The organism is Pseudomonas sp. UME65 (assembly GCF_014170225.1).
Lineage (GTDB): Bacteria > Pseudomonadota > Gammaproteobacteria > Pseudomonadales > Pseudomonadaceae > Aquipseudomonas > Aquipseudomonas protegens.
Genome location: NZ_LZZQ01000019.1, coordinates 1 through 54355, shown reverse-complemented (window position 1 = coordinate 54355; position 54355 = coordinate 1). Strand labels below are relative to the sequence as shown.

Genomic DNA, 54355 nt, shown 5'->3' with positions numbered 1-54355 from the left:
CCGCCGCCACGGTGGACAACATCGAGGCCCTGGCAATCCTGATCATCTCCGGCGCCTACCTGGGCTTTCTGCCCACCCATTTCGCCGCTCAGTGGGTCACCTGCGGCGACATGCGCCAACTGGCGCCCAAGCGCCTGCGGTTGATGTCACCCTTTGATGTGATCACCCGACGCGGCAGCACACCGCCGCCGATCCTCGAGGTCTTTCTGGAAGATCTCGCCGCCTGTTCGCGTCAAGCCGGGCCCTCATACCCAGGAAGCTGACGCACCGCCCTGCCCCTGGCCCTTGCGGTCGCACGCCATCAGCGCGAGCCAAGGGCCAGTGCCAGGGGCATATCCCGCCCGTAGATGTCCGGGGCATACAGCAGTTGCCCGTGGCTGTCGGCCTGCACCGTCCAGTAGCTGAGCAGGATCGGCACCGGCTTGGCCAGGCGGAACTCGTGGGTCAGGCCGGTGGCCAACAGCTCGTTGGTGCGCAACCGCTCCGCCGGGCTGAGCAGCCAGTCGCGCAGTTGCAGGGCCTGCTCGACCCGCACGCAGCCGGAGCTGAAGGCCCGCGGCCCCTTGCTGAACAGCGCCTGGCTCGGGGTGTCGTGCAGGTACACCGAGAACGGGTTGGGGAAGCGGATGGCGATGCGCCCCAAGGGGTTGCGCGGGCCGGCGCCCTGGCGCAGGAGGATGTTGCCGGGGCGGTCCCAGTCGATGTCCTCGGCCGCCAGGGGCTGGCCGTTGGCATCCAGCACCTGCAGGTTCTGGCGGTTGAGGAAACCCTGGTCGCGGCGGATTTCCGGCAGTTTGTCTTCCTTGAGGATGGTCGGCGGCACGGTCCAGGTGGGGTTCAGGGTCAGCCGGGTGACCTGGGATTTGAGCAAGGGCGTCTGGCGCTCCGCGCGGCCGACCTGGGTGCGGGTCTGCCAGACCACCGCGTCATGTTGATAGAAGGTCAGCTGGGCGGCGGCAACGTTCACCAGCACCAGGTTCGGCTCGTAATCCTGGGCCAGCCAGCGCAGGCGTTCGAGGTTGATGCGCAGCTGTTCGCGGCGCTCGGCCGGGCTGATGTTCATCTCTTTCAGGGTGCCCGCGCCGACCACACCGTCGGCCTGCAGCGAATGGCCAAGCTGGAAGTTCTTCACCGCGCTGACCAGCTCGCCGCTGTAGGCGTTGTCCGGGTTGACCACCGGGCTTTGCAGGTAGCCGCCGTGGTACAGGCGCAGGGCCAGGTCCGGCACCCGCTTGTCCTGCATGTCCGGGCGCAGCAACGGGCCGCCGGCCACGGCCTGCCACTGGGGCAAGGGTTGCTGGCGCTCATGGGCATAGGCCTGGCGCAGGTTGCGGTATTGCGCGAGGCTGGGGCGCGCCTGCTCGAAGGCCGTGGCGATGTGGGCGATGCCCGGCACGGCAATCGCCAGCAGCGCGCTCTGGCGATCGTCCGGCAGCGGCTGGGCCCGCCACATAGGCTCGAAGCGGCTTTGCGCCAGGCGGCCGTAATGCAGGTCCTGCAGGGCTTGCAGGTACTGATGGGTGATATCGATATCGCTGCACAGACCATCTCCCGTCGGGCTCGCCTGCGGCAGGCGGTAGTGGCCCGGGTCCAGCCCGTCGTCCACCAGTTGCGCCAACTGCGCCTGCAAGCTGGCCAGGCGGCCCGCCACGGACCACACCTGCTGTTCGCCCTGTTGCTGGTAGAAGCCCTGCAACAGCTGCTGGGCCGGGGTATTGAGCCGCGGCGCCAGGGCCGGGCAGGCCACGGCCAGTTGCGTCAGCGCCGTTTGCATCGGGCTCGCCGACAGCTGTGGCAGCTCATCGGCCAGCGCGACCAATGGCGCAGCGAGCAGGCACAGGGTCAAGTAACATGCGGGTTTTTTGAACAACTGCTTTACTCCAATCCGTGGGCGCCCAACGGGCGGCCAACCATTACGGCAGATGCGGAAAACAATCGGGCCTGGGCATTAAACATATAGACCAGACTGCCGGGGGAACGACAGGACGTCAGGAGCCAAAGTGACCATGGGGACGCTCTATACATGTTGAATTTCTCGTGCCGGTTCTGCCTGGTGGCCATTGCCCTGGGCGCCTTTTCCATTTCGTCCTTCGCCGCCAGCAAAGTCCAGCCCGTCGCCAGCCCCACGCTGTACGCCAGCCTCGCCCACGCCGCCCCGCAACTCAATCCCCAGGCCCTGAAAAGTGCCCTGAACGCCATGCAATGCGCGGTAGGCAGCGGCGCCCGACAAGCCCGCCACCTGGCGGTGATCGACTACTCGCAGCCCTCCACCGAACGGCGCCTGTGGATCTTCGACCTGCGGACCAAAAAACTGGTGCTGCGCGACCTGGTGGCCCACGGGCAGAAATCCGGGGAAAACTTCGCTACCCAGTTCTCCAATCGCCTGGGCAGCTACCAATCCAGCCTGGGCCTGTTCCGCACCCAGGAAAGCTACGAAGGCAGCCATGGCTACTCGCTGCGCATGGACGGCCTGGAACCGGGCTTCAACGACCGGGCCCGGGACCGCGACATCGTGATCCATGCCGCCGACTACGTGAACCCCTTGTGGAGCCAGCGCCAGGGCCGCATCGGCCGTAGCCAGGGCTGCCCCGCGGTGCGCCCGCAAGTGGCGCGCCAGGTGATAGACAAGCTCAAGGATGGCCAGTTCATGTTCTCCTGGTACCCGGACCAGCGCTGGTTGAAAACCTCGCCCTACCTCAACTGCCAGCCACGCCAGGTGGCGAGCATCCTCAGCGCCAACGGGGGCTGAGCAAGCCGGCCGGATGCTCGGCGCCTGCCCTCTTCGCAGTTGCGCCGCACGTCGGCGGCGAGATACCGTTACCGACCTGGAACGCCACCTCGCCCGAGCTCCACGCCATGCCTTCGCCACACACCCTGCTTCTGCAACAGCCCGGACCACGCCCGGCGTTCTACCGGGTGGCCGAACACCTGTGGGGCGCTGGCTGCAATGTGGATTCCGATGGTAACAGCCGGACCGCCGACGATGACCAGTGGACCGAGCTGACCCTGATACTGCGCAATTCCAGCCAGCAACGGCTGGACATCGAGCCACTGTCCCTGGCGCCCCTGGTCCTGCTGATCCGCGCTTCCCAGGCGGACCTGGGGCAAAAGGCCGCACAGTTTATCCAGTCGGTGGCAGGCGGCACACTCCAGGCCCCCATCAAGGACCGATAAGGATCACGCCCTGCCTCCGCAGGCGCTGTCCTTCACGACAGGCAGTACTCCCATGACTCCACCCGAAATCGACTTTTTCCCCGACTTCATCGCCGACCCGCATCGGCTGTTCAACCACCTCAAGGACTCCGTGCTGTGGGACGAGCGCATGCGTGCGCGCAAGACCGCCAGTTTCGGCGCGCCCTACGACTACTCGCAGATCACCTACCCCGCCGTGCCGATGCCCGAAGCGCTGGAGCAGTTGTGCGGGCCCATCGAGCAACTGCTGGGCTTTCGCCCCAACAACTGCCTGCTCAACTGCTACCCCGACGGCCAATCCTCCATGGGCTTTCATTCCGACGCCAATGAACAGTTGGTGACAGGCACCGGAGTGGTGATCGTCTCCCTGGGCCACGCCCGGGCCATGGTCTTTCGCCACAAGGAAAGCGGCGCCACCTTCGACTACAGCCTGGCCAGCGGCTCGCTGCTGCACATGTCGGACGAACTGCAGAAACACTGGCTGCACGCGATCCCCAAGGCGCCGGACGCCGGCGAGCGCATCAGCCTGTCGTTTCGCCAGCTCAAGACCGGGTAGTGCTGGACTCGGTCAGGATCGGCCCTTGACTCAAGGGCCGCGCCATCGACAATGCCCGGCTGTATTCAGCGTTTGCCCCGAGGCCCCATGCAGTTGCTTCCCTGGTCCTACCCCTGTTCCGAAGGCTTCACCCTGCGCGGCCTGCGCTCCGCGCCTTCGGGCAAGCCGCTGCTGCACTTCCTGCACGGCAACGGTTTCTGCTCCATGGCCTATCAGCCGATGCTGGCGCTGCTGGCCGAGTCCTTCGACCTGTGGCTCAGTGACGTCCAGGGCCACGGCGATACCGACCACGGCGGCCCGTTCCTGGGCTGGAACCGCACCGCCGAACTGGCAGCCGAGGCCTTCGAAGCCGGGCTCGATGCCTATGGCGAGGTACCGCGCTATGCGCTGGGCCACAGTTTTGGCGGGGTGCTCACCTGCCTGATCGTCGCCGAACGCCCGCAACTGTTTCGCAAGGCGGTGATGCTGGACCCGGTGATCTTCACCCCCTCCATGATCGGTTCCCTGGGCGTGCTGTCGGCCCTGGGCCTGAACCGCCGCCACAGCCTCGCGCGCAAGGCCGCCGCCCGCCGCCGGCGCTGGCCGGACCGCGCCGCCGCCAAGGCCGCGCTGGCCAACCGGGGCATCTTCAAGGGCTGGAGCGACGCGGCCCTGGCCGCTTATGTCGAACACGGCCTGAAGGACGACGAACAAGGCGTGGCCCTCAAATGCGCCCCCGAGCGCGAAGTGGATATCTACAGCTCCTTTCCCCGCCGCCTGTGGCGCTCGCTGCGCCAGGTGAAGACCCCAAGCCTGGTGATCCATGGCCGCGACAGCTACCCCTACGTGGCTCGCTCGATCAAGCGCTGGGCGGCCATCAACCGGCACCTGAGCACTCAGGTGATCGATGGCCAGCACTGCTTCATGCAGGTCGACCCGGCCACCAGCGCCCGCTCCATCCAGGGCTTTCTCCAGACCGAAGGCCGGTGAAAGCCGCGGGCCAGGCGCCCACGACAGATGTCACCGTGCTATCATTGGCGGGTTTTCCAAGCAGGCCGTGCAACCTGTCGATCCTGGAAAGCACTGGACAAAGGCGCCGATCAGATGCGCCTGCCGCCTGCCTTGTGTGCAAAAAGCCGACGGTGCCGTGGGGCCTCGCCCCACCGCGCACCGCACCGATGCAAACCGCGACTCGCCTCGCCGGTTGTACTTTTTGCCGCCACAAGGAACACAGTCATGCTCTTGAGAACGATGAACATTTCCCGCCGCGCAGGGTTCAGCTTCGCCCTGATCGCCCTGCTGGCCCTGGCCCTGGGAGTTTTCTCCCTGCTGGAAATGCAACGCATGAACCAGCAATCCCTTGAGGTCGACCAGAACTGGCAGCCATCCATCGTTGCCGCCAATGCCCTGGCCCTGACCAGCACCCAGATCCGAACCCTGACCCTGCGCATGCTGGTGGTGCGCGACAGCGGTGACGTGCAGGCCTTGCTGTCGCGCCTCAGCGAGCTGGAGCAGCAGCAGGATCGGCAACAGCAGGCCTATGAAAAACTGATCAACGTCGACGACGAACGCGCCGCCTACGAGCGTTTTGTCGAAGCCGAGGCGCTGTACCTCAAGGACCAGCACCGGATCACCGACCTGATGCGCCAGGGCCACAAGGAAGCGGCGATCGACATCGTCGACGGCGGCCCGTTCCTGGCCAACGCCGACGCCATGCTCAAGGAATTGCTGACCATCATCGACGTCAACACCCGGGGCGGTATCGCCGCGGCGGCGCAAAGCAACCAGGTGTTCAAAGGTGCGGTGGGCATGGTCCTGCTGATCATGCTGGTCGTGGTGGCCCTGACCGTGGTCCTGGCCCTGTTCCTGACCCGCAGCATCGTGCGCCCCCTGGGCCAGGCCGTGGAGGTAGCGGAAACCATCGCCCGCGGTGATCTCGGCCAGAGCATCGCAGTCAGCGGCAAGGACGAACCGGCGCGCCTGCTGCACGCCCTGCAGACCATGCAGGCCAGCCTGCGCGGCACCCTGCAGCGGATCGCCGATTCGTCCAACCAACTGGCCTCCGCCGCCGAGGAACTGCACGCGGTCACCGAGCATTCCAGCCAGACCCTGCACCAGCAAAGCAACGAAGTGGAACAGGCGGCTACCGCGGTCAATGAAATGACCGTCGCCGTGGAGGAAGTGGCGCGCAATGCGGTGAGCACCTCCGAAGCCTCCCAGGAAACCGACCGCACGGCCCATCACGGCCGCGAGCAGGTACAGCACACCGTCGACTCCATCGGCCAACTGGCCGAAGACGTGACCCAGACCTGCCAGCGGGTGGAAAACCTGGCGGTGGACGTGCGCAATATCGGCCAGGTGCTGGAAGTGATCCGCTCGATTGCCGAACAGACCAACCTGCTGGCGCTCAATGCCGCCATCGAGGCCGCGCGGGCCGGGGACGCCGGACGCGGCTTCGCCGTGGTCGCCGACGAAGTGCGGGCCCTGGCCCATCGCACCCAGCAGTCGACCCAGGAAATCGAAAGCATGATCAACACCATCGAGGAAGGCACCGAAGGTGCGGTCAGTGCCATGCGCAACAGCAACGAGCGCGCCCACCTGACCCTGGAAGCCGCCCGCGCTTCGGGGCTGGCCCTGGACCAGATCACCCAGGCCATCACCACCATCAACGAGCGCAACCTGGTGATCGCCAGCGCCAGCGAGGAACAGGCCCAGGTCGCCCGCGAGGTGGACCGCAACCTGATCAATATCCGCGACCTGTCGACCCAGACCTCGGCCGGGGCCAACCAGAGCAATGCCGCCAGCCAGGAGCTGTCACGCCTGGCGGTGGACCTCAATGCCCTGGTGACCCAGTTCAAGCTTTGACGCTTGCCGCTTCAGAAGGCGTAGCGGCCGATCACCTGCCGGACCCTGGCTAGCGCCACGCCCAGATCGGCCATGGCCACCGAGCCCAACGCCAGGCGAATGGCGTGGGGCACCGGGCCGGCGCCGACAAAGGGCTCGGCGGTGGACACCGAGACCTTCTCCCGCAGCAGCGCCATGGCCACCTGATCGGCCCGGACTTCCTCGGGCAAGGGCAGCCAGAGGAAGTAGGAGTTCGGATGGCTGACATAGGCCAGCCCGGCCAGGGCTTCCCGGGCCAGGGCCTGACGGGCCTGGGCATCCTCGCGCTTCTGGTGCTCCAGGAGCGCCACCGTGCCATCCTCGATCCAGGCACAGGCCATGGCGGTCATCACCCCCGGGGTGTTCCAGGTGCTGGTGCGGATCGCACGCTCGATCAGCGCCACCCAGGCCGGCGGCGCCACCACATACCCGACCCGCAGGCCGGTGGCCACATTCTTCGAGAACCCCGAGATGTAGACCGTGATCTCTGGTGCCAGGGCAGCCAGCGGCGCGGGAGGATCCTGGGCCAGGAAGGCGTAGGCGGCGTCTTCGATGATCAGCAGCCCGTGGGCCCGGGCAATCGCCACCAGGCGCTGGCGCCAGGCCAGGTCCAGCACCCAGCCCATGGGGTTGTGAAGGGTCGGCATGGCGTATACCGCGCGCACCCGCCGCCGTTGGCACAGGCGCTCGAAGGCCTCCAGGTCCGGCCCCTGCTCGCTCAGGGGAATGGCCAGCAGTTCCAGCCCGTGGGCCTCGGCCACCACCTTGAACCCGGGGTAGGTCAAGGCATCCACCGCCACCACATCACCGGGCTTGAGCAACGCCATCAGGGTGGTCGACAGGCCGTGCTGGGCGCCGCTGACCAGCAGCACCTGCTCGCCCTCCACCACCAGCCCATGGCCCGCCAGGTAGCGCGCTACCGTGGCCCGCTCATGACTGCGCCCGGCGTGGGGCTGGTAGCGCAGCAAGGCTTCCAGGTCGCCGGTCGCCGCCAACTGGCGCAAGGCGCTACGCAGCAGTTCGGCCTGGCCGGGCAACGCCGGGTAGTTGAAGTTCAGGTCCAGGGTGCCCGGTGCCGTAGCGGGCTGGTCCACGCCCTGCCCTGGCGGCAAGGCGGTTTCCCGGACATAGGTCCCACGCCCGGTTTCGCCGCTGACCAGGCCCATGGCTTCCAGCTCGGCGTAGACCCGCGATGCAGTGACCAGGGCCAGCCCTTCCCGCGCCGCCAGCTCGCGATGGGTGGGCAGGCGGGTGCCGGGGGCCAGGATGCCGGTACGGATATCGGCGGCAAAGGTGTCCACCAGTTGTTTGTAGCGGGCACGGGCCATAGGCGCTGTATCCATGACAATTTTTTGATTGTGCTGATTTTCAATCCTAGGATGGGCTCGACACAAGCCCCCGCCGCTGCGGCCTCCCACTTCTTGAGCACTCCCCGAATGGAACGGACATCGACCCTGCAATCCCCAACCCTGGAAAAAACCGCCAGTGGCTGGCTCAACGGCTTTATCGGCGTGCTGATCTTCAGCGGCTCACTGCCGGCCACCCGGGTCGCGGTGCTGGAGTTCGACCCGCTATTCCTCACCGTGGCCCGGGCCACCATCGCCGGGCTCCTGGCGTTGTGCATCCTGCTGCTGTTCAAGCAGCGCCGTCCGAGCCGCGTCCAACTCCTGCCCCTGACCATCGTTGCCCTGGGCGTGGTGCTGGGCTTTCCGCTGCTCACGGCCCTGGCCCTGCAGTACGTGACCTCGGCCCATTCCATTGTGTTCCTCGGCCTGTTGCCCCTGGCCACCGCGGTGTTCGGCGTGCTGCGCGGCGGCGAGCGGCCGCGCCCTGTGTTCTGGCTGTTCTCGGTGCTCGGCAGCCTGTTGGTGGTGGGCTATGCCCTGTCCCAGGGCCTCACGGCTTCACCCGAGGGTGACCTGCTCATGCTCATGGCCGTGCTGGTATGCGGCCTGGGTTATGCCGAAGGCGCCAAGCTGTCGCGCACCCTGGGCGGCTGGCAGGTGATCTCCTGGGCCCTGGTGCTGTCGCTGCCACTGATGGCCGCACTGACCCTGTTCAGCATGCCCGCCTCCTTTAGTGGCATCAGCCTGCCGGCCTGGGTCAGCCTGGGCTACGTATCGCTGTTCAGCATGCTGATCGGTTTTGTCTTCTGGTACCGCGGGCTGGCCCAGGGCGGGATCGCCGCCGTCGGCCAGTTGCAGTTGCTGCAACCCTTTTTCGGCCTGGCCCTGGCCGCCGGCCTGCTCCACGAGCACGTCAGCCTGGGCATGCTCGGGGTCACCGTGGCGGTGATCCTCTGCGTGGTCGGGGCACGAAAGTGTTCCAAATAAGTACAAGGCAGTGGCGGCGCTTGCCGGGCTGCCACTGATTGCGCGGGGATATGAAGCAAGAGCCGCAAAGGGCTCGGGGGTCAGGTCGGAGAGATAGTCGCGAGCGCACCGAGCGCGATGGTCAAGGCTAAAAATCCAAACAAGAAAAACGCCATCTTAGTCATCAGGCCTCCTGAACAGTAGGTATGCGGTGCAGCGGGCCCGGTCTCCAGCCGTAAAGCCGGCCGGGCGCGCCATTTTCAAACCATGGCTGTTCTGATAACAGACGCAGATGCGCAAGAAAAATACGGATCAGATGCGCCGCGCCGGCCTCCGCTACCTGCTTGCTCGCCCTCGCACCACTTGCCCCCGATGCCATGCTGGAAGCAGAAAACCGGAGCACGCCGACGTGCTCCGGTGGCGGGGTTGGCCGATCAGGCCAGTTCTTTACGCAACTGACGGGCCGCGGTGACCATGTGCACCAGGGCTGCTTCGGTTTCCGGCCAGCCGCGGGTCTTCAGGCCGCAGTCCGGGTTGACCCACAGGCGCTCGGCAGGGATGCGGCGGGCGGCCTTGCGCAGCAGGTTGGCCATTTCCGAGGCATCCGGCACCCGTGGCGAGTGGATGTCATAGACGCCCGGGCCGATCTCGTTCGGGTAGGCGAAGGCTTTGAAGGCGTCCAGCAGTTCCATGTCCGAACGCGAGGTCTCGATGGTGATGACGTCCGCATCCATGGCGGCGATGGACTCGATCACATCGTTGAATTCGCTGTAGCACATGTGGGTGTGGACCTGGGTTTCATCACGCACGCCAGAGGCGCACAGGCGGAACACTTCGGTGGCCCAGTCCAGGTAGTGCTGCCACTGCGCCCGGCGCAGCGGCAAGCCTTCACGGAACGCGGCTTCGTCGATCTGCACGATCCTGATGCCGGCGGCTTCCAGGTCCAGCACTTCGTCGCGGATCGCCAGGGCCAGTTGCCGGGCCTGTACTTCGCGGCTCACATCTTCGCGCGGAAAAGACCACATCAGCATGGTCACCGGGCCGGTGAGCATGCCCTTCATCACCTTGTCGGTCAGGCCCTGGGCGTAGCGGATCCACTCCACGGTCATGGCTTTGGGGCGGCTCAGGTCACCGAAGATCACCGCCGGCTTGACGCACCGGGAACCGTAACTCTGCACCCAGCCGAAACGAGTGAACACATAGCCGTCCAACTGCTCGGCGAAATACTCGACCATGTCGTTGCGCTCGGCCTCGCCGTGCACCAGCACGTCCAGGCCCAGGCGTTCCTGCACCAACACCGCGTGGCGGATTTCGCTGTGCATGGCTTCGGTGTATTCGGCGACGCTCAGCTTGCCCTGCTTGAACGACTGGCGTGCCAGGCGGATCGAGGCGGTCTGCGGAAACGAACCGATGGTGGTGGTGGGGAACAGCGGCAGGTCGAGGCCGGCGCGCTGCTTGGCGATACGCTGGGTGAAGGCCGAGCGCCGCTGGCTGTCCTTGGTGGTGATGGCCGCCACCCGAGCCTGTACCGCCGGTTTGTGGATGCGCGGCGAGGCCGCGCGGCTGGCCTGTACGGCGCGGCTCTGCTCCAGGGCCTTGAGCACCGCCCGGGCCTGCGGCTGGTTCACCGCCTGGGCCAGTACCGCCACTTCCTGGCATTTCTGCACGGCGAAGGCCAGCCAGCTCTTGAGCTCGGCGTCCAGCTGGTCTTCACGGTCCAGGTCCACTGGGCTGTGCAACAGCGAGCAGGAAGGCGCCACCCACAGGCGCTCACCCAGGCGCTCATGGGCGTGCTGCAGGGTGGCCAGGGCTTTTTCCAGGTCGCAGCGCCAGACGTTACGCCCATTGACCAGGCCCAGTGACAGCACCTTGTAGGCCGGCAGGCGATCGAGGATGGTCGGGTACTGCTCGGGAGCACGCACCAGGTCGATGTGCAGGCCATCCACCGGCAGGTTCGCGGCCAGGCCGAGATTCTCTTCCAGGCCACCGAAATAGGTCGCCAGGAGTTTTTTCAGCGGCTCGCGCTGGATCTGGTTGTAGGCACGTTCGAACGCGTTTTTCCAATCCTGGGGCAAGTCCAGCACCAGGATCGGCTCGTCGATCTGCACCCACTCCACACCCTGGGCCGCCAGGCGCTGGAAGATCTGGCCGTACAGCGGCAGCAGGCGGTCCAACAGCTCCAGCTTGTCGAACTCGGCGCCCTTGGCCTTGCCCAGCCACAGGTAGGTCAGCGGGCCGATCAGCACCGGCTTGACGGCGTGCCCCAGGGCCCGGGCCTCCTCGACCTCTTCGAAGAGCTGCTCCCAGCCCAGCTGGAATTGCTGGTCGGCGCCGAATTCAGGCACCAGGTAGTGGTAGTTGGTGTCGAACCACTTGGTCATTTCCTGGGCGTGGGCACCGCCGCAGCAGCCGTCGCTGACGCCACGCGCCATGCCGAACAGGGTCTGCAGCGTGGCTGGGCCATGCTGCGGACGGAAACGCTGGGGAATCACGCCGAACATCAGGGAATGGGTCAGAACCTGGTCGTACCAGGCGAAATCGCCCACGGGCAGCAGGTCGATACCGGCGTTTTTCTGCAGCTCCCAGTGAGTCTTGCGCAGATCACGGCCCACGGCGCGCAGGCCGGCTTCGTCGAGTTCGCCCTTCCAGAACGCCTCTTGCGCTTTCTTCAGTTCACGGTCGCGGCCAATGCGCGGAAATCCTAGAGAATGGGCCAAAGCCATGACATGCAACTCCCCTGTGTTTGATGGGAGCCATTGTCGGCACTCGGCCCTTGGTGAGACAAACTCATTTTAATCGCGATGATCACAAGTTCCATTCATGATCAAACAGGCAGATCAGACACTGCCGCAGGAGGCCGCGCGCCCTTCAGGCTCCTGCCCGGGGCGGCCCGGGCCAGCTACAGGCCTGCGACCCGGTGCAGATCTGCGCCCCCTCAGCGGCGAGCCAACTTATACCTCAGGCAATCCTCGTTAAAGCTTTTGCGCAGTGCCTCGGGCTTGATCCGCGAGGGGCTGTCGTAGGTCTGCTCGGTGATGCCCAGGGCCATCATGCGCATCCAGCCCTTGCTGAACTTGTAGGTCTGGATCTTCTGCCGCGCCGCATACAGCGACACCCCGGACAACTTCAATTCCTGGGCCCTGGCGGCAGTGCCCGCCCCCCAGCTGCAGACATACCGGTCATTGGCCGCCAGCTCCCGGGCCTGGGCCGCAGAAGCCCCGCCCAACAGGGCAAACGAAGTCAGCGTAATCAACACATGGCGCATTTTGCGGTCACCTAACCACCTGAAAATAAAGTGATTTTGGCGACACTTCAGACTGCCCGGGGCCAGTACTTTGCCTTCTCGATCAAGGCAATGTGCCTGCCAATGCTGGCCACTCGCGCGGCACAGGCGCACCCGCCGCTGACGCCAGTCGATCAACTGCAACGCGCTGAAGCCGGGTTTTTCCGCACCCCGTGGACCGGCTCGATAACCGACGCTGGCGACTGCACAGCCACTGCTGCACGCCCCGGTCCGCCTCCGACGCCCGCCCGCGACTCCAGAACCGCATCGCCACGGCTGCATCGCGCACGGAGGCCGAAACGCCAGTATTCCTACGAGGAATGCACGGATAAAAAACCTGCATTTTATTTATCGACCAGGATCTCCTAGCGTGGGCGCTCCCCCCTTGGAGAGACCGCCGTGACCGCTTCCCGCCCGCGCCTGTACGTCGATGCCCAGTTCACCAGCCCCTATGCCCTGTCCGTGTTCGTGGTGCTGCGGGAAAAGGGTATCGACTTCGACCTGCTGCCCCTGGATCTGGACGCCGCGCAGAACCGCGCACCAGCCTACACCCGCCTGTCCCTGACCCAGCGCGTGCCGACCCTGGTGCTGGAGGATTTTGCCCTGTCCGAATCCTCGGCCATCGCTGAATACCTGGAACAGCTGTTCCCACACAACCCGGTCTATCCCCAGGACCTGCGCCAGCGTGCCAAGGCCCGTCAGGTCCAGGCCTGGCTGCGCAGCGACCTGCTGCCGATCCGCCAGGAGCGCACGACCCTGGTGGTGTTCTACGGCTGCAAGGGCGAACCGCTGTCGCCCCAGGCCCAAGCGGCGGCTAACACCCTGGTGGAGGCCGCGCAGGAGCTATTGGCGGATGGCCGCGACTTCCTGTGCGGCCAGTGGTCGATCGCCGATGTCGACCTGGCGCTGATGCTCAACCGGCTGATCCTCAACGGTGACCCGGTGCCGGCGAACCTGGTGGACTATGCCCGGCGCCAGTGGCAACGGCCGGCAGTGCAGGAATGGGTGCAGTTGCCGCGGCCGGCGCTGTAGGACCTGGAGCGCCGGGTGATGCGGCCATCGGCGTTGACCTGACGCTGGCCGGGGAGTCTGCGGCTGGCGCGGCTAGGCTTCTTGCGGTTGGCGCAGATAGGCGAACATGTGCTGGGCATAATCGGCCTTGCCCAGGGGCACACCGTTGTGCCGCAGGATGTTGTAGGCCGTGACCAGGTGGAAATAGAACTGCGGCGTCGCCCAGTTGCGCGCGAACTCCTCGCCGTTCATGTCGAAGGCAATACCGTTGTGCAGCTCGATGGCGATGGCCCTCTGGCCACTGCTGTCGATCAGCTCGCGGTCCGCCGCCGCCAGGAACGCCAGGGTGTCTTCGATCAGTGCCCTGGCCTCGGCCATACCGACCGGCGCCTGCAATGCAGTCACAGGCTGCCCGCTCAGGCGCTGTACCGCTTCCCGGGCCTGGGTGCAGGCAAAACGCACCTGGGCCGCCAGGTCATACATATCCGGTGCCAGCCGCGACTGCAACAGCACCTGGGGTTCGAACCCCCGCTCCCGGGCCTGCTCTTCGCCCTTGGCGAGAAAGCCCTCCAGGGCGCGCAGCATCTGGGCAAAACAGGGAACGGTGAGGGTGTAGATCGACATGGGTGTTCCTCGATGAGATCAAGACACAGGGGTCGGGTGCTGCCCGTCGCCCCGCCATAAAAGCCGATGGATCCTAGCAGATGTCCCCCCTCTCTCAAGCCGCGAACAATGCCAGAAAAGTACCCCTGGGCCGATCCGGCTGGTATGGTGCGCCCCTTGAGAAATACACCGCCTGACAGTGAGGAAAATGACCTTGAGCAGTGAAGCAAAAATGACCGGGGACCTGTTCGAAGTCGACAAGCGCCTGGCCCTCAAGCCCATCGTCGATTTCAACAGTTACCTGCGCACGGCCTTCGCCGATGGCCCCTGCTCCTGTGGTCGCTGCGTCGCCAGCCAGGGTGACGAGAGCGGCTACGACTACCAGCACTCCTTCAACTTCGCCGGCCGGGTGGCCAACCGCCGCTTCGCCTCCACCGCCGGCAGCGATGTGCTGCAGGCCCTGAAGAAAGCCTGGCTGTCCTTCACCAAGGCCGAGCTGCCGGCGAGCGGCGATCTGGACCTGGCAACGGTCAAGGAATTCGTCGACCCCCAACTGCACAAATTGCTGGTACCGCTGTTCGTCGCCAGCGGCCTGACCCGCGAAGTGGATGGCCAGTTGCAACTGCAGGCGCAAGTGGCGGCTTGAACAGCCGTACCGCCTAAAGCCAGCGCCGCACACGCTGGCGATACGCCGCAAAATCAGCCCCGAACAATTGCCCGAGCGCCCGTTCTTCGGGGTAGATCTGAAAGCGGTTCATGTACAGGACGAACCCCAGCACGCCGAGCAGCACCAGGGGCGAGGCCAGGTACAGCCCCCAGGCCAGCAGCCACAGGGCAAAGCCGACATACATCGGGTTGCGTGTGTACTGGTAGATCCCCGAGGTGACCAGGGCCGAGGCGCTGGCGGGCTTCAGCGGGTTGACCGTGGTCTTGGCCCGGCGAAAGGCAAGCCCTCCGGCCAGGACAAACAGCAGCCCGGCCATCACCAGCGGCAGCGCCAGCAACAGGCGTGTGCCCAAGCCCGGATCCAGGCCCGGCAACCCGCGCGCAAGCAGCCCCATCAACACGGCGAACAGGACCGCGACAAGGGGGGGTGGAATGCGGTTTTCCAAGACCTGCATGGTGCCTCTCTCCTCTGCCCGGGTTCAGGTCCGGGGCGTTACAGGTTGTCCGTCACCCGGCACAGCTTGCTGTCTTTCAACGGGGCCGCAGCATATTCCTTCGAGCCAAGCGGCGCCTGCTTGAGCATCACCGCGCACTTGTACATCCCCGAGGCTTCCAGCTGGTAGTCCATGCCTGCCTTGGGCACGAAGCTGAACAGGTTGTAGCACTGGTTGCCCAGGTAGTGGAACGCCATGGGCTGCCCGGCCGGCACCAGCACTTCGGTCCGGGTACCGGGCACTGCGGGAGTCTGCGGCGCCGCCATGCCCAGGCTTTCACCGTTACGGTTGGCGTAGCCGTCCCGGGCAGCCACCACGACCCCGGCACCGGGCAGGCGGAAATCCACACAGTCGGACCTGGGCACACCGCGCACCATGCCGTCGCTGATCACCCGCAGGCGCACGGTTTCGCCACCCGGCGGCGTGGAATAGGGCGTGGAAAAGGACCGCACATCGGTCAGGGCGCCGCAGCCGGCCAGCGCCAGCAACAGGCCGGCGAGACCCGGCAGGCGCACGCGCCCTATGCAGGTGTTGAGGGGGTGAGGCGATTGACTCACTATGTCGCTCCTTGCGGGTCGGGTTCCTGGGCAGCTGCTGCGATCAGCAGCCGGCGTTTTATAAAGGGTTCACCCACTCGCGGCAATGCTGGCCCTGAAACTTCGGAAACCCTGACCATGCAAAACCAGCATCAAGGCAGTTGCCTGTGCGGCGCGGTGACTTACCAAGTGTGCGGCGCGCTGAAAGCCGTCACCCACTGCCATTGCCACAAGTGCCAGAAGGGCCACGGCGCGGCCTTTGCTTCCTATGCCAGTACGCCGCGTGCGAATCTGGAAATCCGCGACCAGAGATCGGCGCTCAAGGTGTACGAATCCTCCCCTGGCGTGCTGCGCCAGTTCTGCTGCCACTGCGGCTCTTCGTTGTTCTGGCAGGACACCCATGGCGAATATCGCCAGTGGATTTCCATCGCCATTGCCACCCTGGACACGCCCTTCGCAGCCCCCAGGCAACAGCATTACTGCGTGGCCATGAAGGCCGACTGGTATGCAATCACCGATCAGTTCGACCAAGTGCAATAAGCCACGCCGCACCCAGAGGAATGCCCCTGTCATGACCCGGCACTTCAGCTACGTCTGGCTCCTGCCGTTGCTTGAACGCCCCTACGAATCGGTCGCGGCCGACCTGCCTGGCGCCCTCGCCGGGCTCAGGATAGAGCCCCCGCCGGGTGAACCGCTGTGCCTGCGCCAGTTGCTGCTGAACGCCCTGGGGTCCGGCTCCGAACACTGGGAGCACTGTGCTGTGGCATGGCTGGAAGCCGGCTTCCCGCTGGATCGCGAGCTGTGCGAAAGCCTGCTGCACCAGGTCTCGCAAAAAATGTTCAGCCAGCCCATCCGCCATCGACTGACCACCCTCGGCAAACGCTGGCTACGCCAGGACGACCAGGCCCGTACCCACGACTCAAACCCACGCCACTAGCGCGCCGCGACGTCCTTGGGTTTGTAGAAGCTGAAGCTGCCGATCTCGGTGGTCTTGATATAGGCCCGGGACCAGTCCGGCGAAACACTGCGGTCGTGAAAGAACAGAGCGCCGCCGGTACGGTCCTTGAGCTGCTGGTTCAGCGCCTTGCGGGCAATTTCCTTGGCGATGGTATAGCGGCCCTCTTCTTCCACCTGGTCGGGCCGACCATCGCACCACCAGGAGAACTGGCAGGGGCTTTTTTCCGAACCCTGCTTGACCACTTCGCACACCGTCCCGGGAAAACCCTCATGGCCCAGTCGGTTCAGAACCACATTGGCCACGGCCTCCATATCGGCGCTTTCACCACCCTTGGCTTCCCAGTAGATGGTCCGCGACAGGCACGTGATGGCGTCGTCCACCGGGGCCTGGCCGGCCGGGTCCACGGCCTGCACTTCGTTCTTGGTGATGGGTGCGGCCTGGGGCTCGGCCTTCGGGCTCTCCTTGTCCGCGGCTTTCTGCTCCAGCGCCTGGGCCTTGTCCTGGGCAGCGGCCTGGACCGCCGGCTGCGGGTCGGCGGCCCAGAGCTGGGCTGCGGGCAACAACAAGGCAAAACACAGGGTCCTGACAATCCAGCGCATGATCGATCCTTCCCGAAAAACCTTTACCCCCTGCCAGCGCCGCCCCTGAACGTACCTGGCGGCAGAGCGGCGCAACCGGTTGCAGCATGGCCGGCACGATGGCGCGTCGAGGGGGAGCGAACGGGTCACCGGGGGCCATGTTGAATCGACCATGGGCCGCGCGAATCATTCCCTGGTGCCGCAAGCCCTGCACAAAGCCCAGGACAAGGCTCCCGTGGAAATTCGCTGGTAATGATAAGAATTCTCATTAGAATGCCCAGCCATTCACGCTGAGCCGTATCAGGTAGTGGGAGCAGTGGGCGATGGAAACCGGAGACGACCAGCAACAACTCAGCGCGCTGTTCATTGCACAGCGCGGGGGGCTGATCCGCATGCTTGCGCGGGTGGTGGGGTGCGCCAACCTGGCCGAGGACCTGGCCCAGGAGACCTACCTGCGGGTGGCCAAGGCGCTCAACGCCCGCCCCATCGAGCACTTGCAGCCGTTCCTCTATCAGACCGCCCAGTACCTGGCCTTCGATCACCTGCGCAGCCAGCGCAGCAAACGCCGCTTCGAGTACCAGCCCACCGACGCCAGCCAGCTCAGCGAAGTGCCCACCGCTGCCCCCGGGCCGGAAAGCCATGTCCAGGGCCAGCAGCAGTTGCACTTGCTGCAACAGGTACTGGCCACCCTGCCCAAGCGCCAGCAACAAATCCTGGTTTTGCATAAACTGCACGATCTTTCGCAAAGCCAGATTGCCCAGCGCTTGCAGGTTTCCCTGAGCACGGTGGAAAAGGACCTGCGCCATGCACTCAATGCCTGCATCAAAGCCACCGACCGGCAGAACCCCGATGACTGAACACCTCAGCGCCCTTCCCGGCGACGCCATTCGCGAGCAGGCGAGCTACTGGTTCACCCAGCGTGAGGCCATGACCCACAACCTGCCGCTGCGCCAGCGCTTTGAACAGTGGCGCAACAGCCACGCGCAGCACGCCGAGTCCTACCGCGCCCTGGAAGACCTGTGGCAGGCCAGCGCCTTCGAACAGGCCCTGGAACAACTGGCGCTGGGCCTGGACCTGCCGGCCGCCCCGGCCCCCGCCACGCCGCGCAGAAAACGCCACCGCACTCGCTGGCTGGCCGCTGCGGCCACGGTGCTGGTGATGCTCGGTGCCGGCTGGTTCGGCGACCTGCCACTGCGCCTGCAGGCCGATCACCTGAGCGCGGTCGGCGAACTCCAGCGCTTCGACCTGGCCGATGGTTCGCACATCGTGCTGGGCAGCGACAGCGCCATCAGCAGCGACTTCAGTAACGCCCGGCGGCGCATCCAGCTGCTGCGCGGCGAGCTCTATGTCGAGGCCTTCCACGACCCGTCCCGGCCGCTGACCATCGAGGCCGGCAGCGCCACGGTGACCGTGGTCGGCACCCGCTTCAGCGTCAGCCGCCAGGCCGACGGGGTGACCGTGGCCGTACGCGAAGGCCGGGTACGCCTGGCCGACGAAAACGGCCAGCAGAGCCTGCTGCAAGCCGGCAACTGGCAACAGTTGCAGGGCCACCGGTTACTGCCCCTGAACCCCGAGGGCAGCGAACGGCAACTGTCCTGGATCAACGGCCGCCTGTCCTTCCAGGACGCGCCCCTGGCCCAGGTTCTGCAAGAGCTGCGGCGTTACCAACGCGCACCGATCCTGCTGTTCAACGCCGACGCGGCGCAGCAGAAAGTCAGCGGCAACTACCAGCTCGATGACCCGCAGGCCATTGTCCGGGCCCTGAGCAAAGTCACCGCCACCGAGCTCACCCGCCTGCCGGGCGGCATCCTGGTACTGCGCTGAAACACTGCCCGGGGGGGCTGAAAAAAGTTTTACGGCTTTGCCGAGGCCAACCCGTCAGGGTGTTTGCTTATGCAAATCATTCCTATTTCGTACGGGACTTCCATGCACCTTCCAACACTCACCCCGGCCCGCAGCATCCTCGCGCTGGCCATCTGCCTGGCCTGCAACCCCGTGATGGCGGTCGAGCCCACCACCGCTACCGGCAACCAGGCAACCGCCACCTACAGTTTTGCCATCGCCCGCCAGTCCCTGGCCAATGCCCTGGACCAACTGAGTACCCAGAGCGGTTTGCAGATCGCCTACTCCGCGGCACTGGCCCAGGGGATCGAGTCGGCGGAGGTCAGCGGGCGCATGAGCGCGGAACAGGCACTGGGCAAGCTGCTGGCCGGCACCGGCCTGGGTTTTGAACGCAACGGCGCCAACGCGGTGCTGCTGACCCGCCTGCCCCAGAGCAGCCAGGCCGTGGAGCTGGAGGCCACCCAGATCGTCAGCAACCAGTTGGGCACCGTCACCGAAGGCAGCGGCTCCTACACCCCAGGCACCATCGCCACGGCGACCCGCATGGTGCTGACCCCGCGGCAGACCCCGCAGTCGATCACCGTGGTCACCCGGCAGCACATGGAAGATTTCGGCCTCAACAACGTCGACGACGTGATGCGCCATACGCCGGGCATCACCGTCTCGGCCTACGATACCGACCGCACCAACTACTACGCCCGCGGTTTCTCGATCAACAACTTCCAGTACGACGGTATTCCCTCCACCGTGCGCAACGTCGCCTATTCGGCTGGCAACACCCTCAGCGACATGGCCATCTACGACCGGGTGGAAGTGCTCAAGGGTGCCACCGGCCTGCTGACCGGCGCCGGCTCCCTGGGCGCCACCATCAACCTGGTGCGCAAGAAGCCCACCGCCCAGTTCCAGGGCCACGCCTCCCTGGGCATGGGCTCCTGGGACAACTACCGCAGCGAACTGGACGTCAGCGGGCCGCTGACCGAAACCGGCAATGTTCGCGGCCGCGCAGTGGCGGCCTACCAGGACAAGCAGTCGTTCCTCGACCACTATTCGCGCAAGACCTCGACCTACTACGGCATCCTCGAATTCGACCTGTCCCCCGACACCCTGCTGACCGTGGGCGGCGACTACCAGGACAACATCCCCAAGGGCTCCAGCTGGTCCGGCACCTTCCCGTTGATCAACGCCACTGGCGGGCACAACAGCATGTCGCGCTCCTACAACAACGGCGCGACCTGGAGCGGCTGGGAGCAATACACCCGCACCGCTTTTGCCATGCTCGAACACGACCTGGGGGATGGCTGGGTCACCAAGCTGCAACTGGACCACAAGATCAACAGCTACCACGCCGAGCTCGGCTCGATCCAGTTCGACGAGCCGCAGACCGATGGCACGGCCAAGGTCAACGCACAGAAGTACACCGGCGACACCACCAGCGATTCCGCCGACCTGTACCTGAGCGGCCCCTTCAATCTGTTCGGCCGCGAGCATGAACTGGTGCTGGGCGGCTCCATCGCCAACTCGCGCTGGACCGGCAAGGGCTACTGGTCCCCGGACTTCCCCGGGGGCAAGGGTAACGTGGTGGACTTCTACAACTGGCACGGCAAGATCGAACGGCCCATCTGGGGGCTGCCGGCCCAGCGCACCGACGACACCGTGCGCCAGACCGGCACCTACATGACCACCCGCCTCAACCTGATGGACGACCTGAACCTGTTTCTGGGCGGGCGCGTGGTCAACTATCACCTCACCGGCCTGACCCCGTCCTACAAGGAAAGCGGACGCTTCGTGCCCTACGTCGGCGCGGTCTACGACCTCGACGACCACTTCTCGGTCTACGCCAGCTACACCGATATCTTCATGCCCCAGGAAAGCTGGAACAAGGACAAGGACAGCAAACTGCTCAACCCGGACGAAGGCCAGAACTACGAGCTGGGGCTCAAGGGCGAGTTCTTCGAAGGCCGCCTCAACAGCAGCCTGGCCTACTTCGAAGTGCACGAGACCAACCGCTCGGTGCCGGACGATGCCTACAACAACCAGTCGCCCACCCCCGACAACTACGCGTTCAAGGGCGCCAAGGCGGTCACCAAGGGCTACGAGCTGGAGATTTCCGGCGAACTGAGCCCGGGCTGGCAAGTGCAGGCCGGCTACACCCACAAGATCGTGCGTGATGACGAGGGCAACAAGATCTCCACCTTCGAGCCGCAGGACCAGGTCAACCTCTACACCAGCTACAAGCTCAAGGGCGACCTGGACAAGCTGACCGTCGGTGGCGGCCTGCGCTGGCAGAGCGAGGGCTGGTATTCGGTCTACAACGCGCCGCGCAAGATCAACGAAGACATTTCCCAGGAGGCCTACTGGCTGGTGGACCTGATGACCCGCTACCAGATCACCCAGAACCTGTCGGCGACCCTCAACGTCAACAACATCTTCGACAAGTCCTACTACACCAACGTCGGTTTCTATAATTCGGCGGCCTACGGCGAACCCCGCAACTTCATGCTCAGCACCCGCTGGGACTTCTGAGCCGGCGGCCCTGCCGGGCCACCCCGCCCGGCAGGGCACCAAGCAGCATCAGTGCCCGTCAGCCAAGCAGGCCCGCCTGCTTGAGCAGGTCCGCCAAGCCCGCGGGAACCAGCGGCGTCTGCTCGGTGAAGCTGGCGCTGCCCTGCCAGCGGGCCACGAAGGGCGCGCCATCGCTTTCCCGGGCATCGAGCTGGGCACGCTGGTAGACACTCGGGTCGTCGAAGCGGGCGTCGTAGACCTGGACGAACTCATGGCCGGGCTTGCCGGCATAGGTGAACAGGCTTTCCAGGGTGCCGATCAGGCGCAGGCTGTTGATCGACAGCCCCAGCTCTTCCTGTATTTCCCGAACGATTGCCTGGGCACTGTGCTCGCCAAAGTCGATGCCGCCACCCAGGGGGCGAAACAGCATCTGTTGCTTGTCGGCATCAAAGAACTGATTGACCAGGATCTTGCCCTGGTGATGGAAGATGCACAGCGCGAGCGCGCGGATGCGGGGTTCAGACATGGGGTGAAGTCCATTTGCCGAGACGAGGCGCGGCATTAGAACACGGCGCCAGGCCCCTCAGCCAACGTAAAAATACTTCACCGCCAAGGCCGGGACCTCCTCCATCGCCGACCACAGTTGCTCGTCCAGTTCGCCACTGATCAGCTCATGTTCCTCGTCGCTCAGCAGCCCGGGAATGTCCCACAGTTGCTCCAGTTGCGGGTGGCCTTCCAGGTGCGCGATCAGCTGGCGCTGGCGGCTGACCAGGGCCCGAGTGTTGCGCGCGCCGATCGCGGCCAGGGTGCTGAGCGCCAGCTCGCAGGTCTGCTGCCCCCAGTTGCAGAAGAACTGCAGGAAGCCGCCGTTGTAGCCGTCCGCCTCCAGCCGCCACAGCGCGACGATGGCCTGGTCGTCCGCCGGCAGTTGCTGCAGTTGCCAGTCCAGGGCCTTCAGGCGAGCCATGGACTCATCGCACAGGCATTCCCAGATCCAGTCGATGGCGTTGAGACTGAGCACCGGCTCGCCCAGGTGCGGCCATGACACGGACCAGCCCCGAGGTGCGATGGCAAAATCCGCCCGCTGCTCGGGCGTAGCCTCCCGCAGCCGGCTGTAACGGCTCAGGGGCTGGCGCAGCCGCAAGCCGTCGGCCCAACTCAGGCAGAGCATTTCATCCTCGAAGGCGACGTGGGTGATGGGGCTGAGGTTCATCAGACAGGACCTTTGGGCAATCTAATTCAGTCGTAAGCGGCCGGACAGCGGCGCGGGCCGATGCCGTGGAGCACCGTGAACAGCCCACCGCCCAGCAGCCCCAGCAGCAGGAACGGAAAGATCCCACGGTTGAGCAAGGGGATCCAGTAGTCCAGCCCCGAAGCCCCCTTCAGGGACCCGGCGAACAGCCCCGGGGCGCCGGACAGCAGCCAGATCAGCACGCCACTGAGGCCACCTCCGATCACATAGCGCCAGCCAGTGGCGAGAAAGCGCTCCACCAGCCACAGCACCGGCCAACTGACCAGCATGCTGATCCAGGCACCGATCATGGCCCCCAGCAAGAATACCGGCAGGCTTTCCGTGCCCTTGGGATAGAGGGTTACCGCAACGCCTCCCAGGGTCAGCGCCCCCGACAGCGGCACCGCCAGCAGCCGCCGCAAGCCCTGCCCTCGCCCATGGGGCGGCACCGACAGTTGATCAATCCCACGGCTCAGCAGGCTGTACAAGCCAGCCAAGGCCAGCCCGCCCGCCAGCGGCAGCAGCAACAGCTGCATCCATGAAGTACGCACCAGCACCGTGGCCACCAGGCTCAGGATCAGGCTGATCCACAGGTAGCGCGCCCTGGCCTGCGGGCAGCGCCGCTCAGTCCACAGCAACAGGGGAATGCCCAGGACCATGGCGATCACACTGCCAAACAGAAACCCGGAAAACAGCTCCGTGCCATTCCAGCCCTTGATCAGGCCCTTGATCACGGCGTAGACCAGGCCAGCGCACAGGGGCAGTGCAAACAATCGCAGTTCGGCGTTGGGCCGCATGGGGTTCTACCTGGGGTGGCAACGGGTGCCGGGTTGAAGGAAGGTGCGTTTCTACACAAGTGCGGCGGACTAATCCAGTGCCGGAGAAACAATGCAACCTTGAGCCCGGCAATGGCTTATTGCTCAATATCGGGGTATACAACCGGGCGAAAATTCATCCAGACATCCACCGTAAAAGACCACCCACCGCAAGTCGCTGCACTGCTGTCAGAGCAGAACAAGCATTGGCTCACAGGCAGCCGCCGAGTCCTGTTGCAAGTTCAACAGCAGCTCTGCGACCAGGGCGTGCCCAGCACGATCACCTTGGCACCTGAAACAGCCGGCGCCATTCCTCTGGACAGGCCACTCTGCCACGCTGACGCGGTCCTGTCAGCGCTCCGGCGCAGGTTGCAATGACCCAGCGTTGACCGATGCGATACGAAAGGAAACTTGACGTGCTGGCAAGACTGAACGGACAGGAACTGCATTTCTTTGGCACACCCAAAGCATTCAATGCCATGGCACGAGCCATTCGCAAAGGCCGGCACGGCGAGTCTCAATCAATGCCGCTGGAGCAGGAGCAATCCAGTTTCAGCACCTTGTTCCTGAGTTGCTCCGGTCAATCGAGCAGGATCTGGATTGAGCACAGCGAGGTTCATATCCAGTATGCCGAGGCCAGTAAAAACCGACTCTACCCTTGCCTCTCCATGCCCGCTGAAACAGCGCCGGGTGCGCTTTTTTTCGTCGACAAGCTGCAACAGGATCACCCACCGCTGCTCACCGACGACTCGCTAAGCCTTGTACTGCATGTCATCGCGAACGACGCCGATGCTTGAACTGCATCTGAAAGAGTAAACAGGCCCATGAAAATCTACCTCGACGACGAACGCCAAACCCCGCAAGGCTGGGTTCGCGCCTACTGGCCGGACGAAGTGATCGCGCTGCTGAAGGCCGGTGGCGTCGAGGACATCAGCCTCGACCACGACCTCGGAGATGATCAGCGCGGCACCGGTTACGATGTGATCCTGTGGATCGAAGAGGCCGTGGCCCTCAATGGTTTTCATCCGCCGCGTATTCACATCCACTCGGCCAATGCCAGCGCCGTGGAAAAAATGCGCGCCGGCGTGCAAGCGATCGATCGACTGGCCCGCAACAACGGATGCCGCCAATCAACCCATAACGCAGGCAACTGACCCCATGAGCGGCAACCTGTATGGATACATCCATTGCTTTGACCCTTCGCCGGCTGCCGAAGCGCACAATCGTGCGGTGCTGCAAAGCCTGCCAGTGACGGGGGCGCAGATCACCCCGGCGCTTTTCAGCGTGCTGCCAAACAGCCGGGGGCACTGCTACTTCGGGCATATGGTGCACTTCGCCACCTACCCCAAAGGCAGCTACATCTTCGATGATTCGTGGCTGGCCGAGTACGAAGCCCTACTGGAGCGCCTGTTCTGGGACAACTCGGAGGTGGTGCATACCTACTGCGGCGAACGGCGCACCTGGAACTCCAGTAAAACCCACGGGCTCGAGCAACCAACCGCCTTGAAGATCACTAACAGGAAGGTTTTTCCTTCCTATCACGACTTGGAGCCCGTCGCGGACAGCGATGTGCCGGAGCCGGGCAACAGCTGAAAGGTCGCCCGCCATCCCCCCTATAACGACACAAGGAACACGTAATGCCACTGAGTCCTGAGCAAGCGAAAACATTGGCCGATGCGGTAGCAGGCTATGCCTTCCCCACTGCGCATTTTGACTTTGCCCGCCAGACGCCCGTTGTGCGGCTGTCCATGTCCGAACTGGAAACCCGGATTCGCCAACAACTCCTTAGCGACTCGCTGAACACCGTCAAGGACGGGCTATCGAATGTTCTCTATTGGGGGTTCACTCAAATGGGTGGCTTGGCCAATGTCCGTGTTGGCCGCTTCCGCTCCGGGGTCAAAGACTTGCAGATCGCACAGGCCTCGGCGCTGTTCAAGGAGCAACCGCGCCCGGCACTTTACGAGATCGCCAGCCTGAAGATGCCGCAGTTTTCCAGTGTGTCGTTTGTCAGCAAGATCCGCATGTTTCTCGACCCGCTCCAGTCGGCCACCCTGGACCTGCAGATCATGAAAATCCAGCAGGTCCACAGCGACACCGTCCTGGCGGCAATCAAACAGGACCCGACCCGGATCCGTATCAGTAAAGCCAATTCGAACGCTTACGAGGGCTGGTGCGAACGCCTGGCTGACATAGCTCGGAGCTACCTGCCAGAGGCTCGCGTCGCCGATGTGGAACGTGGTCTGTTTCAACTGGTTCAAGACAACAAGGTCAAGCAGGCCGCCGCGATCCTGCGCAACGCCTGAGTTTTATGAAGGGTGCACGGTCTGGATCAAGTACACGGGCGATTGGGGAGGCTCATCGCGCTGTAAACTCTGCCCGCAGCAGCGCGTACTGAACCAGATCATGATGGGCGCCCAGCCAGTAACCCGCTTGCCGTGAAACCCCTTCGCGGACAAACCCTGCCCGCTCCAGTAACCGGAGCGACGCCAGGTTCTGCGGGTGTACCTGGGCCTCGATGCGGTTCAATGCCATGTATTCAACCCCCCAGCCAACAATGGCTTGCAATGCCTCCCCCATCAGCCCCTGCCCTTGCGCCGACTTCGCCAGTTCGAAGCCGACGGCGCAGCTGCGCCACTGCCGGTTCCATTTGAACAGGCCGCAGGTGCCCAGCAGGCCCGGTTGGTTCTGGCGTTCGATGGCCCAGCGCGTCCCCGGGTTGGGCAGGCTGCGCCAGCTGGCAAACAGCGCCAGCAGTTGCTCGGCCTGCGGGTAGTCGGTGATGGGGTCGGTGCCGAACCACTGCATGGCATCGGCGTCGCTGTGGATCGCGAACAATGCCGGGACATCGGCCGGGCACAGTTCCCTGAGGATCAGGCGCGGGGTGCGGATAACGGGAAAGTCGCTCATGGGGATACCGCCCTAGCCTGCCAGCTGCTTGCGCAGGATCTGCGCATACTCGTCCTTGATCTGCTCAAAACCGTACTTGTGCTCCAGGCGCTTGACGGTGAAGTGCCCACGGGCCATGTCCTGGTAGAAGTCGGTGAACAGCGCATTGATGGTGGCGCCGGTAAAGGCGCCGATCACCGGCACCGCCTGGGCCGCGAACTTGCTGGAGATGGTCACGCCGTAACGGCTGGCGACTTTCTCGATCAGCAGTGCCAGCCACTTGCCCACCTGCCCCGGCGACAAGCTGCCCACCGCCCCGGCACCGCGCTTGGCGGCAATGGCCGCCAGCTCCTTGGACAGTTGCTGCATGGCCTGGGTGGTGAAGCTGCGGGTGATGTAGTAGCCGGTTTCCGTGGCGTCGTCGGCCTGGCTGTTGCCGCCCATGGCGAACACTTCGATGCAGGCCTGCTTGGTGGCAAAATCCGCCAGATCGAAGCCTTCGCTGCGGGCCACATCGGCCACCGAGCGCATCATGATGGTGGTGGAAATGGGCAACTCGACAAACAGCGCGGCAAAACCGAAGGCCCCGCCCACAGCGCCGGAAGTGGCCGCGTACATCTTGTGCAGCAAGGTCGATGCCGGTTTTTTGGGCGCGTTGTCCAGGCTCCACAGCGCCGCATCGGCGGAGCTGTGCAGGGCCGCCACCACCGCGCCGTTGATCTTTTTCGCCACCACCGCCGGCAGCGCCTTGACCGCACTTTCGATGGGTGAACCCAGCAGCCCGGACAGGCGCGCCGTCAGTGAAGGCGACTCCAGCAAGGCGACGGCGCGCTTGAGGTCCTGGTAATCCTCGGGATGGTCTTTGATGCTCACAGGCGTCTCCATGGGTGGCTGTTCACTGCCTCGGGAAAGAATAAACCGTTGCCAGGCGGCGTCGTGGCTCAATTGCGCGTCCGGCGATAGGCAGAACTAAGGCTTGGCTGGCTCCAACAGCAGGTCCGCAGCCAGCGTCGGGTATTGGACCTTCATCCGCTCCAGGCATTGCAGCAGCAATTGCGCGTCCCGGGGCAGGCGCCGGGACAATGCTGGCAAGCCGCTGATATGCAACTGTTCGGGCATTTCCACCAGCCCGGTAATGGCGTCCCAGAAGGCGTCCCAGTTACAGCCGTACCAATGGGGAAAACCCAGGGCATCGCGCAGCACCAGGTGCAGTTCAGCGGTGCTCGTCACCTGGCTCAGGTCGATGTGTTGCAGGGGCAGGCGGCTCATTCGTCATTCCTTGGGGTGATGGCTTGAAGGGGCTTTCGCTGGCTGGCCACAAGGGCTTCAGGCCAGCGGCTGGACACCCAGCTGGCGCTGCAACTGCTCCCAGCCCAGCTTGCAAAAGCTCTCCAGCAGCTTGGCCAGATGCGAACTGGCGGTCTGCGGTGACATCCCCGCCGCTTCGGCCAGGGCGCTGGCGGACAGCGAGCTGCCATCGGACAGGATGATGAGCATGCCCCCCGCACCGGCTCGGCAAAGGTTTCGCCGCACACTTCGATCCAGCCCGAAGCAGTGTGTGCAAAAAGGTTCGTATAGTCGCACCGCACTGCGGCAAAGGAAATACGCCCCCATGGACCTCAAGCACCGCCTGCGACGCCAGGTACTGATCGCCCCCTGCCGGAGCTATGGGGTGGTGATCCTCGACACCTCGATCGTCAATGTCGCCCTGGAATCCATCGCCCGGGACCGGGATGCCGGCATCACGGCCCTGCAATGAGTCATCAATGCCTACCCCCTGAGCTTCGCCAGCCTGCTGCTCACCGGCGGCCTGCCGGGGGAGCGGTTTGGCGCCCAGGCACGACAAAGCCGCCGTCGCCGGCCAGGCGACAGCGGCGGCTGCCTCACCCCTTACAGGTGCTGCTGGAAGAACGGCACCAATTGCGCCATGGCCAGCGCCACCGTTTCGGCGCGGTCGTACAGGTCGTAGTGGGACCCGCCCTCAGCGACCACCAGATGCTTGTCCCGGGAGGCCGCACGGCCATGGATTTCCAGGCCGTCGCGGTAGGCACCGAAGCCGCCGGGCTTGTCGCCGACCACCACCATCAGTGGCTGGGTCAGCAGCACCTCGGCCTGCAGGAAGGCATCCCAGCCAAAGGCCGCGCTATTGAAGGAAAACAGACCGCTGGTGGCGCCGTTTGGCTGCTGGCCTCGGGCGGTCTTGTAGTACTCGGTGGCTTCCAGTACGTCGATGTCGCTGATGCCGTTCTGCTGCGCCTCGGCTACCGATGCTGGCAGGTAGTCGATCACATGACGCGCCTCGCCCCGGGCCTCGGCGGTGCGCTGCTTCGCCATGGCGTGCAAGGCGCTGACCGGATCGAAGTTGCTGAAACCTTCGCGGATCAGGCGGCCGAAGTTGACCCCGGTAATGGAGGCCAGGGCCTTGATCCGGTAGTCGGTCATTGCCGCCTGGATGGTGTAGCCACCGCCACCGCAGACACCGATGGCACCGATGCGCTCGGGGTCGACATAAGGCAGGGTCACCAGGTAGTCGATGGCGAAACGGATGTCCGACACGCGAGTGGCCGGGTCTTCGATAAAGCGTGGCTGGCCGCCGCTGGCGCCCTGGAAACTGGCGTCGAAGGCGATGACCACAAACCCGGCCCGGGCCAGCCCGGCGGCGTAGATGTTGCCGGAGGTCTGCTCCTTGCAACTGCCGATGGGATGGGTGCTGACGATCGCCGGGTAGCGCTTGCCCGGGTCGAAATCCGCCGGCAGATAGATGTCCGCGGCGTTGTCCCAGCCGAAGTTGGGGAAGCTGACGTGTTCGATGCTGTTGCTCATGACCGTACTCCTTGAGCCGCCCTGGGCAGGCTCGTCTGGATCGATAGGCGGACCGCTCGCTCCCGTGTGCGGGAGTGCGGAGTCGGGCGTTACCGAAAGCGCCCGGGACACGGCAGGCCTTGGGGCTGCTGCGTCGTCGGGCACCAGTATAGAAATGGCTCGCGGCGAAACCTTGCCTATTCTGACGGCAAGCTTGCCTGTTTTGCGGATTCTGCCGGTTCACCCCGAAGGCTGTTTCGCTGCAACACAAACAGCTAGAAACAAGCCTATCCGTGGCGGATCGAATGGTTAGGCGCCCAGAGCCGCGCCACAGCCTGTTTGCCTATTTCGCTGAACCCTGCACTGCAACCTGGCCCTTACCCGGCCTCGCGCATCCTGCGGATATCCCGCTGCGGCGGCGCGCCGAACACCCGGCTGTATTCCCGGCTGAACTGCGAAGCACTTTCATAGCCCACCAGCCCCGCGGCGCGCCCGGCATCGATGTTCTGGCTGAGCATCAACTGCCGGGCTTCCTGCAGGCGCAACTGCTTGTGGAACTGCAGCGGGCTGACGCCGATGATGGCGCGAAAATGCTGGCGGAAGGTGGACGGGCTCATATGGGCGCGCTGCGCCAGATCATCGACGCGCAACGGCTGGGTGAAGTTCTGTTTGAGCCAGGCCACGGTCTTGAAGATCTGCTGGGTCGGCGAACCCACCGCCAGCAACTGCTGCAACGCCAGGCTGTAGGGCCCGGCCAACAGCCGGACGATGATTTCCTGCTGGATCAATGGCGCCAGCTGGGGAATCAGCGCCGGCTCGTCGAGCAAGCCCACCAGCCGCTCCAGAGCGCTGGCCAGCCCCGGCTCCAGTTCATCCACCACCACCGTCCGATAATCGCTGGCCCGCGAAGGCGGTGGCGGCTGCGTCTGCGCGGCGGTTTGCAGGATCTGGTGCATGTCCAGGGTCAGCATCATGCCCAGGAAGGGTTCGGCCGCCGAGCCCTCGGTCACCCGGGCCACCACCGGCTGGTCGATGCTGGTCAGCATGCCCTGCCCGGCCCGATAATTGATCACCGCCTCCTGCAGCAGCACCTGCTTGCCGCCCTGGGCAATCACCCCCAGGCCCAGGCTGTAGATGCAGGGAATGGCCGAGGTCGGCGTGGAACGGCGGTGCAAGGTCAGGTTGGGCACGGCGCTGGGAAAGTCGCCGGAGTGCGGGGTGTGCCGGGCAATCAGGGCCGCGAGTGCGGTGGGGGTTCGGGGTTGGGTCATGGGCGGGCAATCGGAAGTGGCAACAGTACAGGTGGCCACTGTGCGCCGATTGGCCATGCAGATCGAGTTTTTCTTCACGGCCACCAGGGCGGCGGACACGGGTCGATATCCGCCTCGGGGCAGTAGTGGCTGGCAAAAGCAGGCGATCCAATGGCAATCCCTTGCCCACTACGGCCAACTTCTGCCCGCCATCGCTGCTGGCGCCGCTGCCAACACCGCGCCGCATCATGTTCAGGGCCCATGGCCCGGGTTTTGCTCTGCTTGGCCAGAACCCACCCAGGAGCAGTCTCATGACAGGAAGCATCTCAAACTCGACATCCCTCGTAGCCATGGGCCTCAAGGGAATCACCAGGGCGCTGGAGAATGGCACGCTGAAGTCCATGAAAATCCAGGTAGAGAATGCGACGCCGCAAATGCAGGCGAAGATCGACGCCAGTTTTCATGAATCGCAAATCTCGGACGCCAAACTGATAGCCCAATACAGAGCCAACCCCACCTGGGCGACATTCGACGACAAGAGCAACTCCGTCCAACTGCCCGATGTGCAGTCCCTGGGCAAGGACGACGCCACCCATGTGCTCAAGGGCCTGCAATACCTGATGGAAATCGGGCGCCTGGACGGCAAGACGGTCGTTGCCAAAAACGGCGGCCAGACCACCGACAGCCCCGCGCTCTATCAGGACTGGCTGCTGGCGCGGATCGGCGTCGATGCTCACGCCTGAGTAGCCGCAGCCCAGGCTGCGGGAACGCGCTGCATGCGGGTTCGCCAGCCAGGGCTCGAGGGTTCAGACCAGGCGTTTGTGCAGGAAGAAACGCCGGTGCTGCGGCGGGAAATCCTCCAGCCGGCCGAATTCGCTGAAGCCATGCCGCTGATAGAACTGCGGCGCCTGAAAGTCGAAGGTATCGAGCCAGATGCCGATACAGCCCTTTTCCCGGGCCAGCTCCTCGGCCATGTTCAGCAATTGCGAGCCCGTGCCCTGGCCCCGTGTCTGCTCGGGGACCGCCAGCAGCTCGATGAACATCCAGCGATAGAAAATCTCCGCCTGCAGGCCACCGAGAATCTCACCGCTGTGCTCGTCGCGAACCACCAGGGCGATGGCCTCGGGCTTGGGATCGCCCGCCTGGGCCCGGTTGTGGGCCCGCAAGGGCTCGAGGATCGCAGCGCGCACCTCCGGCCCCGGGTTCATCAGCATGTCGATACGCGTACTCATTCGCCGTTTCCTTGGATGATGGCTGTGCCGGACCGGGGTGAAAGCGCCCCACGATCCTCTCTGGAGGATCGTGGGTTTGGCAAGGCTGCGCTACCTGGCCGTCGCTGTCGCAACTAGCGGCTGACGTACTGCTCGGTCTTGCTGTCGTAGACATAGGTGAGGTTGTCTGCGGCCGCCAGCGAACGGACCTTTCCCGGGCCCTCGAAGGTAGTGCCGCTGACCTTGACCTGCACCTGCGGCAGCGGCTCCTGGCCGGCGACGAAGCTCAGCTCACCGTCGCTGCCGATGCAGGGCATGACCGCGCCGTCGTCGCAGGCCGCGGAGTTGTCCTCGCCGGTGCGCACCTGGCCAACGTAGGACCAGACCCAGCCATCGTCTTCGGGTTTCTTGTTCGGATTGAACACCAGCATGGTGTAGCCCATGGTGATCACCCCATTGTCGAAAGTGGCCGTGGGCACCGCCAGTAGCAGGCGGCCGTCAGCGGTACGGTGCTCAACGGCCTTGCGCTTGGTGTCCACTTCCTCGGGCTTCTCGCGGCCGCCGAAGAAGCCGATCTTGCGTTCGATGCTGCGGATGGAATAGGCCTGCTTCTGGCCCGGGTTGGTGAGTTCGAAGGTGGCATCGGCCAGCCGTACCTGAACCTCCGGCGCGGCAAAATCCTCGCCCTCGCGGGCGGCGCGGTCCCGGGTGTGCCAGACAAAGGTGGCGTAGTAGTGCTTGCCGTCGAAGTCCAGCTCCTGGCCGTACCAGAAGGTGGCGGTAACGCCGTCTTCCAGCTCCACCTCTTCATCCTGGTCCGGCACCTCGACGTTCTGCATCACCGCCAGCACTGCGCCGGGAGGGATCGGCGCACCGGCCTGGGCCAGCATCGAAGCCGCCAGCATGCACGGCGCCAGCAACCAGCCGGCCAGTCGCGCAGCCAGCCGGCCTTCCTTGTGCAGACCTGTATTGCTCTTGATTTTCATCCCTGGAACATCCCTGTAGAACCGATGAGGAAACGCCGGCCACGCAAGTGGCCAATGGCATGACGCGCGATCATATAGCCAGCGTTTCATCAGCGACAAGATGCTGGCAAATGGCAAGCGCAGGCCGCCGGCAAGCGCAGCACCGGGCAAGACGCGCTTGTTCCTGCGCCAGCCTTGTGAGAGGTTGCTGCCTCACTCGACCTGAAGACCACCATGGATATTCGACCGACGCAAACCAAGGACTGGAGGCTGTTGAAGCAAGTTCGTCTCGCCGCGCTGCAGGACGCCCCGACCGCGTTCGGGGTCAGCTACCAGAGTGCCGCCCGGTACAGTGACCAGCAGTGGCAGGAACGTGCCTCGGGCGCGACCAGCGCATTCTGGCTGGCCATCGAGGATGGCCAGCCCCTGGGAATGATCGGCGCCGCAGTCAGTGAGGCAAACCGCTACAACCTGATCGGCATGTGGGTCGCACCCGCGGCCCGTGGCTCCGGCGTGGCGGCCCGGCTGGTGGAAGCGGTGAAGTCGCGCGCACGGGAACAAGGCCATGAGCGGGTGTTCCTCGACGTCTCCCCCGCCAATGCCAGGGCCGCGAGTTTCTATCTGCGCCAGGGGTTCGCGTTCATTGATGAGTGGGAGCCTCTGCAAAGCCACCCCCACATCCAGGTGCAGACCATGCTCTGGACAGTGCAGGGCTGACTGCAACGGCCCCTTCGGCATCAGGCCCGCCGGTTAGCCCTCGCCAATGCCGCAAGCGGCAGGCCCGTACCCTGGACCGCCGCCCTGGCTTGCCGGTGGTGCCGGCTGTTCTGGGAGCCCGCCAAGCGATCAGCGGGCCATGTCGAGGACCAGCCTGCCATGGCCATGGCGGCCCCTGCTTTTTTCCAGCGCCTGCGGGGCGTCACTCAGGGGGAAGGCTTGGACAGCGACCTGCAAGCGGCCCTGGTCGAACAGCTCGGCAATCCTCGCCAACTGGCCACCATCACCACGGGTGGCGAAATTCACCGGGGTCACGCCATAGTCGTTGGCCAGGGTGATGTCGGGCTGGCTCACCGGGGAAACCAGCACCCCGTGCCGTTTCAACAGGGCGAACGACAGCGCCTGGGTTTGCTCCCCCACCAGGTCCAGGACCACATCGACCGCGGGCCGCCATTGAGTGAAATCCTGGCGGCGATAGTCGATGACCTGATCGGCCCCTAGCCCTTTGAGGTAGGCATGGTTGTCCGCCGAAGCGCTGGCGATGACCTCGGCCCCCAGGTACTTGGCGATCTGCACCGCCATGCTGCCCACACCTCCTGCCGCGGCATGGATCAACACCTTCTGCCCGGGCTGCACGCCGGCATGCTCGGTCAAGGCCTGCCAGGCGGTCAGCGCCGTGGCGGGCACGGCGCCGGCCTGCAACGCAGTGAGGGAACGGGGCAGCAACGCCAGCGTGGATTCCCGGGCAACCGCCTTGCCGGCATAGCCGCCCGTGATGTTGATGAAACCGAACACCCGGTCACCGACCTCGAACCGGCTGGCGCCCCGGCCGGTGGCAAGCACCCGCCCGGCCACCTCGACCCCCGGGGTGAAAGGCAGTGGCAGCGGGATGAATGCCTGCATGGCACCGGACAGGATCTTCCAGTCGATAGGGTTGACTCCAGCACCGGCGACATCGATCAGCACTTCACCTTCGCCGGCCACAGGGTCGGCAACTTCTTCCAGGCGCAGGACATCGGGACTGCCGTATTGGTAGGCACGTATGGCTTTCATGGACACCTCGATCAGGCAAGAAAACACAGGGAAACCGCAACCGCCGCGAGGGAACCGGCCCCCGCTGGCGGGTGATCAGCGACGGCGGGCGTCGAGGCTGAAACGACCGGCACCGAACGCCACGACCTGCAACAGGCCACCGGCCATGGCCAGGTTCTTGAAGAAGTGGATGAACTGGTTCTGGTCGCCCAGTGCGTTATGGAAGGCCAAGGCAGTGACCACGCTGAACAACGCCAGCAATGCCGCGACAGTGCGGGTCCGCCAGCCAGCGACCAGGGCCAGGCCGCCGCCGATTTCAACGATGACCGCCAGGGCCAGGGCCAGCTGCGGAAATGGCAAGCCGACAGAGCCGATGTAACCGATCATCATCGCCGGTGCCGCCAGCTTCGAGACGCCGGACAGCAGGAAGATCGCGCTGAGCAGCACTCGGCCAGCCAGTGCGGCCACGGCCTGGGGAGTATCGGAGCGGCTTTGTTGGCGAGTGTCGGGTTGAGCAATATGGGCAGAAGCGGACATGAGGTATTTCCTTCAGTTGGGTGCGATCCGAGATGAATCGCCCGGGTGAAGAAAGCTTGCGCCGCCACAGCTTCTCTGAATAGCCGACTAATTTAGATCATTAGGTTCGATAAAATAGGCAAGAATACAACGCTCACTGGACACTGCCTCACCCCCTCCCCGGCTGGAATCGATCACACTGCCGGGGCGTCAACGCCGATAACGCTCAAGGAACCCGAGATGATCTCCGACCCCGGCACCCCGACGCTGGACCAATTGCGCGTATTCCTGACCGTGGTGGAAGTCGGCAGCTTCGCCGGCGCCGCAAGAAAACTGCACCGCGCTACGTCCGTCATCAGCTACTCCATCGCCAACCTGGAAATGCAGCTCGGGGTCTCGCTGTTCGACCGCCAGAGCACGCGCAAGCCGCAACTCACCGAGGCCGGACGCACCGTGCTCGTAGAGGCCAGGACCATCGCCAACGGCGTCCATGGCCTGCGTGCCAAGGTCAGGGGCCTGTTGCAAGGCCTGGAGGCCGAGGTCCACCTGGTGCTCGATGTGATGCTGGCCCCCGAGCGTGTGGTGGACGCCCTCAAGGCCTTTCGCGAAGCCTTTCCCACGGTGGCCCTGCACCTGCACATGGAAGCCCTGGGAGCAGTCACCGAGCGGGTGATCGAGCGCGGCGCAGTCGTCGGCATCAGTGGGCCGATGAACGAAAGCATCGACGGGATCGAAAAAATCGGGGTGGGCAGTGTCGAGCTGATTCCGGTGGCCGCGCCGGATCATCCCCTGGCCGTCAGCGATGCCAACCTGACCGGCGCCGGGCGCGAATTCATCCAGCTGGTGCTGTCGGACCGCTCGACGCTGACCCGGGGCAGGGATTTCGCGGTGCTGAGCAACCGCACCTGGCGGCTGGCGGACCTGGGCGCCAAGCACATGTTGCTGCGTGCCGGCATCGGCTGGGGCAACATGCCGCGGCCCATGGTCGAGGAGGACCTGCGCAGCGGCCGGCTGGTGCGCCTGAATCTTCCGGAATATCAAAGCGGGATCTACCCCTTCGACGCCATCTACCGCAGCGACACGCCGCCGGGCCCGGCGGCGCGATGGCTGATCGAACGGTTCCTGCAACAGGTTTCGACGCCGCCGGCCATCCAGCCCCAGGCATAAGGCCTGGAGCCGGCAACGCGCTGAGCGTGGGACATTGCGCGGCTCGGTAGCGTGTCGTACGGGCCGGCGGTGATTGGCACCGGGCCCTGGCAAGCGGCCGCCTGGCGCACTCAGCCCAGCAACTCGCTGATCCAGCGCACCTGCCGGGCCATGTCCTGCACCTTCTCTTCGGGCACCGCCTGTGCCCGGCTGAAGTTTTCCAGGGTGCGCTGTTTCAGGCGCAGCAGGCGCTGCCATTTGGCCAGGAACGCCGGGCTGCGGGCCTGCAGTTGCAGAGGGCCGAAGTACAGCTCCCGGGGGCTGTAGCTCACCGGCCCTGTGCGCTCGGCGACGATGATTTCGTAGTCGAAACGGTTTTCCCGCAGCACCTCTTCGCACAGGATGCGGTAGCCGTTGTCCATCAGCCACTGGCGCAGGGGCTGCTCGCCACCGTTGGGCTGCAGGATCAACCGCTCCTGGCCATTGAGGCGCGCCTTGCCGGCTTGCAGCAGGTCACGGATGGTCTCGCCACCCATGCCGCACAGGCTGATGGCGCTGATGGCGTCGCCCGGTTCGATCGCCGCCAGGCCATCGGCCAGGCGCACGCTGACCTGCTGCTCCAGGCCGTTGTCGCGCACCGTGCGCCGGGCCGCGTGGAACGGCGTCAACGCCACCTCTCCGGCCACCGCCGCGCTGATGCTGCCGCGCAGCAGCAAGGCCACCGGCAGATAGCCGTGATCCGAGCCGATATCGGCCAGGCGTGCGCCGGTTGGTACATGCGCCGCCACGCGCGCCAGGCGCATGGACAATGTCTGCTGATTCAACTGCTGCCCCTTTTCACCACCAAGGTCCGGCACCTTGTGCCGGATCGGGGGGCGATTCTGGCGAGCAATGCCGGGCATTTCAAATTTATGCGACCGGGGCCGGGGATGCGGGTGCCGCAAAGGCCCGCTCCGGACAGGGTCGAAAGCAGCGTCCTCCATGGCGGGTTTCTGAGCGCAGGCAGACCTTCGTTGCTGGCCGCGTGCAACCTGGTCAGTGATAGACTGCGCGCCCATTTGGGAGGTGAAAAAATGCTGTGTCCGGAATGTGAACAAGGCGAAGTAACCCAGGTTCAAGTGCGGGCAACGCAGGAAATCCTGCACCTTTGCCAGGAGTGCGAGTTGCTCTGGCTCAGCGCCGAGGTCATTGGCACCGAGCCTTTCAACAGCTTCACGTCCTACATGGAGGAACTGGGTTTACCGCCGCTCTGGAGCTCGCTGTATGTGCTTGAACCCGAAAAGATCTCCAGCCCTCAGGCACGGAAATACCTGCGTTCGGTCGGCTCGATCTAGATTGGTCGAGCCACAACGACGATAGCCTCCCCCACACTCAGAAGCGCAAGAGATGAACTACCAACTCTGGATGGAACCGGATGACTGCCAGACCTTCTGTCTGAGCGGCCCACAGGGAAACACCGCACGCAAACTGCTTCACCCCGACGCCCGGCTTGTGTGGGAAGTGGAAGCCCCCAGCCACTTCGAAGCAATGACCCGGTACTACGCGTACATGCAGTGGGGCGAATACAAGAGCGACCTTCCCGAACAGGAGCCCATGCCTTGAACACCGCCCAGCAGGTGGGCATAGCCCCCGAGTTCATCATTCTGCAAACCGACCATTGGGTGCTCAATCATCACCTGTCGTCCGCCCTGCCCGGCTACCTGATGCTGGGCTCGCGATCCCGGGTCAATTCACTGGCCGATCTGCCCGAGAGCGCCCTGACGGAGTTGGGCGGCCTGCTCGCCAGGGTGCAGAAAAACCTGGAGCTGCAGCTCAAACCCAAGTGGCTGTACATCAGCCGGTTCGGCCATGCCCCCGGCTACCCCATCCATTTCCACTTTATTCCGGTGTACCCCTGGGTCGAGGAGCTGTTCTGGAGCGATCAGCGCTACCGGCTGCTTGAAACTTTCGCCCATGAGGAAAACGCCCTGTCATTGACTGACGGGGCGGAACTGACCCTGTTCATCTGGCGCGAATTCGGCGAAAACCCGCAACCGCCGGCCATTCAAGGGCCCTCCATCGAACAGGTCATCAAAGGCTTGCGCAGCTCCTTCAACTAGCAATGGCCCGTGGCGCTGCGCGCTGTTCTCCGCGCCCCAAGGCAAGCCCCCTTACCTGGCGGTTTTCTTCAGGGAAACCGGGATGCCCCACACCAGGTCTTCCATGCCGGTGTCCCCTTGCAGGCGGGTTTTCATCGGTTCGATACGCGCCAGCACCCGGCGGCCTGTGTCGTTGACATTCGCCAGCTCCTTGTCGCTGAACTTCTTGACCAGTTCCACGGGTGCCGGCCTCACGTAGATCTGGATATCCCGCAGTGCGCATTTGATGTTCTGCGGGTCGATAGCCTTGCAAGTCTTCTTGTCGTAGCTCACGGCCGGGGTTTTCAGGTGGAAGCGGTCGCTGAGCAGTATCTGGCCGGGCTGGATACTGAAGGCCAGGGGCGCGTAGGCGTCGGGGATCTGTGCCTTCAACTTGACGGACTGGACATCACGGATCTTGGTGCCTTCGGTCCAACCGCCTTCCGACACCTGCCGGCGCGTGTTGTATTGCTGCTCTTGCCAGGCCACGCACTGGCCGGAGGCGACATGCACGGTACTGCAGACATTCTGGGTGTGGGTGGTATCCGCGTAGGAAGCGTCGCGCCAGTATTGTTCCTTGACGAACTGGCGATACAGCACCGCAGACATGTCCACCGAACCACGGGCACTGCTGGCCGGCTGGCCCTTCGCGGCGCCTACCTGGGCCAGGCTGCTGTCGATCCTGTAATCAATGCCGCCGGACATCAGGTAGGTTCCCGGCGGGACGATGTGCACTTCAAGGAAGTCCCAGAGAAATACGGTTTCCTTGATTTTCTCCAGGTCGTTATTGGCGAAGGACTGCATGTAGCCCTGGCCCGGCTGGTCCTTGTTGCTGAAGATCACGCGATGGGAATAGCTGGAGAGGTCGGTCACGCTCTTGTTGGGCATGAGCGCCGGCACCAGCACCACGGACATACCGTCCCGGGTCGCGCCATCGATGGTTTCCAGGAGCTGGTTGGTCGGGTTCTGCGTGGCGCTGCCATTGAGGTCGGAACTGCCCAGCGGGGCACAGGCACTCAAGAGCGTGACTGAAACCAGAACAGCCAGGGGGCGGAGACGCTTTACCAGGGGCTTCATTGGATATCCTTATCTGTAACGCAGCGAGGGCCAGATCCCTTTGGCAATACCGCTCAGGTCAGGGGCGAGTGCCGGCCAATGGGGGCGAAAGCGGCCTACTTTACTGCGTCGACCCGCCGCAGTAAAAGGCCGGTGCGGCAAGGCCGCACCTTGCTGCCTGGTCCGGAGAAGGCCGCCCGCATTCTAGAACTTCGCCTGCATCCCCACCCGCAGCGTACGCCCCGGTGCCGGCATGAAGCTCTGCGCCAGCGGGTCCAGGTAGTAGCGGTCGGTGAGGTTCTGCAGCGACACGTTGAGGCTGGCGTCTTCCTTCAGTTTGTAGTTGAGGAACAGATCGAACAGCGCCACTTCGCGGTAGTTCAGTTGCGGCGTGGTGGCGCCGGTCTGCCAGGGCTTGTCGGCGGTAACCGTGGGGCCGGAGGTGTAGGTGATGCGCGTACCGAGGGTCAGGCTCTGGTCAAAGAAGCGCAGGCCAGTGGTCAGGTTGCCGGCAAAGCGTGGCGGGTTCTGGGTGTTGGTGTAGGAGCCCATGAAGCTGCCCGGGGTGCAGTCCGGGGTGTCGGCGGTTTTCTGGTAGGGATTGCTGGTGGCGCGCAGGGTGGCCGCGAAAGCCGCGTCGCAGGTTTCGGTCTTCAGGTAGTAGGTGGACGACAGGTCGGCAAACACCCGCCCGGCATCGTAGCGGGTCTGCAGTTCCAGGCCGCTGGTTTTGTAGCTGTCGGTGTTGCTGAAGCGCATCAGGCCCCACAGGCCCGGGCTCGGGTCGTAGTAGCGGGTGATGTAGTTCTTGATGGTGTTGTTGAAGTAGGCCAGCTTGAACGCCGCCGAGTCGTCATCCACCAGCAGGCCCTTTTGCAGGGTGCTGGCGCCGATCTCCCAGTTGCTCGAACGCTCGGGCTTGAGGCCCTTGCCGGGCATCGTCTGCTGCACGCCCTGGCTGGTTTCGAACAGCGACGGCATGCGAAAGCCCTGGGTGTACGAGGCATACACGAAGGTGTCCGGCAGCACTTCGATATTGATACCGAAGGCCGGGGCAAAGGCGCCACCGCTGTTGCTGTTCTTGCCGGAGTAGTTGTAGCCGGTGACCACCTCGCCGACCTGGGACGGATAGACCGTGGAGTCGGTGGCGCCAAAGTCGTTGTAGCGCACGCCCTCGAAGGGGAAGTTGGTGTTCTGGAAGACGATGCCGTTGTTCAGGCGCGGGTCGGTGGCGTCGGTGTACTGGCCGTTCTGGTCGGGGAACCACATCATGTTGCCGGAATTGTCGCCGTTGGAAACCCGCAGGTAGCGCAGGTCACGTTCCTCGCGACGCGCCGTGGCCGTGGGCACGTGATCCTTGCTGCGATAGTGGGTGTAGCGCCCGCCGCCCCACAGGGTGAGGCTGTCCACCGGCTTGTACTCCAGCTTGCCGTTGAAACTGAACTCCTGCCGCGAACCTTCGCGCAGCATGCGGTTGGCGTTGATATCGTCCTGGGTGGTGGCCACGCTTTTCTGCGGGCGCAGTTCCTCCAGCTGGAACGAGCTGCCCAGGTCCAGCTTCAAGTCGCCGTAGCCGGTCTCGAAACGCGAGGTATTGGCCAGGCCACCGCCCACCCGGCGATCGGCCTGGCGGCTCCAGTTGCGGTCCGAACGGTAGGCCTGGGATGCCGGCGCCGAGACGGCGGTCAACTGGCTGGTCTGCGCATCGGTCATCCACAGGTCGGCGCTCAGGTCCACCAGCGGGTTGCCTGCAGGCAGGTAGTTGTAGCGCGCGGTGTAGGTGTCGATCTGGGTGTGGCCCAGGGGGTACTGGTAGATGCCACCAGTGCCGAAACGGAAGATGTCCGAGGGCATGATCTCGCCGATACGTCCGTCGTAGCGCCGGTAGCCCAGGTCGAAGGTGTGGCCGTCCGCCGGGCGCAGGGTGGTCTTGAGCAGCCAGGATTCGGTCTTCGACGAGGAGTTCAGCACCTCTTCCCCGGCGTTGTAGGTGGTGGCGACGCTGGTCTCTTCATCGCCGTAACGGTCATAGGTGCGGTAGCGATCCTGGCCCTTCTTGCCGGCGAAATAGTTGCCCTGATTGCGATGGGCGTAGGCCGCCACCACATCGAAGAATTCATGGGAATAGGCGAACGCGGCACTGCCGGCCTCGGCCTCCGAGCCGAACAGCCCGCCGCGGCTCTGATGCGGCTCGGAGTACAGGTCCTGGGTCTTGGAGTGCGGATCGCGGGAGGCCGGGGCCACACCGTTGTTCCAGACATCACCCTTGAGGCGCAGGCCGATATTCTGACCGTCCTTGAGGATGTCGCCGACCCCGAGGGTGCGCATCTTCACCGTGCCGCCTATGGCACTGGAGGTCAGGCTCGGGCCCTTGTCGATGGCGATGTCGCTGATCATGTCCGGGTCGATGTAGCTGCGTTGCTGGGTCCCGGCATAACCGCGATAGACATCCAGCGCCTGCTGCGAACCATCCACCGTCACCGCCACCCGGCTCTGGCCCTGGATGCCGCGGATGTTCACATCCAGGCCGCCGCCATTGCGGCTGTCACCGACCTGGACCCCGGGCTGGCCCTTGAGCATGTCGCCCACCGACACCACGCCAAAGCGCTGCATGTCGTCGGCAGAGATGTACACCGATGAACGCGGTGCCCGGTACACCTCTTCCTCGTCAGGATTTTCGCCCTTGACCTTCTGGGTCGGCAGCGACACCGCATCAAGGCGCAGGCGCAAGGCATAGCCGCCGTCGGCCTGGCGCACGTAGCCCAGGCCGGTGCCCGACAGCAGCTGGTTCAAGCCCGCCTCGGTATTGAAATCCCCTTGCAGGCCCTGGCTGGTCTTGCCTGCGGTGAGCAGCGCACTGCCGGCCATGCTGATGCCCGCCTCGGCGCCAAAGCGCGACAGCACCTGGTCCAGGGGACCGGCGCCGATGCTGTAGTGGCGCTCGCCGGCAGCCAACACCACTTCACTACAGAGCGGCTGCAAACCGAGCAACAGCAGGCCGAAGGTATGGGTACGCAAGACACGAGCAGGGAAAATCATGCAGGGCTCCTAGGGATCGAAACCCACCTGTGCCGGTGGGTAATACCTGAAGGCCAAGCCAGATCGAAAAAACTATCGCGCCGGTGAAAAAAAAGTTTCAGGCCGGCACCACGGTCACCCAGTAACGGGTTCTTCGCTCAATGCGCACCGGCAAGGTATTGGCTACCAGGGCCAGGGCGGCATCGGTGTCGTCCAACTGAAAACTGCCGGTTACGCGCAGGCCCGCCACGGCTTCGCTGCAACGCAAGAAGCCCGGGCGATAGCGCGACAGCTCTGCCAGCAACTGATCCAGGCGCATGCGCTCGGCGGGCAGGATGCCGCGCATCCAGGCCTGGGCCAGAAACGTATCGATGGGGCTTGGCCGCCCTGCTCCCCGGCCATCGACTCGGGTTTGCCAGCCGGCCTGCAACGCCAGCGGTGCTGGGTGCTGCCGTGCGCTCACCTGCACCAGCCCGCGCAACACCGTCACCTGGGTGCCCAGGCGATCGTGACGCACCAGCAGGTTGGCACCACGGCTATAGAGCACCGCATCCGGGGTCGACAGTTGCAGGGATGCAGAGGCCGCCGGGGTGTCCAGGGCCAGTTCGCCCTCGATCAATTGCAGGCTGCGCTGCCGGGCGCTCAGGTCCAGGTTCACCGCACTGGCGGTGTTCAGCCATAGCGAGCCACCGTCGGCCAGGGCCCAATGGCGTCGCTCGCCGACGCCGGTGCGATAACTGGCCAGAGCTGAGCGCACCAGGGTGGAATCCGCCCCCTGCCAGGAAATGCCCCCCAACAGCCCCAGGGCCAGCAGGCACTTGAGCACCTGTCGCCGTCGCTGCGGATCCGCGCCCGCCGCTTGCAATGCCCGGCGCGCCGTGGCATCGGCCAACAGATTGGCCCCTGGCTGCAACATCAGCGGCAGGCTGCTGACCCGCTGCCACGCGTATTCATGCTCGAGGCTGGCTTGCCGCCACTGCTGCAGGGCCTGATGGTCCGCGGCGCTCATCAGCCCGGACTGCATCCGCACCAGCCAATCGATGGCGTTGTCCCGCACTCGGGGATCGACCGCAGCGCCACTCATTCAAAACGGCTCGCGTAACAGACACTGAACGCCTTGCCCATGGCCCGCTGCACCTGGGCCACGGTCAAGCCCAACTGCGCAGCGATCTGCGGATAGGTCAGGCCATCGAGCTGGGACAGAAAGAAAATCTGCCGCACCCGCGACGACAACCCCACCAGCAGCGAATCCAGCTGCAACAGGGTCTCGATCATCAGATGCCGCTCCTCCGGCGAAGGCTCCTCCCCCACCGGCCGCGCCGCCAGGGCTTCCAGATAAGCCCGTTCGATCGCCTGGCGGCGCCAGCGATTGATCAGCAGGCCGTTGGCAATGGTGGCCAGGAACGCCATGGGCTGGCGCAACTCACGCACATCCTCCTGGGAGCGCAGCACCCGGATAAAGGTGTCATGGGCCAGGTCCTCGGCATCGGCACTGTGCCCCAGGCGCCGGTGCAGCCAGCCCCGCAGCCAGCCGTGATGGTTCGCATACAACTGGGCGACGGGCGAAGAGAGGCTGTGGTTGTGCATGGGAGATTCGCATTAATGATAATGCTTCTCATTTTATTGTTTCAGTGCGGGAGTTGTACAGCGGCGAATCAGGATGTCTGTCGATCGATATCGCGGCGAAGAACCACAGCCGTGGTGATGTCCTCAACGGACTCGTGACTGGCTACGGCATCCCGGACTCGGTTCAGGTCATCAATGGTCCGGGATTCGATCTCGATCACCAGATCGAGCTGGCCACTGACCGAAGAGATGCGTCGCACCTGGGAGTGCTGGGCCAGCATGTCCAGCAGGCTGATGGCCGGCGTGCGTTTCAGGCACACCAGAAACATGGCGCGAATCACGTTGGCGTCGATTTCGCCAATATCCGCCCGGTAGCCCCTGATCACGCCATTGCGCTCAAGGTTGAGGACACGCTCGCTGGTGGCGCTTCTGGACAGTCCGATTCTCGCGGCCAGGGCCTTCAGGGCAATCCGCGCTTCTTTAGACAGAATGTCCAGTATTTCGCGATCTTTCACGTCCAGGTCGCGCATCAAGACTCCTCACTTTGACTACCGAATTTGTGCCGGTCGATTCCGACAATATGCAGGCCAACGCCGACCGCATACCTACTGCCGTCAAGGATTTCGCATGCCAAGCTAACTGAAAACAATAACTTGGAAAACCATTACCATGACCAACCTTTCCCATCCCGCCCCGCAGTTCTCGCCCCGCGATGCCGAACAACTGGCCGAGCAGCTTTTCAATGTCGTCGCCACGGCCTCGCCCCTGGATGGCGAGCGCGACTGCAACTACCGGTTGAACACTGCAAGCGATGCGGGGTGGATTCTGAAGGTGGTCAATTCGAGTGAACCGCGAACTGAAAGCGAGCTGCAGACGGCCATCCTCAGCCACCTCGCCAGCTACAACCCCGAGCTTGCCGTGCCGCAGCTGAAGAAGAGCCTTGCCGGTGGCTTCCTCGCCTCGGCCGTGGCGCCCTCCGGTGAAACCCATGCGGTGCGCCTGGTGAGCTGGCTGCACGGCACTCCCCTGGCCGAGGTCAAGCGCACCTTCGCCCTCATGCGCAGCCTGGGCCAATCGTTCGCCGACATGGATCGTGCGTTGCAGGGCTTCATGCATCCCGGTGCGGTGCGCGACCTGGACTGGGACCTGCGGCACGCCGCGCGCTCCAGATCGCGCCTGCATTTCGTCAAGGACCCTGGCCGACGAGCCATTCTGGAGCGCTTCATTTCCGCGTTCGAAAACACCGTGCAACCCAGGCTTGCGCGGTTGCGCACGCAGGTCATTCACAATGACGGCAATGACTGGAACATCCTCGTCGACCCGCAGACTCATCAGCAGGTCTCGGGCATCATCGACTTTGGCGATGCCGTGCATACGGTGCTGATTGCCGAAGTCGCCATCACCTGCGCCTACTCCATTCTCGACATGGAGGACCCCATCGGCGCGGCCGCCGCCCTCACCGCCGGCTTCCACGAGCGCTACCCGCTTCAGCCGCAAGAACTGGACGTGCTGTTCAACCTGATCGCCATGCGCCTGGTCATCAGCGTCACCTTGTCGGCCTCGCGCCACGAGCAGACCCAGGACAATCCTTACCTGGCCATCAGCGAAGCCCCGGCCTGGCGCCTGCTGGAAAAAATGGACCGCATGAACCCGCGCCTGGCGACGGCGATCCTGCGCAAGGCCTGCGGCTATGACGCGATAGAAGGTGCCGGGGCGGTTCGCCGCTGGGTGGATGAAAACCGCCACGCCTTCGCGGACATCGTGCATCCGGCGGCGGCGACCCTGAACAAGGCCATTGTGCCGTTCGCCGATGCCGCCCATGTGCTGACGGTCGCCTCCGCCGAGCAGCGTCCGGCAGAGGCGGCGAAATGGTGGAACGATTTTGCGGCTGAACATCAAGTGCCACTGGGCATCGGCCCCTGGGGCGAAGAACGGACCATCTACACCGATGCGGCATTTGAATCGCGCTTCATTGCAGGGCAACGTCGGATCATTCACCTGGGCGTCGACTTGATCATGCCGGCCGGAACGCCGCTGTACACACCGCTTGCCGGCGTAGTGCGCAGCGTCGAGGTCGAGCGTGAACCGCTGGGCTATGGCGGCTTGATCATGCTTGAGCATTCGCCTGAGGGCTGCCCGCCGTTCCTGACCCTGTGGGGGCACATGGCCCACGAAGCGCTGACCCGCCTCAAGCCCGGGGACCGTCTTGAGGCGGGCGCCCTGGTGGGCCACATGGGCGCAGACACGGAAAACGGCGGCTGGCTGCCCCATGTGCACTTCCAGATGTCCACCGATACCCAGCTGCAAGCGAGCGAGTTCATCGGCGTCGGTGAGCGCGCCTACCTTGAGGTGTGGGCCGACCTGTTCCCGGATGCATCGACCCTGGCCGGAATCCCTGCGGAAACCTACAGCCAGGAAGGCAGAAGCAAAGCAGAGATCGTGGCCAAGCGTAAACAACTGCTGCTGCCCAACTTGTCGATTTCCTACTCGGACCCGATCAAGTTCGTACGCGGTGATGGGGTCTGGTTGATAGACAACTTTGGCCGGGCCTACCTGGACTGCTTCAACAACGTCTGCCACCTGGGCCACTCCCATCCCGACGTGGTGCAGGCCCTGGCGCGCCAGGCTTCACGCCTGAACACCAACACCCGTTACCTGCACGACAACATCGTGGAGTACGCCGAGCGGCTCACCGAGACCTTGCCCGAAGGCCTGGCGGTGGCCTCCTTCGGCTGTTCAGGCAGCGAAGCCAATAGCCTGATGCTGCGCATGGCGCGCAATCACACCGGGCGCAACGATGCCATCGTGCTGGACTGGGCCTACCACGGCACCACCCAGGAGCTGATCGACCTCAGCCCCTACAAGTACAAGCGCAAGGCCGGCAAAGGCCGTGCAGAACACGTATTCGAGGCGGCCGTGCCGGATGCCTACCGCGCTGCGGATCACTGGCCGGTCGAGGAGCTGGGCAAGCGTTTCGCGCAAAGTGTCGCCGAGCAGATCGATAGCATGCGCAAGCAGGGCCGGGCCCCGGCGTTCTTTCTCGCGGAGTCCATTCCCAGCGTCGCCGGGCAACTGTTTTTCCCGGAAAACTACTTGCAGGAAGTCTATGCAATGGTGCGTGCCGAGGGCGGCCTGTGCCTGGCCGATGAAGTCCAGGTCGGCTTTGGTCGAGTGGGCAGCCACTGGTGGGCCTTTGAAACCCAGGGCGTGGTGCCCGATGCGGTGTCCATGGGCAAACCCATTGGCAACGGGCACCCGATGTCGGCAGTGGTGACCACCCGCGAGATCGCCGACAGCTTCAACAATGGCATGGAATACTTCAACACCTTCGCCGGCAACCCGGTTTCCTGTGCCGTGGGGCTCAGCGTTCTCGATGTGATTGAACGCGACAACCTGAAACTCAACGCACTGACGGTGGGCAACTACTTGCTCGATGGCTTTCGCACGCTGCAGCAGCGCTACGATGCCATTGGCGACGTACGCGGCCTGGGGCTGTTCCTCGGGATTGAACTGGTCACCGATCGCAAGAGCAAGGCTCCCGCTACGCAACTGGCCAGAAAGGTCGCCGATGGTGCCCGGGAGCGCGGGATTCTGATCGGCACCGAAGGCCCCTACGACAACGTACTGAAAATGCGCCCCTCGATGATTTTCAGCCAGAAGAATGCCGACTTCCTGCTTGAGGTCCTGGACGAAAGCTTCAAGGCGGCACTGCGCTAGAGCATCAGGATCGAGGCCGCAGCGCCCCAAACCGGGCTGGCCGACATAGTGTCGGCCAACTCCGGCAATGTGTCCGGCACGCGGACACCTTGCCGGGTGCTTTGCGCAATGACCTGTGCAAAGCTTTTCCCGAGGCCAGGGTGAAGAGCCCACAACAAAAAATAATAATTCTTCAAAGGTGCCATCCCATGCTAACCAGAACGCTCAAGGGTCTGCTTGCCGCATCCACCGTCGCCGCCGCGGCGCTCCTCTGCCCCGCAGCCGCTCAGGCTGATGACTTGCAATCGATCCGGGAATCCAGAGAAATCCGCATCGCCATGAGCGGGCAATACTCGCCCTTCAGCTTTGCCAACGAGCAGAACCAGATCGTCGGCTTCGACGCCTCCATCAGCGAAGCCCTGGCCCAGCGGCTTGGGGTGAAGGTCAGCATTGTCACCACGCCCTTCGACGGGATCATTGCCGGGCTCCTGGCCAAGAAATACGACGCCATCATCGCCTCCATGACCATCACCCCTGAACGCCTGAGGGCCGTGGATTTCGTCGGCCCCTATTACCACGCCGGCCGCACCATCGTGGTGAAGGAAGACTCGCCGATCAACAGCCTGGCTGACCTGAAGGATGTGACGGTGGGCGTCACCCTCGGCGATGCCCACGACAAATGGGCCAGGGCGCGCGGCAACCTGAAGGTCAAGACCTACAAAGGGCTTCCCGAGATGCTGGTCGACCTGGAAGCCGGGCGCCTCGACGCGCTGGTGATGGACAGCGTTCCGGTACTGGTGGCCGTCAAGGAAACCGGGCAGAAAGTGCGCATCATCACGCCACCCGACAGTGACGGTGGGGTTGAAGGCATGGGCATTGCGCTGCGCAAGAACAACCCCGAGCTCAAGGCGGCGATGCAGCAGGCACTGAACGACATGCTCGCCGATGGCAGCTACGAAAAGATCTCGATGAAGTGGATCGGCAAGGACATTCGCTGACTCCTCTTCAGCCTGGCTCGACCTGTGGTCGGGCCGGTCAACCTGACCTTTTCGAGCCTGCCCATGGATCTGACACTCATACAGCGCACCCTGCCGTTTTTTCTGGAGGCGGCCTGGGTCACGGTGCACGTTTCGCTACTGGCACTGCTGCTGGGCCTGCTGGTCGCCATCGTGCTGGTGGCGGCCCGGCTGTCCGGCTTTTTCCTGCTTCGCTGCCTGGCCAGGGTCTACATCAGCGTTTTTCGCGGCACGCCCTGCCTGGTCCAACTCTTCCTCCTCTACTTTGGCGGCCCGCAGATCGGCCTTGAGCTGGAGCCGTTTTCCGCTGGCGTCATCGGCCTGGGCCTGAACATCGCGGCCTACATGGCCGAATCCATTCGCGGCGCCATCAGCAACGTCGATCCCGGCCAGGTCGAAGCGGCCCGCTCAATCGGTTTCGGCAAGGGCCAGACCCTGTGGCTGATCACCCTGCCGCAAACCGCCAAGCTGATGATCAGGCCACTGGGGGTCAATGCGGTCGCGCTGATCAAGGGCTCGGCCCTGGTGTCGACCATCTCGGTGGTGGAACTCTCCTATACAGCGCAGCGCTTTATCAGCTCCACCTACAAGCCATTCGAGATCTTCATGGTGTCGGCCATTTTGTATATCGCCATGGTCTACACGGTCAGATTGCTGGTTGACCACCTCGACAAACGCTTCGCGGCAAAGTGAGACGCGTCAATGCAAAGCCTCGATCTCAGTATCCTCACCCCCTATTCCGAGCTGCTGGCAACCGGACTCTGGTGGACCATCGTCTTGTTTCTCTGCTCCAGCGTATTGAGCCTGATGGCGGGCATAGCCTTCGCCCTTATCGTGCTCTACACCCCCAAACTGGTATCCCTTCCCATACGCTTCATGACCTGGCTGCTGATGGGCACGCCCCTGCTGCTTCAGCTGTACCTGTTCTATTACGGCCTGGTGCAAGTGGGGATCGATATCCCGGCATTGATGGCTGGCATCATCGGCCTGAGCCTGCACTTCGCCGTCTACAACGCCGACGTCATTCGTGCCGGGGTCCTGTCGGTCGATCCGGGGCAGATTGAAGGCGCGCGCTCCATTGGCCTGAGCCGCAGCCAGGCTCAGCGCTACGTGATTGTGCCGCAAGCCCTGCGCAGTACCCTGGCGCCCCTGGGCAACAACCTGATCGTGCTCCTGAAGGACACCTCCCTGGTGTCGATCATCGGCATTGCCGAACTGGTCTACAGCGCCCAGCGCGCCGTGAGCGAGACCTACAGCCCGTTCGAGTTCTATCTGGCCGTCGCGGTGATTTATTACGCGGTCAATCTTGTCCTGGAAGCCGGCCTGCACCTTCTTGAAACCAAGGTAGAGATGTCACGATGACCACAGAAAAGCTCATGGTTGAAGTCAAGGGTGCGCGCAAGGCTTATGGCGCGCTTGAAGTGCTCAAAGGCATCGATCTGTCTGTCTCGCGCGGGCAGATCATCGCCATCATCGGCCCCAGTGGTTCGGGTAAAAGCACCCTGCTGCGCTCGATCAATCACCTGGAAGTGCTGAACGAGGGGGAGATCTGGCTGGAAGGCGAACACGTCAACCGCCCCTTGAAAGGTCGAGCCTTTGAACAGCACATCAATAGCGTGCGCCAGCAGATGGGCATGGTGTTCCAGCACTTCAACCTGTTCCCGCACCTGACCGTGCATGAAAACATCGCCCTAGGCCCGATCAAGCTCAAAGGGCTGACCAGGCCAGCCGCTCGCGAGCTGGCCATGGAGTACCTGTCGAAGGTCGGCCTGGCCAACAAGTTCGACGAGTACCCTTCTCGCCTGTCCGGCGGGCAGAAACAGCGCGTGGCCATTGCCAGGGCCCTGGCGATGCGCCCCAAGGTCATGCTGTTCGATGAAGCCACCTCGGCGCTGGACCCCGAGCTGGTGGAAGAGGTCAACCAGGTCATGAAGCAACTCGCCGCCGAACACATGACCATGTTGATCGTCACCCATGAAATGCGCTTTGCCGGCGAAGTGGCGGACCGGATCATCTTCATGGACGGTGGCGTGGTGGTCGAGGAAGGCGCGCCACAAGAGATCCTGCAGAACCCGACTCACGAACGAACCCGGTCGTTCCTGAAAAAGCATTTGCACGCCTAGATGAGTTGTGCGCGCTAGTCGAAAGTGCTGTTGCGCCAGGCGGCGCGCTCAGAGAGGATTTTCGAGCGGCAGTACGGGGTTTGCTGATCGCGGCTCCAACTGCTTTCATCCAGGCGCTGACCCTTGCACCCAACCGAGGCGACGGAGCTGACATAGACCACGCGCCGCACAGCCGCCTCCCAGCCTATTTCGCGCATAGCCGCCGAACTCGCTCACATCGGCGAACCACTCTGGGGGCTGAAGACGGTGGAATGCATCGTATGCTCCATATCCCCAGGCCACCGCGCCAAAGGCGATACCGGCAGTCGCCGCGGCTTCACCATCCATAGTCTGGTCGCCGATGTAGATAACCTGTTCTCGCTCGACATCGAACCGGCGCATGACACGGCGCAAGCGAGACGCCTTGCCGAAAATGGAGACGCCGCACTCGAGGGCCCGGATATGTCGACAACTGGCGCCCAAGATGTGCGTGATGTTCTCTCGCGAGTTGGAAGACACCACCGCCAGAATCAGTCCCTTCTCATCAAGATGACTCAGGGTCTGGGCAATGTTGTCAAACAGTGGGATCGCGCTTTGATGCTTCTTCATCAGGCCCATGAAGGTTCGCGCCACCATGGGCAACTTCCAGCGGGGCATTCCCGGATGGGCCATGATCTCGCGCGCCCCTAGCTTGCGCAGACAGTCCAACTCTTGTGGGTGAATCCGACTGAATGCGTGCCTGTCAGCAACCTGGTTAAACACTGAAACAAAGAACGGAAAGGAATCAGCGAGCGTGCCGTCAAAGTCGAAAATGACAAGTCGGTATGACATGTAAAAGTGCTTTCCTGTAGTGATAGCAGTCGACTCCTGGCAACTGCCTGCGCGGGGCAATCAACTCACCTGATTGAATGCGCGCTGAACGCCAACAAGCCCTGCCGAGCCTGATTCTGAGTTCATGCTCGCCACTGGTTCTTTGAACTTCAGCCTCAAACAGCGGGCCGCGGACTCGATGGTTTCCCTTCTTCAGTCGCTGAGCGTTCAGATGGAAGCGTTGTTCAGCCGCTGCAGCTCAAGTTGCTCGGCAGCACTGGCTTCGAGCTTTGCACGCTCTTCATTCAGATACCGATAAATGCTCTGGAAGTTGGCGATTTTCTGTTTGATCTCTGCCATTTTCTTTTCAATGAGCTTGGCGCCCTCGGCACAGTCGATCAGCTTGTTGCGCTGCGCATTCAGAATCTCGCCTATTTCCCCCAGGGAAAACCCCATGCTTTGCGCGCGCTGGATAAAGTCCAGGTCCTGCAGAGTTTGCTCTGTGTAAACACGATAGTTGTTCGTTCGCCGCAGCGATGAGATCAGGCCGATTTGCTCGTAGTAACGCAGCGTATGGCGGCTGGCGCCGCTACGGGCCTCGATTTCGCCAATTTTCATGAAAACACCGCTTGACCATAGAGTTGGGTCGATAGTTTACGCTTGATTTCTCACCGTCAACAAGGAACAGGGAAATGAGTGTGGAGTGCTTTGTCACCGGGGGTACCGGCTTCATCGGTCAACATTTGCTGGCGCACTTGAGTGCAAAAGGTCACACCGTTCGAGTGTTGATGCGTCGCCCCGAGCGGCTTGCTGCGCTGCGCGAGCAAGTCGAGCATTTGGGCGGGTGTGGCACCCGGGTATTGGCCGTGGCTGGCGATCTGGAACGGGACAACCTCGGGCTGAGTCCTGCCGACCGAGAACTGCTGAGGCACGCCAGAATCGTATTCCACCTGGGCGCCCACTTCGCTTGGGGGCTTTCCCTGGCGCAGTCTCGTGCGGTGAACGTGGCAGGGGCCAAGCGCGTGGCGCTGCTGGCGGCTGAGCAAAACAGCCGGTTGGTGATGATCGGCGGCTACATGCTGCAAAATCATGAACACCTGCGACGCATCGGCATCGATCCTCACCATCCGCAGCGGACCGATTGGCCTGCGCTTTACCGGCATGTCGGTGGTTACGAGGCGAGCAAGCTGGAAGCGCATTTTGTGACCCTGGAGACCATGTCCGCCAAGGGCGGAGAGCTGACCGTTGTCCACCCCGCGACAGTGTGTGGCCACAGCCGCACGGGGCATATCCTCGACGGCCAGCCGCTGGTGGCGCTGATACGCAACCTGGTGCAGGGAAAGCTCACGGCCGTGCCCGGTACCGCCAGGCACTGGCTGCCACTGGTCACCGTGGACTACCTGGTGGAGCTGATGACGGCGAGTGCTTTTGATCCGGCCATGGCGGGCCAGGAACTGCTGGCGCTGGATGCGCAAACGCCCAACTTGCGAGAAATGTTGGTGCAGGTGGCACAACCTTTGGGCTTGAAGTCTCCCAAGCATCACGTTTCGCTCCGACTGCTGAAGTGGCTACTGAGCATTCCTCCCGTCGCGCGATTCATGAATACCCAACCCGAAGCCTTGGACTTCATCCAGACCACTCGTTTTGATACCGCGGCCGTCGAGCAATTTGCTAGCAGGCATGGCATAGCCAAACCGGATATACGTCAGTCGTTGCAGCACACTGCAACCTTCGTCAACGCTCATTGCATGGCCAAGGGTCAGGCCGGCTGACCTCTCCCTTCAAGGTCGGCAGTGTCCTGCCGGACGAACTCACTTACCCCCCCATCACCACCGGGAGTGCCGGGAGTTTCGTCCACTCAAACTGTGCGCCGCCGATGTAGAGCGGCATTCTATCGAACAACCATTCAGCGACAGGGATCGTCATCGATGCCATCCACTTTCAGCAAAGGCGTCATATTTGCACTGTGCGCTGCGGCACTGAACGCAACGATCGGTGTACTCAGCAAAGTCCTCATGAATAATGATTTCACCGCGAGCAGTGTCGCTGTCATCAAGACCCTACTGGGTTGCGTGCTGCTATCAATCTTGCTGTTTTTCCTCAAGCGCCCGGAGAAATCGAGCCAATGGATCCAGGCAGCTATCTGCGCATTTCTTGGCATCTTTGTGCTGTTCCACTTCGAAACCTCCGCCTATCGACACTACGCGGCAGCAGGTGTGGTGGTGGTCCTGATGGCCAGCGCTTCCATTTCCTCGATCATTCTGGGGCGCATTTTCCTCAAGGATCCCATCACCGCGAACGCCACCGTTGGCGCCGCACTGGCCATCGCCGGGATCTCAGTGATCTTCGGCGGCGACCTGCAGCAGGGTTTTACCCTGCAAGGTGCGGCGCTTGCCGCCATGGCCGGCTGCGGCTATGGGGCCTTTTCGGTTGCCATGAAGCGCATGGGGGTGTCGGGAGGACTGCATTTCACTCGCCAATTGTTGTTCTTCGGCGGCCTGTACCTGCTGCTGCCAGCGGCAGCCGATGGATTCACAATGGGCGAGCTGTCGCCGCTGGCGATCGCCGCCCTGCTGGCGCTGGCCACGCTGCCGACCATCCTGGGCTTCTTCTGCACTACCAAGGCCATCGAATATCTCAAGCCATCCCAAGTGCAAGCCCTGGAGCTGACCGAGCCGCTGTTCGCCGCGCTGCTGGCGTTTGTGGCGCTCAATGAAGTTCCCCGTGAAAGCCTGTATGCAGGAGCGGCACTGATCATCCTCGGCCTGTGTTTCTCCAATGAACTGATTCGCTTGGGCAGCAAAGCATCAGTCGCGTCGGCCGAATGAGCTGCTCTGGGTCTCTGATTACTCTGGCGATCGGTGTTTTGTTAAGTGTTTCAAGCCACTGGCCGCGTCACAAGGCCTTTGAAAAAGTGCAGGTCAGCGCGGTCACCATCGGCACCGGGCTCAAAGCGTCTTGTGCTGACAGTCAGCACAAGACGCCACACAGCAGCCGGAAGTGGACAA

The 54355-nt window shown here is 63.8% G+C and carries 61 protein-coding genes and 1 pseudogene (1 of these 62 cut by a window edge); 33 read left to right on the top strand and 29 right to left on the bottom strand.

Annotated features, from left to right (window positions below; translation table 11 throughout):
- Positions 1-263 carry the end of a LysR family transcriptional regulator gene (locus A9971_RS31770; protein WP_183000432.1) on the top strand. Its footprint begins 664 nt before the window's first position, so the window shows 263 of its 927 coding nt (coding positions 665-927); the start codon falls outside the window, past its left edge; the stop codon is at positions 261-263.
- A gap of 38 nt (positions 264-301) precedes the next feature.
- Here the strand turns inward: A9971_RS31770 and A9971_RS31765 are convergent, their stop codons facing one another.
- A complete protein-coding gene (locus A9971_RS31765) occupies positions 302-1870 on the bottom strand; it encodes a murein L,D-transpeptidase (RefSeq protein ID WP_183000431.1) in 1569 nt (522 codons plus the stop codon).
- 153 nt (positions 1871-2023) lie between these two features.
- Here A9971_RS31765 and A9971_RS31760 point away from each other — a divergent pair, with 153 nt between their 5' ends.
- The 6 genes and pseudogenes from A9971_RS31760 to A9971_RS33395 all read left to right on the top strand — a co-directional run bounded on the left by A9971_RS31760 (position 2024) and on the right by A9971_RS33395 (position 6592).
- Positions 2024-2749, top strand: coding sequence for a murein L,D-transpeptidase catalytic domain family protein (locus tag A9971_RS31760; protein WP_011060709.1), 726 nt, complete (start codon positions 2024-2026; stop codon positions 2747-2749).
- Between the two features lie 107 nt (positions 2750-2856).
- Positions 2857-3174: a hypothetical protein gene (locus tag A9971_RS31755; RefSeq protein WP_174395001.1), complete on the top strand. Its 318-nt coding sequence runs from the start codon at positions 2857-2859 to the stop codon at positions 3172-3174.
- A gap of 52 nt (positions 3175-3226) precedes the next feature.
- Complete coding sequence (locus A9971_RS31750) at positions 3227-3748, top strand: alpha-ketoglutarate-dependent dioxygenase AlkB (protein WP_015635171.1); 522 nt, start codon at positions 3227-3229, stop codon at positions 3746-3748.
- Between the two features lie 87 nt (positions 3749-3835).
- Positions 3836-4717, top strand: coding sequence for an alpha/beta fold hydrolase (locus tag A9971_RS31745; protein WP_183000430.1), 882 nt, complete (start codon positions 3836-3838; stop codon positions 4715-4717).
- 27 nt (positions 4718-4744) lie between these two features.
- Positions 4745-5734, top strand: a pseudogene (locus A9971_RS33400) (MCP four helix bundle domain-containing protein); the annotation flags it as partial.
- Positions 5729-6592 (top strand): methyl-accepting chemotaxis protein, encoded by an 864-nt coding sequence (locus A9971_RS33395; protein ID WP_370059491.1) that lies wholly within the window; start codon positions 5729-5731, stop codon positions 6590-6592. The pseudogene A9971_RS33400 and the gene A9971_RS33395, both read left to right, overlap by 6 nt.
- 11 nt (positions 6593-6603) lie before the next feature.
- Here A9971_RS33395 and A9971_RS31735 read toward each other — a convergent pair whose 3' ends face one another.
- The gene (locus tag A9971_RS31735) at positions 6604-7938 is read right to left on the bottom strand and encodes a PLP-dependent aminotransferase family protein (RefSeq protein WP_183000428.1); all 1335 of its coding nucleotides are present in this window, start codon (positions 7936-7938) and stop codon (positions 6604-6606) included.
- Positions 7939-8046: 108 nt separating this feature from the next.
- Between A9971_RS31735 and A9971_RS31730 the strand changes: the two genes are divergently transcribed.
- Complete coding sequence (locus A9971_RS31730) at positions 8047-8943, top strand: DMT family transporter (protein ID WP_123473173.1); 897 nt, start codon at positions 8047-8049, stop codon at positions 8941-8943.
- 413 nt (positions 8944-9356) lie between these two features.
- On the opposite strand, the gene metE is transcribed toward A9971_RS31730, so the two are convergent.
- Positions 9357-11645, bottom strand: coding sequence for a 5-methyltetrahydropteroyltriglutamate--homocysteine S-methyltransferase (gene metE, locus A9971_RS31725; protein ID WP_183000427.1), 2289 nt, complete (start codon positions 11643-11645; stop codon positions 9357-9359).
- Between the two features lie 212 nt (positions 11646-11857).
- Positions 11858-12187, bottom strand: a complete 330-nt coding sequence (locus tag A9971_RS31720) for a hypothetical protein (protein WP_015635164.1) — start codon at positions 12185-12187, stop codon at positions 11858-11860.
- Between the two features lie 417 nt (positions 12188-12604).
- Here A9971_RS31720 and yfcF point away from each other — a divergent pair, with 417 nt between their 5' ends.
- Positions 12605-13237, top strand: a complete 633-nt coding sequence (gene yfcF, locus A9971_RS31715; RefSeq protein WP_183000426.1) for a glutathione transferase — start codon at positions 12605-12607, stop codon at positions 13235-13237.
- A gap of 72 nt (positions 13238-13309) precedes the next feature.
- Here yfcF and A9971_RS31710 read toward each other — a convergent pair whose 3' ends face one another.
- Positions 13310-13840: a DUF1993 family protein gene (locus A9971_RS31710; protein ID WP_183000425.1), complete on the bottom strand. Its 531-nt coding sequence runs from the start codon at positions 13838-13840 to the stop codon at positions 13310-13312.
- 187 nt (positions 13841-14027) lie between these two features.
- Between A9971_RS31710 and A9971_RS31705 the strand changes: the two genes are divergently transcribed.
- Positions 14028-14465: a hypothetical protein gene (locus A9971_RS31705; RefSeq protein WP_183000424.1), complete on the top strand. Its 438-nt coding sequence runs from the start codon at positions 14028-14030 to the stop codon at positions 14463-14465.
- Positions 14466-14478: 13 nt separating this feature from the next.
- Here A9971_RS31705 and A9971_RS31700 read toward each other — a convergent pair whose 3' ends face one another.
- Together A9971_RS31700 and A9971_RS31695 are read right to left on the bottom strand one after the other, a co-directional pair.
- Positions 14479-14940, bottom strand: coding sequence for an isoprenylcysteine carboxylmethyltransferase family protein (locus A9971_RS31700; protein WP_123473170.1), 462 nt, complete (start codon positions 14938-14940; stop codon positions 14479-14481).
- Positions 14941-14978: 38 nt separating this feature from the next.
- On the bottom strand, positions 14979-15536 hold the full coding sequence (locus A9971_RS31695; RefSeq protein ID WP_019094995.1) for a hypothetical protein: 558 nt from the start codon (positions 15534-15536) through the stop codon (positions 14979-14981).
- A gap of 117 nt (positions 15537-15653) precedes the next feature.
- On the opposite strand from A9971_RS31695, the gene A9971_RS31690 reads away from it, so the two are divergent.
- Both A9971_RS31690 and A9971_RS31685 read left to right on the top strand, forming a co-directional pair.
- Positions 15654-16055 (top strand): GFA family protein, encoded by a 402-nt coding sequence (locus A9971_RS31690; protein WP_123473169.1) that lies wholly within the window; start codon positions 15654-15656, stop codon positions 16053-16055.
- A gap of 31 nt (positions 16056-16086) precedes the next feature.
- Entirely contained in the window at positions 16087-16452 is a 366-nt protein-coding gene (locus tag A9971_RS31685; protein WP_077933864.1) for a hypothetical protein, read from the top strand.
- On the opposite strand, the gene A9971_RS31680 is transcribed toward A9971_RS31685, so the two are convergent.
- Positions 16449-17072, bottom strand: coding sequence for a cell wall hydrolase (locus A9971_RS31680; RefSeq protein WP_072452386.1), 624 nt, complete (start codon positions 17070-17072; stop codon positions 16449-16451). The genes A9971_RS31685 and A9971_RS31680 overlap by 4 nt on opposite strands.
- Positions 17073-17374: 302 nt before the next feature.
- Here A9971_RS31680 and A9971_RS31675 point away from each other — a divergent pair, with 302 nt between their 5' ends.
- From A9971_RS31675 to A9971_RS31665, 3 genes are all read left to right on the top strand, one after another.
- The gene (locus tag A9971_RS31675) at positions 17375-17908 is read left to right on the top strand and encodes an RNA polymerase sigma factor (protein ID WP_011060692.1); all 534 of its coding nucleotides are present in this window, start codon (positions 17375-17377) and stop codon (positions 17906-17908) included.
- Positions 17901-18875 carry a FecR family protein gene (locus A9971_RS31670; protein ID WP_169893663.1) on the top strand — a complete coding sequence of 325 codons (975 nt, stop codon included), beginning with the start codon at positions 17901-17903 and terminating at the stop codon, positions 18873-18875. Before A9971_RS31675 ends, A9971_RS31670 begins: the two co-directional genes overlap by 8 nt.
- Positions 18876-18944: 69 nt before the next feature.
- Entirely contained in the window at positions 18945-21416 is a 2472-nt protein-coding gene (locus A9971_RS31665; protein WP_183000423.1) for a TonB-dependent siderophore receptor, read from the top strand.
- Between the two features lie 58 nt (positions 21417-21474).
- On the opposite strand, the gene A9971_RS31660 is transcribed toward A9971_RS31665, so the two are convergent.
- The 3 genes from A9971_RS31660 to A9971_RS31650 are packed head-to-tail and all read right to left on the bottom strand — an operon-like array spanning position 21475 to position 23423.
- A complete protein-coding gene (locus A9971_RS31660; RefSeq protein WP_169893659.1) occupies positions 21475-21921 on the bottom strand; it encodes an NUDIX hydrolase in 447 nt (148 codons plus the stop codon).
- A 57-nt stretch (positions 21922-21978) separates the two neighbouring features.
- Complete coding sequence (locus A9971_RS31655; protein WP_011060688.1) at positions 21979-22608, bottom strand: DUF4375 domain-containing protein; 630 nt, start codon at positions 22606-22608, stop codon at positions 21979-21981.
- A 26-nt stretch (positions 22609-22634) separates the two neighbouring features.
- Positions 22635-23423 carry a hypothetical protein gene (locus A9971_RS31650; RefSeq protein ID WP_183000422.1) on the bottom strand — a complete coding sequence of 263 codons (789 nt, stop codon included), beginning with the start codon at positions 23421-23423 and terminating at the stop codon, positions 22635-22637.
- 434 nt (positions 23424-23857) lie between these two features.
- Here A9971_RS31650 and A9971_RS31645 point away from each other — a divergent pair, with 434 nt between their 5' ends.
- Genes A9971_RS31645 through A9971_RS31630 form a run of 4 tightly spaced genes read left to right on the top strand, consistent with a single transcriptional unit; the run spans position 23858 to position 25744 of the window.
- On the top strand, positions 23858-24238 hold the full coding sequence (locus tag A9971_RS31645; RefSeq protein ID WP_183000421.1) for a hypothetical protein: 381 nt from the start codon (positions 23858-23860) through the stop codon (positions 24236-24238).
- A gap of 27 nt (positions 24239-24265) precedes the next feature.
- Positions 24266-24595 carry a cyclic-phosphate processing receiver domain-containing protein gene (locus A9971_RS31640; protein ID WP_011060685.1) on the top strand — a complete coding sequence of 110 codons (330 nt, stop codon included), beginning with the start codon at positions 24266-24268 and terminating at the stop codon, positions 24593-24595.
- Between the two features lie 4 nt (positions 24596-24599).
- The gene (locus A9971_RS31635; RefSeq protein WP_183000420.1) at positions 24600-25034 is read left to right on the top strand and encodes a hypothetical protein; all 435 of its coding nucleotides are present in this window, start codon (positions 24600-24602) and stop codon (positions 25032-25034) included.
- 44 nt (positions 25035-25078) lie between these two features.
- The gene (locus A9971_RS31630; protein WP_123431007.1) at positions 25079-25744 is read left to right on the top strand and encodes a hypothetical protein; all 666 of its coding nucleotides are present in this window, start codon (positions 25079-25081) and stop codon (positions 25742-25744) included.
- Positions 25745-25796: 52 nt separating this feature from the next.
- Here A9971_RS31630 and A9971_RS31625 read toward each other — a convergent pair whose 3' ends face one another.
- From A9971_RS31625 to A9971_RS33010, 4 genes are all read right to left on the bottom strand, one after another.
- A complete protein-coding gene (locus A9971_RS31625; protein ID WP_183000419.1) occupies positions 25797-26348 on the bottom strand; it encodes a GNAT family N-acetyltransferase in 552 nt (183 codons plus the stop codon).
- A gap of 12 nt (positions 26349-26360) precedes the next feature.
- A complete protein-coding gene (locus A9971_RS31620; protein WP_011060682.1) occupies positions 26361-27212 on the bottom strand; it encodes an EcsC family protein in 852 nt (283 codons plus the stop codon).
- 84 nt (positions 27213-27296) lie between these two features.
- Entirely contained in the window at positions 27297-27596 is a 300-nt protein-coding gene (locus tag A9971_RS31615; RefSeq protein WP_015635147.1) for a barstar family protein, read from the bottom strand.
- Positions 27597-27653: 57 nt separating this feature from the next.
- Complete coding sequence (locus A9971_RS33010; RefSeq protein ID WP_162865003.1) at positions 27654-27824, bottom strand: winged helix-turn-helix transcriptional regulator; 171 nt, start codon at positions 27822-27824, stop codon at positions 27654-27656.
- Between the two features lie 115 nt (positions 27825-27939).
- Here A9971_RS33010 and A9971_RS31605 point away from each other — a divergent pair, with 115 nt between their 5' ends.
- Positions 27940-28086: an MFS transporter gene (locus A9971_RS31605; protein ID WP_145992905.1), complete on the top strand. Its 147-nt coding sequence runs from the start codon at positions 27940-27942 to the stop codon at positions 28084-28086.
- A gap of 131 nt (positions 28087-28217) precedes the next feature.
- Here the strand turns inward: A9971_RS31605 and A9971_RS31600 are convergent, their stop codons facing one another.
- Together A9971_RS31600 and A9971_RS31595 are read right to left on the bottom strand one after the other, a co-directional pair.
- Positions 28218-29150 (bottom strand): alpha/beta hydrolase, encoded by a 933-nt coding sequence (locus tag A9971_RS31600; RefSeq protein WP_065363703.1) that lies wholly within the window; start codon positions 29148-29150, stop codon positions 28218-28220.
- Positions 29151-29506: 356 nt separating this feature from the next.
- Positions 29507-30457: an AraC family transcriptional regulator gene (locus A9971_RS31595; RefSeq protein ID WP_183000510.1), complete on the bottom strand. Its 951-nt coding sequence runs from the start codon at positions 30455-30457 to the stop codon at positions 29507-29509.
- A 233-nt stretch (positions 30458-30690) separates the two neighbouring features.
- Between A9971_RS31595 and A9971_RS31590 the strand changes: the two genes are divergently transcribed.
- Positions 30691-31122: a hypothetical protein gene (locus tag A9971_RS31590; protein ID WP_015635144.1), complete on the top strand. Its 432-nt coding sequence runs from the start codon at positions 30691-30693 to the stop codon at positions 31120-31122.
- A gap of 63 nt (positions 31123-31185) precedes the next feature.
- Here A9971_RS31590 and A9971_RS31585 read toward each other — a convergent pair whose 3' ends face one another.
- A complete protein-coding gene (locus tag A9971_RS31585) occupies positions 31186-31611 on the bottom strand; it encodes a GNAT family N-acetyltransferase (RefSeq protein ID WP_011060675.1) in 426 nt (141 codons plus the stop codon).
- Positions 31612-31724: 113 nt separating this feature from the next.
- Positions 31725-32576, bottom strand: a complete 852-nt coding sequence (locus A9971_RS31580) for a hypothetical protein (protein ID WP_183000418.1) — start codon at positions 32574-32576, stop codon at positions 31725-31727.
- 213 nt (positions 32577-32789) lie between these two features.
- On the opposite strand from A9971_RS31580, the gene A9971_RS31575 reads away from it, so the two are divergent.
- Positions 32790-33272 (top strand): GNAT family N-acetyltransferase, encoded by a 483-nt coding sequence (locus A9971_RS31575; protein ID WP_015635142.1) that lies wholly within the window; start codon positions 32790-32792, stop codon positions 33270-33272.
- A gap of 129 nt (positions 33273-33401) precedes the next feature.
- Here the strand turns inward: A9971_RS31575 and A9971_RS31570 are convergent, their stop codons facing one another.
- Positions 33402-34325, bottom strand: a complete 924-nt coding sequence (locus A9971_RS31570) for an NADP-dependent oxidoreductase (protein ID WP_169893653.1) — start codon at positions 34323-34325, stop codon at positions 33402-33404.
- A 75-nt stretch (positions 34326-34400) separates the two neighbouring features.
- The gene (locus A9971_RS31565) at positions 34401-34841 is read right to left on the bottom strand and encodes a DoxX family protein (protein WP_011060672.1); all 441 of its coding nucleotides are present in this window, start codon (positions 34839-34841) and stop codon (positions 34401-34403) included.
- A gap of 219 nt (positions 34842-35060) precedes the next feature.
- Here A9971_RS31565 and A9971_RS31560 point away from each other — a divergent pair, with 219 nt between their 5' ends.
- Positions 35061-35987, top strand: a complete 927-nt coding sequence (locus tag A9971_RS31560) for a LysR family transcriptional regulator (protein WP_183000417.1) — start codon at positions 35061-35063, stop codon at positions 35985-35987.
- 110 nt (positions 35988-36097) lie between these two features.
- On the opposite strand, the gene A9971_RS31555 is transcribed toward A9971_RS31560, so the two are convergent.
- Positions 36098-36790 (bottom strand): tRNA (adenine(22)-N(1))-methyltransferase TrmK, encoded by a 693-nt coding sequence (locus A9971_RS31555; protein WP_026022876.1) that lies wholly within the window; start codon positions 36788-36790, stop codon positions 36098-36100.
- On the opposite strand from A9971_RS31555, the gene A9971_RS33005 reads away from it, so the two are divergent.
- Genes A9971_RS33005 through A9971_RS31545 form a run of 3 tightly spaced genes read left to right on the top strand, consistent with a single transcriptional unit; the run spans position 36743 to position 38065 of the window.
- Positions 36743-37300: a hypothetical protein gene (locus A9971_RS33005; RefSeq protein ID WP_259652311.1), complete on the top strand. Its 558-nt coding sequence runs from the start codon at positions 36743-36745 to the stop codon at positions 37298-37300. The two genes, A9971_RS31555 and A9971_RS33005, sit on opposite strands and share 48 nt — an antisense overlap.
- A 52-nt stretch (positions 37301-37352) precedes the next feature.
- A complete protein-coding gene (locus tag A9971_RS31550; RefSeq protein ID WP_019095014.1) occupies positions 37353-37568 on the top strand; it encodes a hypothetical protein in 216 nt (71 codons plus the stop codon).
- Positions 37569-37582: 14 nt separating this feature from the next.
- The gene (locus tag A9971_RS31545) at positions 37583-38065 is read left to right on the top strand and encodes an HIT family protein (RefSeq protein WP_183000509.1); all 483 of its coding nucleotides are present in this window, start codon (positions 37583-37585) and stop codon (positions 38063-38065) included.
- A 51-nt stretch (positions 38066-38116) separates the two neighbouring features.
- On the opposite strand, the gene A9971_RS31540 is transcribed toward A9971_RS31545, so the two are convergent.
- From A9971_RS31540 to A9971_RS31520, 5 genes are all read right to left on the bottom strand, one after another.
- Complete coding sequence (locus A9971_RS31540) at positions 38117-39160, bottom strand: hypothetical protein (protein ID WP_183000416.1); 1044 nt, start codon at positions 39158-39160, stop codon at positions 38117-38119.
- Between the two features lie 183 nt (positions 39161-39343).
- The gene (locus tag A9971_RS31535; RefSeq protein WP_065363700.1) at positions 39344-42178 is read right to left on the bottom strand and encodes a TonB-dependent receptor; all 2835 of its coding nucleotides are present in this window, start codon (positions 42176-42178) and stop codon (positions 39344-39346) included.
- A 97-nt stretch (positions 42179-42275) separates the two neighbouring features.
- Entirely contained in the window at positions 42276-43241 is a 966-nt protein-coding gene (locus tag A9971_RS31530; protein WP_183000415.1) for a FecR domain-containing protein, read from the bottom strand.
- Positions 43238-43744 (bottom strand): sigma-70 family RNA polymerase sigma factor, encoded by a 507-nt coding sequence (locus tag A9971_RS31525; protein ID WP_011060663.1) that lies wholly within the window; start codon positions 43742-43744, stop codon positions 43238-43240. The genes A9971_RS31530 and A9971_RS31525 overlap by 4 nt, the downstream gene beginning before the upstream one ends.
- 68 nt (positions 43745-43812) lie before the next feature.
- On the bottom strand, positions 43813-44253 hold the full coding sequence (locus A9971_RS31520) for an Lrp/AsnC family transcriptional regulator (RefSeq protein ID WP_011060662.1): 441 nt from the start codon (positions 44251-44253) through the stop codon (positions 43813-43815).
- Positions 44254-44392: 139 nt separating this feature from the next.
- Here A9971_RS31520 and A9971_RS31515 point away from each other — a divergent pair, with 139 nt between their 5' ends.
- From A9971_RS31515 to A9971_RS31495, 5 genes are all read left to right on the top strand, one after another.
- On the top strand, positions 44393-47440 hold the full coding sequence (locus tag A9971_RS31515) for an aminotransferase class III-fold pyridoxal phosphate-dependent enzyme (protein WP_183000414.1): 3048 nt from the start codon (positions 44393-44395) through the stop codon (positions 47438-47440).
- 188 nt (positions 47441-47628) lie between these two features.
- A complete protein-coding gene (locus tag A9971_RS31510; protein ID WP_011060660.1) occupies positions 47629-48417 on the top strand; it encodes an ABC transporter substrate-binding protein in 789 nt (262 codons plus the stop codon).
- Between the two features lie 63 nt (positions 48418-48480).
- The gene (locus tag A9971_RS31505) at positions 48481-49128 is read left to right on the top strand and encodes an amino acid ABC transporter permease (RefSeq protein WP_011060659.1); all 648 of its coding nucleotides are present in this window, start codon (positions 48481-48483) and stop codon (positions 49126-49128) included.
- Positions 49129-49137: 9 nt separating this feature from the next.
- The gene (locus tag A9971_RS31500; protein ID WP_183000413.1) at positions 49138-49797 is read left to right on the top strand and encodes an amino acid ABC transporter permease; all 660 of its coding nucleotides are present in this window, start codon (positions 49138-49140) and stop codon (positions 49795-49797) included.
- On the top strand, positions 49794-50558 hold the full coding sequence (locus A9971_RS31495) for an amino acid ABC transporter ATP-binding protein (RefSeq protein WP_047285775.1): 765 nt from the start codon (positions 49794-49796) through the stop codon (positions 50556-50558). Before A9971_RS31500 ends, A9971_RS31495 begins: the two co-directional genes overlap by 4 nt.
- Before the next feature lie 105 nt (positions 50559-50663).
- Here the strand turns inward: A9971_RS31495 and A9971_RS31490 are convergent, their stop codons facing one another.
- Both A9971_RS31490 and A9971_RS31485 read right to left on the bottom strand, forming a co-directional pair.
- On the bottom strand, positions 50664-51368 hold the full coding sequence (locus A9971_RS31490; protein ID WP_183000412.1) for an HAD hydrolase-like protein: 705 nt from the start codon (positions 51366-51368) through the stop codon (positions 50664-50666).
- A gap of 207 nt (positions 51369-51575) precedes the next feature.
- Positions 51576-51965 (bottom strand): MerR family transcriptional regulator, encoded by a 390-nt coding sequence (locus A9971_RS31485; RefSeq protein ID WP_183000411.1) that lies wholly within the window; start codon positions 51963-51965, stop codon positions 51576-51578.
- A 74-nt stretch (positions 51966-52039) separates the two neighbouring features.
- On the opposite strand from A9971_RS31485, the gene A9971_RS31480 reads away from it, so the two are divergent.
- Together A9971_RS31480 and A9971_RS31475 are read left to right on the top strand one after the other, a co-directional pair.
- The gene (locus A9971_RS31480; RefSeq protein WP_183000410.1) at positions 52040-53119 is read left to right on the top strand and encodes an SDR family oxidoreductase; all 1080 of its coding nucleotides are present in this window, start codon (positions 52040-52042) and stop codon (positions 53117-53119) included.
- Positions 53120-53275: 156 nt separating this feature from the next.
- Positions 53276-54175: a DMT family transporter gene (locus A9971_RS31475; RefSeq protein ID WP_015635129.1), complete on the top strand. Its 900-nt coding sequence runs from the start codon at positions 53276-53278 to the stop codon at positions 54173-54175.
- Positions 54176-54355 lie beyond the last annotated feature (180 nt).

Excerpts from the sequence above, each read along its gene's own strand:
- A9971_RS31615 (WP_015635147.1), bottom strand. The coding sequence starts at position 27,596 with ATGAGCCGCCTGCCCCTGCAACACATCGACCTGAGCCAGGTGACGAGC.
- A9971_RS31510 (WP_011060660.1), top strand. The coding sequence starts at position 47,629 with ATGCTAACCAGAACGCTCAAGGGTCTGCTTGCCGCATCCACCGTCGCC.
- A9971_RS31480 (WP_183000410.1), top strand. The coding sequence starts at position 52,040 with ATGAGTGTGGAGTGCTTTGTCACCGGGGGTACCGGCTTCATCGGTCAA.
- A9971_RS31575 (WP_015635142.1), top strand. The coding sequence starts at position 32,790 with ATGGATATTCGACCGACGCAAACCAAGGACTGGAGGCTGTTGAAGCAA.
- A9971_RS31520 (WP_011060662.1), bottom strand. The coding sequence starts at position 44,253 with ATGCGCGACCTGGACGTGAAAGATCGCGAAATACTGGACATTCTGTCT.
- A9971_RS31475 (WP_015635129.1), top strand. The coding sequence starts at position 53,276 with ATGCCATCCACTTTCAGCAAAGGCGTCATATTTGCACTGTGCGCTGCG.
- A9971_RS31720 (WP_015635164.1), bottom strand. The coding sequence starts at position 12,187 with ATGCGCCATGTGTTGATTACGCTGACTTCGTTTGCCCTGTTGGGCGGG.
- A9971_RS33005 (WP_259652311.1), top strand. The coding sequence starts at position 36,743 with ATGCGCCGCCACGCGCGCCAGGCGCATGGACAATGTCTGCTGATTCAA.
- A9971_RS31625 (WP_183000419.1), bottom strand. The coding sequence starts at position 26,348 with ATGAGCGACTTTCCCGTTATCCGCACCCCGCGCCTGATCCTCAGGGAA.
- A9971_RS31655 (WP_011060688.1), bottom strand. The coding sequence starts at position 22,608 with ATGAACCTCAGCCCCATCACCCACGTCGCCTTCGAGGATGAAATGCTC.
- A9971_RS31650 (WP_183000422.1), bottom strand. The coding sequence starts at position 23,423 with ATGCGGCCCAACGCCGAACTGCGATTGTTTGCACTGCCCCTGTGCGCT.
- A9971_RS31560 (WP_183000417.1), top strand. The coding sequence starts at position 35,061 with ATGATCTCCGACCCCGGCACCCCGACGCTGGACCAATTGCGCGTATTC.
- A9971_RS31570 (WP_169893653.1), bottom strand. The coding sequence starts at position 34,325 with ATGAAAGCCATACGTGCCTACCAATACGGCAGTCCCGATGTCCTGCGC.
- A9971_RS31630 (WP_123431007.1), top strand. The coding sequence starts at position 25,079 with ATGCCACTGAGTCCTGAGCAAGCGAAAACATTGGCCGATGCGGTAGCA.
- A9971_RS31605 (WP_145992905.1), top strand. The coding sequence starts at position 27,940 with ATGGACCTCAAGCACCGCCTGCGACGCCAGGTACTGATCGCCCCCTGC.
- A9971_RS31515 (WP_183000414.1), top strand. The coding sequence starts at position 44,393 with ATGACCAACCTTTCCCATCCCGCCCCGCAGTTCTCGCCCCGCGATGCC.
- A9971_RS33010 (WP_162865003.1), bottom strand. The coding sequence starts at position 27,824 with ATGCTCATCATCCTGTCCGATGGCAGCTCGCTGTCCGCCAGCGCCCTG.
- A9971_RS31755 (WP_174395001.1), top strand. The coding sequence starts at position 2,857 with ATGCCTTCGCCACACACCCTGCTTCTGCAACAGCCCGGACCACGCCCG.
- A9971_RS31745 (WP_183000430.1), top strand. The coding sequence starts at position 3,836 with ATGCAGTTGCTTCCCTGGTCCTACCCCTGTTCCGAAGGCTTCACCCTG.
- A9971_RS31735 (WP_183000428.1), bottom strand. The coding sequence starts at position 7,938 with ATGGCCCGTGCCCGCTACAAACAACTGGTGGACACCTTTGCCGCCGAT.
- A9971_RS31535 (WP_065363700.1), bottom strand. The coding sequence starts at position 42,178 with ATGATTTTCCCTGCTCGTGTCTTGCGTACCCATACCTTCGGCCTGCTG.
- A9971_RS31710 (WP_183000425.1), bottom strand. The coding sequence starts at position 13,840 with ATGTCGATCTACACCCTCACCGTTCCCTGTTTTGCCCAGATGCTGCGC.
- A9971_RS31700 (WP_123473170.1), bottom strand. The coding sequence starts at position 14,940 with ATGCAGGTCTTGGAAAACCGCATTCCACCCCCCCTTGTCGCGGTCCTG.
- A9971_RS31540 (WP_183000416.1), bottom strand. The coding sequence starts at position 39,160 with ATGAAGCCCCTGGTAAAGCGTCTCCGCCCCCTGGCTGTTCTGGTTTCA.
- A9971_RS31690 (WP_123473169.1), top strand. The coding sequence starts at position 15,654 with ATGCAAAACCAGCATCAAGGCAGTTGCCTGTGCGGCGCGGTGACTTAC.
- A9971_RS31490 (WP_183000412.1), bottom strand. The coding sequence starts at position 51,368 with ATGTCATACCGACTTGTCATTTTCGACTTTGACGGCACGCTCGCTGAT.
- A9971_RS31670 (WP_169893663.1), top strand. The coding sequence starts at position 17,901 with ATGACTGAACACCTCAGCGCCCTTCCCGGCGACGCCATTCGCGAGCAG.
- A9971_RS31525 (WP_011060663.1), bottom strand. The coding sequence starts at position 43,744 with ATGCACAACCACAGCCTCTCTTCGCCCGTCGCCCAGTTGTATGCGAAC.
- A9971_RS31730 (WP_123473173.1), top strand. The coding sequence starts at position 8,047 with ATGGAACGGACATCGACCCTGCAATCCCCAACCCTGGAAAAAACCGCC.
- A9971_RS31640 (WP_011060685.1), top strand. The coding sequence starts at position 24,266 with ATGAAAATCTACCTCGACGACGAACGCCAAACCCCGCAAGGCTGGGTT.
- A9971_RS31505 (WP_011060659.1), top strand. The coding sequence starts at position 48,481 with ATGGATCTGACACTCATACAGCGCACCCTGCCGTTTTTTCTGGAGGCG.
- A9971_RS31580 (WP_183000418.1), bottom strand. The coding sequence starts at position 32,576 with ATGAAAATCAAGAGCAATACAGGTCTGCACAAGGAAGGCCGGCTGGCT.
- A9971_RS31705 (WP_183000424.1), top strand. The coding sequence starts at position 14,028 with ATGACCTTGAGCAGTGAAGCAAAAATGACCGGGGACCTGTTCGAAGTC.
- A9971_RS33395 (WP_370059491.1), top strand. The coding sequence starts at position 5,729 with ATGCAGGCCAGCCTGCGCGGCACCCTGCAGCGGATCGCCGATTCGTCC.
- A9971_RS31590 (WP_015635144.1), top strand. The coding sequence starts at position 30,691 with ATGACAGGAAGCATCTCAAACTCGACATCCCTCGTAGCCATGGGCCTC.
- A9971_RS31585 (WP_011060675.1), bottom strand. The coding sequence starts at position 31,611 with ATGAGTACGCGTATCGACATGCTGATGAACCCGGGGCCGGAGGTGCGC.
- A9971_RS31760 (WP_011060709.1), top strand. The coding sequence starts at position 2,024 with ATGTTGAATTTCTCGTGCCGGTTCTGCCTGGTGGCCATTGCCCTGGGC.
- A9971_RS31680 (WP_072452386.1), bottom strand. The coding sequence starts at position 17,072 with ATGCGCTGGATTGTCAGGACCCTGTGTTTTGCCTTGTTGTTGCCCGCA.
- A9971_RS31495 (WP_047285775.1), top strand. The coding sequence starts at position 49,794 with ATGACCACAGAAAAGCTCATGGTTGAAGTCAAGGGTGCGCGCAAGGCT.
- A9971_RS31635 (WP_183000420.1), top strand. The coding sequence starts at position 24,600 with ATGAGCGGCAACCTGTATGGATACATCCATTGCTTTGACCCTTCGCCG.
- A9971_RS31685 (WP_077933864.1), top strand. The coding sequence starts at position 16,087 with ATGACCCGGCACTTCAGCTACGTCTGGCTCCTGCCGTTGCTTGAACGC.
- A9971_RS31660 (WP_169893659.1), bottom strand. The coding sequence starts at position 21,921 with ATGTCTGAACCCCGCATCCGCGCGCTCGCGCTGTGCATCTTCCATCAC.
- A9971_RS31565 (WP_011060672.1), bottom strand. The coding sequence starts at position 34,841 with ATGTCCGCTTCTGCCCATATTGCTCAACCCGACACTCGCCAACAAAGC.
- A9971_RS31530 (WP_183000415.1), bottom strand. The coding sequence starts at position 43,241 with ATGAGTGGCGCTGCGGTCGATCCCCGAGTGCGGGACAACGCCATCGAT.
- A9971_RS31675 (WP_011060692.1), top strand. The coding sequence starts at position 17,375 with ATGGAAACCGGAGACGACCAGCAACAACTCAGCGCGCTGTTCATTGCA.
- A9971_RS31550 (WP_019095014.1), top strand. The coding sequence starts at position 37,353 with ATGAACTACCAACTCTGGATGGAACCGGATGACTGCCAGACCTTCTGT.
- A9971_RS31485 (WP_183000411.1), bottom strand. The coding sequence starts at position 51,965 with ATGAAAATTGGCGAAATCGAGGCCCGTAGCGGCGCCAGCCGCCATACG.
- metE (WP_183000427.1), bottom strand. The coding sequence starts at position 11,645 with ATGGCTTTGGCCCATTCTCTAGGATTTCCGCGCATTGGCCGCGACCGT.
- A9971_RS31595 (WP_183000510.1), bottom strand. The coding sequence starts at position 30,457 with ATGGCCAATCGGCGCACAGTGGCCACCTGTACTGTTGCCACTTCCGAT.
- A9971_RS31750 (WP_015635171.1), top strand. The coding sequence starts at position 3,227 with ATGACTCCACCCGAAATCGACTTTTTCCCCGACTTCATCGCCGACCCG.
- A9971_RS31600 (WP_065363703.1), bottom strand. The coding sequence starts at position 29,150 with ATGAGCAACAGCATCGAACACGTCAGCTTCCCCAACTTCGGCTGGGAC.
- A9971_RS31665 (WP_183000423.1), top strand. The coding sequence starts at position 18,945 with ATGCAAATCATTCCTATTTCGTACGGGACTTCCATGCACCTTCCAACA.
- A9971_RS31500 (WP_183000413.1), top strand. The coding sequence starts at position 49,138 with ATGCAAAGCCTCGATCTCAGTATCCTCACCCCCTATTCCGAGCTGCTG.
- A9971_RS31620 (WP_011060682.1), bottom strand. The coding sequence starts at position 27,212 with ATGGAGACGCCTGTGAGCATCAAAGACCATCCCGAGGATTACCAGGAC.